At 64.8% G+C, this 56,425-nt stretch carries 54 protein-coding genes and 2 pseudogenes (2 of these 56 only partly in view); 29 read left to right on the forward strand and 27 right to left on the reverse strand.

Features of this window, described 5'->3' with window-relative positions:
• The 4 genes from IF803_RS16805 to IF803_RS16820 form a co-directional block, all read right to left on the reverse strand.
• Positions 1-437: the 5' portion of a bifunctional diguanylate cyclase/phosphodiesterase gene (locus tag IF803_RS16805; protein WP_411780024.1), read on the reverse strand. Its footprint begins 2,098 nt before the window's first position; 437 of the gene's 2,535 nt are visible here — the first part of the coding sequence; the start codon lies at positions 435-437; its stop codon lies beyond the left edge, outside the window.
• 161 nt (positions 438-598) lie between these two features.
• Entirely contained in the window at positions 599-1,021 is a 423-nt protein-coding gene (locus tag IF803_RS16810) for a PaaI family thioesterase (RefSeq protein WP_461192839.1), read from the reverse strand.
• Positions 1,018-1,824 carry a crotonase/enoyl-CoA hydratase family protein gene (locus tag IF803_RS16815; RefSeq protein ID WP_461192840.1) on the reverse strand — a complete coding sequence of 269 codons (807 nt, stop codon included), beginning with the start codon at positions 1,822-1,824 and terminating at the stop codon, positions 1,018-1,020. The genes IF803_RS16810 and IF803_RS16815 overlap by 4 nt, the downstream gene beginning before the upstream one ends.
• 11 nt (positions 1,825-1,835) lie before the next feature.
• Entirely contained in the window at positions 1,836-2,186 is a 351-nt protein-coding gene (locus tag IF803_RS16820) for a hypothetical protein (protein WP_411780027.1), read from the reverse strand.
• 94 nt (positions 2,187-2,280) lie between these two features.
• Here IF803_RS16820 and IF803_RS16825 point away from each other — a divergent pair, with 94 nt between their 5' ends.
• Together IF803_RS16825 and IF803_RS16830 are read left to right on the forward strand one after the other, a co-directional pair.
• A complete protein-coding gene (locus IF803_RS16825) occupies positions 2,281-2,817 on the forward strand; it encodes a TetR/AcrR family transcriptional regulator (RefSeq protein ID WP_028342028.1) in 537 nt (178 codons plus the stop codon).
• 46 nt (positions 2,818-2,863) lie between these two features.
• A complete protein-coding gene (locus tag IF803_RS16830) occupies positions 2,864-3,061 on the forward strand; it encodes a Trm112 family protein (protein WP_029080935.1) in 198 nt (65 codons plus the stop codon).
• A gap of 110 nt (positions 3,062-3,171) precedes the next feature.
• On the opposite strand, the gene IF803_RS16835 is transcribed toward IF803_RS16830, so the two are convergent.
• Complete coding sequence (locus tag IF803_RS16835) at positions 3,172-4,392, reverse strand: ubiquinone biosynthesis hydroxylase (protein ID WP_461192841.1); 1,221 nt, start codon at positions 4,390-4,392, stop codon at positions 3,172-3,174.
• A 117-nt stretch (positions 4,393-4,509) separates the two neighbouring features.
• Here IF803_RS16835 and tesB point away from each other — a divergent pair, with 117 nt between their 5' ends.
• Positions 4,510-5,373, forward strand: coding sequence for an acyl-CoA thioesterase II (gene tesB / locus IF803_RS16840; protein ID WP_016841424.1), 864 nt, complete (start codon positions 4,510-4,512; stop codon positions 5,371-5,373).
• 43 nt (positions 5,374-5,416) lie between these two features.
• On the opposite strand, the gene IF803_RS16845 is transcribed toward tesB, so the two are convergent.
• Positions 5,417-6,307 carry a DUF4339 domain-containing protein gene (locus tag IF803_RS16845; protein ID WP_461192842.1) on the reverse strand — a complete coding sequence of 297 codons (891 nt, stop codon included), beginning with the start codon at positions 6,305-6,307 and terminating at the stop codon, positions 5,417-5,419.
• A gap of 330 nt (positions 6,308-6,637) precedes the next feature.
• Between IF803_RS16845 and IF803_RS16850 the strand changes: the two genes are divergently transcribed.
• The 5 genes from IF803_RS16850 to IF803_RS16870 all read left to right on the forward strand — a co-directional run bounded on the left by IF803_RS16850 (position 6,638) and on the right by IF803_RS16870 (position 9,875).
• Complete coding sequence (locus IF803_RS16850) at positions 6,638-6,976, forward strand: P-II family nitrogen regulator (RefSeq protein ID WP_016841426.1); 339 nt, start codon at positions 6,638-6,640, stop codon at positions 6,974-6,976.
• An 83-nt stretch (positions 6,977-7,059) separates the two neighbouring features.
• A complete protein-coding gene (locus IF803_RS16855; protein WP_461192895.1) occupies positions 7,060-8,379 on the forward strand; it encodes an ammonium transporter in 1,320 nt (439 codons plus the stop codon).
• 149 nt (positions 8,380-8,528) lie between these two features.
• The gene (locus tag IF803_RS16860; RefSeq protein ID WP_411780033.1) at positions 8,529-8,843 is read left to right on the forward strand and encodes an ArsR/SmtB family transcription factor; all 315 of its coding nucleotides are present in this window, start codon (positions 8,529-8,531) and stop codon (positions 8,841-8,843) included.
• Positions 8,840-9,193, forward strand: a complete 354-nt coding sequence (locus IF803_RS16865) for an SRPBCC family protein (RefSeq protein WP_461192843.1) — start codon at positions 8,840-8,842, stop codon at positions 9,191-9,193. The genes IF803_RS16860 and IF803_RS16865 overlap by 4 nt, the downstream gene beginning before the upstream one ends.
• Positions 9,194-9,248: 55 nt before the next feature.
• Entirely contained in the window at positions 9,249-9,875 is a 627-nt protein-coding gene (locus IF803_RS16870) for an ATP-dependent Clp protease proteolytic subunit (protein WP_461192844.1), read from the forward strand.
• Positions 9,876-9,905: 30 nt separating this feature from the next.
• On the opposite strand, the gene IF803_RS16875 is transcribed toward IF803_RS16870, so the two are convergent.
• From IF803_RS16875 to IF803_RS16900, 6 genes are read right to left on the reverse strand one after another with little or no spacing between them, the layout of a single operon-like run.
• Positions 9,906-11,708, reverse strand: a complete 1,803-nt coding sequence (locus IF803_RS16875; protein ID WP_461192845.1) for an alpha/beta fold hydrolase — start codon at positions 11,706-11,708, stop codon at positions 9,906-9,908.
• A complete protein-coding gene (locus tag IF803_RS16880) occupies positions 11,705-14,215 on the reverse strand; it encodes a glycoside hydrolase family 2 protein (RefSeq protein WP_461192846.1) in 2,511 nt (836 codons plus the stop codon). Before IF803_RS16880 ends, IF803_RS16875 begins: the two co-directional genes overlap by 4 nt.
• 46 nt (positions 14,216-14,261) lie before the next feature.
• Positions 14,262-15,260, reverse strand: coding sequence for a DUF1839 family protein (locus IF803_RS16885; protein ID WP_461192847.1), 999 nt, complete (start codon positions 15,258-15,260; stop codon positions 14,262-14,264).
• Positions 15,261-15,275: 15 nt separating this feature from the next.
• Positions 15,276-16,199, reverse strand: coding sequence for an amino acid--[acyl-carrier-protein] ligase (locus IF803_RS16890; RefSeq protein ID WP_461192848.1), 924 nt, complete (start codon positions 16,197-16,199; stop codon positions 15,276-15,278).
• 1 nt (position 16,200) lies between these two features.
• Positions 16,201-17,403: an acyl-CoA dehydrogenase family protein gene (locus IF803_RS16895; RefSeq protein ID WP_461192849.1), complete on the reverse strand. Its 1,203-nt coding sequence runs from the start codon at positions 17,401-17,403 to the stop codon at positions 16,201-16,203.
• A gap of 4 nt (positions 17,404-17,407) precedes the next feature.
• Complete coding sequence (locus tag IF803_RS16900) at positions 17,408-17,653, reverse strand: acyl carrier protein (RefSeq protein WP_304497994.1); 246 nt, start codon at positions 17,651-17,653, stop codon at positions 17,408-17,410.
• 685 nt (positions 17,654-18,338) lie between these two features.
• On the opposite strand from IF803_RS16900, the gene IF803_RS16905 reads away from it, so the two are divergent.
• The 3 genes from IF803_RS16905 (at position 18,339) to IF803_RS16915 (ending at position 20,801) form a co-directional block, all read left to right on the forward strand.
• Positions 18,339-18,677: a P-II family nitrogen regulator gene (locus IF803_RS16905; protein ID WP_026192063.1), complete on the forward strand. Its 339-nt coding sequence runs from the start codon at positions 18,339-18,341 to the stop codon at positions 18,675-18,677.
• A gap of 40 nt (positions 18,678-18,717) precedes the next feature.
• Entirely contained in the window at positions 18,718-20,166 is a 1,449-nt protein-coding gene (locus tag IF803_RS16910; RefSeq protein WP_092081240.1) for an ammonium transporter, read from the forward strand.
• Positions 20,167-20,396: 230 nt separating this feature from the next.
• Positions 20,397-20,801 (forward strand): GFA family protein, encoded by a 405-nt coding sequence (locus IF803_RS16915; protein ID WP_016841439.1) that lies wholly within the window; start codon positions 20,397-20,399, stop codon positions 20,799-20,801.
• 209 nt (positions 20,802-21,010) lie between these two features.
• Here the strand turns inward: IF803_RS16915 and IF803_RS16920 are convergent, their stop codons facing one another.
• Positions 21,011-21,484: an NUDIX hydrolase gene (locus IF803_RS16920; protein WP_461192850.1), complete on the reverse strand. Its 474-nt coding sequence runs from the start codon at positions 21,482-21,484 to the stop codon at positions 21,011-21,013.
• Between the two features lie 180 nt (positions 21,485-21,664).
• Here IF803_RS16920 and IF803_RS16925 point away from each other — a divergent pair, with 180 nt between their 5' ends.
• The 4 genes from IF803_RS16925 (at position 21,665) to IF803_RS16940 (ending at position 27,282) form a co-directional block, all read left to right on the forward strand.
• Positions 21,665-22,891: an aminotransferase class I/II-fold pyridoxal phosphate-dependent enzyme gene (locus IF803_RS16925; RefSeq protein ID WP_461192851.1), complete on the forward strand. Its 1,227-nt coding sequence runs from the start codon at positions 21,665-21,667 to the stop codon at positions 22,889-22,891.
• Positions 22,892-22,907: 16 nt separating this feature from the next.
• Entirely contained in the window at positions 22,908-25,388 is a 2,481-nt protein-coding gene (locus IF803_RS16930; RefSeq protein WP_461192852.1) for a DNA translocase FtsK, read from the forward strand.
• 101 nt (positions 25,389-25,489) lie between these two features.
• Positions 25,490-26,308 carry an outer membrane lipoprotein carrier protein LolA gene (locus tag IF803_RS16935; RefSeq protein WP_461192853.1) on the forward strand — a complete coding sequence of 273 codons (819 nt, stop codon included), beginning with the start codon at positions 25,490-25,492 and terminating at the stop codon, positions 26,306-26,308.
• A gap of 158 nt (positions 26,309-26,466) precedes the next feature.
• Entirely contained in the window at positions 26,467-27,282 is an 816-nt protein-coding gene (locus IF803_RS16940; RefSeq protein WP_461192854.1) for an exodeoxyribonuclease III, read from the forward strand.
• A 143-nt stretch (positions 27,283-27,425) separates the two neighbouring features.
• Here the strand turns inward: IF803_RS16940 and IF803_RS16945 are convergent, their stop codons facing one another.
• Positions 27,426-27,866 (reverse strand): cyclic nucleotide-binding domain-containing protein, encoded by a 441-nt coding sequence (locus IF803_RS16945; RefSeq protein WP_076833662.1) that lies wholly within the window; start codon positions 27,864-27,866, stop codon positions 27,426-27,428.
• Between the two features lie 57 nt (positions 27,867-27,923).
• On the reverse strand, positions 27,924-28,610 hold the full coding sequence (locus IF803_RS16950) for a response regulator transcription factor (protein WP_016841446.1): 687 nt from the start codon (positions 28,608-28,610) through the stop codon (positions 27,924-27,926).
• 242 nt (positions 28,611-28,852) lie between these two features.
• Between IF803_RS16950 and IF803_RS16955 the strand changes: the two genes are divergently transcribed.
• The 3 genes and pseudogenes from IF803_RS16955 to IF803_RS16965 form a co-directional block, all read left to right on the forward strand.
• Positions 28,853-29,392, forward strand: coding sequence for a L,D-transpeptidase family protein (locus IF803_RS16955; RefSeq protein WP_461192855.1), 540 nt, complete (start codon positions 28,853-28,855; stop codon positions 29,390-29,392).
• Positions 29,393-29,494: 102 nt separating this feature from the next.
• Positions 29,495-29,857: pseudogene (locus IF803_RS16960) on the forward strand (2-keto-4-pentenoate hydratase); the annotation flags it as partial.
• Between the two features lie 54 nt (positions 29,858-29,911).
• Positions 29,912-30,196 (forward strand): annotated as a pseudogene (locus IF803_RS16965) (fumarylacetoacetate hydrolase family protein); the annotation flags it as partial.
• A gap of 308 nt (positions 30,197-30,504) precedes the next feature.
• On the opposite strand, the gene IF803_RS16970 reads toward IF803_RS16965, so the two are convergent.
• Positions 30,505-31,221, reverse strand: coding sequence for a YggS family pyridoxal phosphate-dependent enzyme (locus IF803_RS16970; protein ID WP_461192856.1), 717 nt, complete (start codon positions 31,219-31,221; stop codon positions 30,505-30,507).
• A gap of 109 nt (positions 31,222-31,330) precedes the next feature.
• Here IF803_RS16970 and IF803_RS16975 point away from each other — a divergent pair, with 109 nt between their 5' ends.
• The 4 genes from IF803_RS16975 (at position 31,331) to holA (ending at position 37,606) form a co-directional block, all read left to right on the forward strand.
• Positions 31,331-33,022 carry a sensor domain-containing diguanylate cyclase gene (locus IF803_RS16975; RefSeq protein WP_461192857.1) on the forward strand — a complete coding sequence of 564 codons (1,692 nt, stop codon included), beginning with the start codon at positions 31,331-31,333 and terminating at the stop codon, positions 33,020-33,022.
• Positions 33,023-33,379: 357 nt separating this feature from the next.
• On the forward strand, positions 33,380-36,022 hold the full coding sequence (gene leuS / locus IF803_RS16980; protein WP_461192858.1) for a leucine--tRNA ligase: 2,643 nt from the start codon (positions 33,380-33,382) through the stop codon (positions 36,020-36,022).
• Entirely contained in the window at positions 36,009-36,566 is a 558-nt protein-coding gene (gene lptE / locus IF803_RS16985; protein ID WP_028342005.1) for an LPS assembly lipoprotein LptE, read from the forward strand. The genes leuS and lptE overlap by 14 nt, the downstream gene beginning before the upstream one ends.
• Positions 36,567-36,574: 8 nt before the next feature.
• Positions 36,575-37,606, forward strand: a complete 1,032-nt coding sequence (gene holA, locus IF803_RS16990) for a DNA polymerase III subunit delta (RefSeq protein ID WP_461192859.1) — start codon at positions 36,575-36,577, stop codon at positions 37,604-37,606.
• 126 nt (positions 37,607-37,732) lie between these two features.
• On the opposite strand, the gene IF803_RS16995 is transcribed toward holA, so the two are convergent.
• The 7 genes from IF803_RS16995 to hemJ form a co-directional block, all read right to left on the reverse strand.
• Complete coding sequence (locus IF803_RS16995; RefSeq protein ID WP_461192860.1) at positions 37,733-38,623, reverse strand: ParB/RepB/Spo0J family partition protein; 891 nt, start codon at positions 38,621-38,623, stop codon at positions 37,733-37,735.
• Positions 38,624-38,767: 144 nt separating this feature from the next.
• On the reverse strand, positions 38,768-39,619 hold the full coding sequence (locus IF803_RS17000; protein WP_028342002.1) for a ParA family protein: 852 nt from the start codon (positions 39,617-39,619) through the stop codon (positions 38,768-38,770).
• 31 nt (positions 39,620-39,650) lie between these two features.
• Complete coding sequence (gene rsmG, locus IF803_RS17005) at positions 39,651-40,316, reverse strand: 16S rRNA (guanine(527)-N(7))-methyltransferase RsmG (RefSeq protein ID WP_461192861.1); 666 nt, start codon at positions 40,314-40,316, stop codon at positions 39,651-39,653.
• Between the two features lie 135 nt (positions 40,317-40,451).
• Positions 40,452-42,335 (reverse strand): tRNA uridine-5-carboxymethylaminomethyl(34) synthesis enzyme MnmG, encoded by a 1,884-nt coding sequence (mnmG, locus tag IF803_RS17010; protein WP_461192862.1) that lies wholly within the window; start codon positions 42,333-42,335, stop codon positions 40,452-40,454.
• Between the two features lie 233 nt (positions 42,336-42,568).
• On the reverse strand, positions 42,569-43,894 hold the full coding sequence (mnmE, locus tag IF803_RS17015; protein WP_461192863.1) for a tRNA uridine-5-carboxymethylaminomethyl(34) synthesis GTPase MnmE: 1,326 nt from the start codon (positions 43,892-43,894) through the stop codon (positions 42,569-42,571).
• Between the two features lie 299 nt (positions 43,895-44,193).
• Entirely contained in the window at positions 44,194-45,459 is a 1,266-nt protein-coding gene (gene rho / locus IF803_RS17020; protein WP_028341998.1) for a transcription termination factor Rho, read from the reverse strand.
• 252 nt (positions 45,460-45,711) lie between these two features.
• Positions 45,712-46,134: a protoporphyrinogen oxidase HemJ gene (hemJ, locus tag IF803_RS17025; protein ID WP_028341997.1), complete on the reverse strand. Its 423-nt coding sequence runs from the start codon at positions 46,132-46,134 to the stop codon at positions 45,712-45,714.
• Between the two features lie 474 nt (positions 46,135-46,608).
• On the opposite strand from hemJ, the gene IF803_RS17030 reads away from it, so the two are divergent.
• The 4 genes from IF803_RS17030 to dnaQ are packed head-to-tail and all read left to right on the forward strand — an operon-like array spanning position 46,609 to position 49,468.
• A complete protein-coding gene (locus tag IF803_RS17030; protein ID WP_028341996.1) occupies positions 46,609-47,445 on the forward strand; it encodes a pyruvate, water dikinase regulatory protein in 837 nt (278 codons plus the stop codon).
• Positions 47,446-47,455: 10 nt separating this feature from the next.
• On the forward strand, positions 47,456-48,064 hold the full coding sequence (locus tag IF803_RS17035; RefSeq protein WP_461192864.1) for a Maf family protein: 609 nt from the start codon (positions 47,456-47,458) through the stop codon (positions 48,062-48,064).
• 48 nt (positions 48,065-48,112) lie between these two features.
• Complete coding sequence (gene coaE, locus IF803_RS17040; RefSeq protein WP_028341994.1) at positions 48,113-48,712, forward strand: dephospho-CoA kinase; 600 nt, start codon at positions 48,113-48,115, stop codon at positions 48,710-48,712.
• Between the two features lie 30 nt (positions 48,713-48,742).
• Entirely contained in the window at positions 48,743-49,468 is a 726-nt protein-coding gene (dnaQ, locus tag IF803_RS17045) for a DNA polymerase III subunit epsilon (RefSeq protein WP_461192865.1), read from the forward strand.
• A 200-nt stretch (positions 49,469-49,668) separates the two neighbouring features.
• Here dnaQ and secB read toward each other — a convergent pair whose 3' ends face one another.
• Positions 49,669-50,157 carry a protein-export chaperone SecB gene (secB, locus tag IF803_RS17050; protein WP_069279084.1) on the reverse strand — a complete coding sequence of 163 codons (489 nt, stop codon included), beginning with the start codon at positions 50,155-50,157 and terminating at the stop codon, positions 49,669-49,671.
• 412 nt (positions 50,158-50,569) lie between these two features.
• Between secB and IF803_RS17055 the strand changes: the two genes are divergently transcribed.
• From IF803_RS17055 to IF803_RS17065, 3 genes are read left to right on the forward strand one after another with little or no spacing between them, the layout of a single operon-like run.
• Positions 50,570-51,274, forward strand: a complete 705-nt coding sequence (locus IF803_RS17055; RefSeq protein WP_028341991.1) for a Tim44/TimA family putative adaptor protein — start codon at positions 50,570-50,572, stop codon at positions 51,272-51,274.
• Complete coding sequence (gene mltA, locus IF803_RS17060; protein WP_461192866.1) at positions 51,252-52,868, forward strand: murein transglycosylase A; 1,617 nt, start codon at positions 51,252-51,254, stop codon at positions 52,866-52,868. The genes IF803_RS17055 and mltA overlap by 23 nt, the downstream gene beginning before the upstream one ends.
• The gene (locus IF803_RS17065) at positions 52,865-53,455 is read left to right on the forward strand and encodes a Smr/MutS family protein (RefSeq protein WP_461192867.1); all 591 of its coding nucleotides are present in this window, start codon (positions 52,865-52,867) and stop codon (positions 53,453-53,455) included. Before mltA ends, IF803_RS17065 begins: the two co-directional genes overlap by 4 nt.
• A gap of 18 nt (positions 53,456-53,473) precedes the next feature.
• On the opposite strand, the gene IF803_RS17070 is transcribed toward IF803_RS17065, so the two are convergent.
• The 3 genes from IF803_RS17070 to IF803_RS17080 form a co-directional block, all read right to left on the reverse strand.
• On the reverse strand, positions 53,474-54,598 hold the full coding sequence (locus IF803_RS17070) for a hypothetical protein (RefSeq protein ID WP_461192868.1): 1,125 nt from the start codon (positions 54,596-54,598) through the stop codon (positions 53,474-53,476).
• A 157-nt stretch (positions 54,599-54,755) separates the two neighbouring features.
• Positions 54,756-56,060 (reverse strand): ATP-dependent protease ATPase subunit HslU, encoded by a 1,305-nt coding sequence (gene hslU, locus IF803_RS17075; protein ID WP_016841472.1) that lies wholly within the window; start codon positions 56,058-56,060, stop codon positions 54,756-54,758.
• A gap of 61 nt (positions 56,061-56,121) precedes the next feature.
• On the reverse strand, positions 56,122-56,425 hold the 3' portion of the coding sequence (locus IF803_RS17080; protein WP_028341987.1) for a DUF2585 domain-containing protein. Its footprint extends 293 nt past the window's final position; the window shows 304 of its 597 coding nt (coding positions 294-597); its start codon lies off the right edge, out of view; the stop codon is at positions 56,122-56,124.

Consider the following 56,425-nt stretch of genomic DNA (forward strand, 5'->3'; position numbering starts at 1 on the left):
AGATCGAGCGACCAGACCACGTGGCCCGGTACTTCCAGCGCCCACATCCCGAGATAGTGCATGCTGGCGATGCCGGCTCCGATCACGGCGCCGCCGACCGGCGCGCGCCAGCGGCTGGAGTCGCTGGCGGCAAGGCCAAGGCCGCCGGATGTCAGCATCATCGCCGCGGCGAGCGACAGCGCGGTGAGGACGATGCCGTATCCGGTCGGGATTCCCGGCTCATAGGCCAGCATGGCGATGAAATGCGTTGCCCAGATGCCGTAACCGATGGCGGCTCCCGCGATCGCAATCCAGATCAGCCGCGTCCTCGCCTGCGATGCAATTGCACGATGAAAAATATTGACGGCCACAATGCTGGCGACGAAGCAGACCAGTCCGGCGAGCAGAACGAGCCGCCAGTCATGCTCACCTGAAAGGCACGTAAAAACACGAAACATGCGTCGGTCCATGGTTGTCCGTACGCACAGGCTAGGCTGATTGAATTGTATTCTCGATAATATTCTGCAACTTTCAGTGGCATGGTTATCCGCGCGTAAGCCGATTCCGCACCGAAATTGATGGCTCCATAAATTTCACAGTCATGCGCGATCCGCGCGGCTTAGCCTGCCAGCGGAACGAGTACGGTTTCACCTGTTGCAACCAGCGAGGTCTCACCCTGCTCGTTCTCCGCAAAAAGTTCCGCGCGCGCGAAGACCTGCCTGCGTCCGGCACGCAATGTGGTGCCTTTCGCGATGAAGCAGCGGCCCAGCGCGGGCTTCAGGCAATTCATCGAGAAATGCGATGCGGTGACGGAACCCACGATAGACGCCGCGGCAAAGCCGCAGGCGGTGTCGAGCAGCGCCGCGATCATTCCGGCATGCAGGTGTCCCGCATATTGGGTGAGATCGTCGCGCCACGGCATCCGTAGTTCCACCGTGCCGGTTCCGGCGGAGACGACCTCGAAGCCGGCAAGCCGATTGAAGGCGGCCGACGCATTGGTCGCAACGAGACGTTCGAGATCGAAGCCCGGGCCAGTCGTCATGTAAAACTCCATTTCGGAGGCCGCCGCTCGAGATTCGCCCTGACGGCCTCGATGTGATTGGGCGAGCCGAGCAGAAGCGCCTGTTCGGCGGTTTCGGCTGCAAGTCCGGTCGCCGCATCGCGATCGGCTGCACGATTGAGCAACCGCTTGGCGGCGCGGATCGCATCCGGGCTGCGGTCCGCGATCGCGCGCGCCGTCTCCAGCGCGGCCTCGCGCGGCTGTTCGACGATCCGGGTGGCGAAGCCGTACCCGAGCGCGTCGTCCGCGGAAAAGACGCGCGCAGTATAGGTGAGTTCACGGACCGCATCCTCGCGCGCGAGATGGCGCATCAGCTGCGTGCCGGCCATGTCGGGCACCAACCCCCATTTGGCCTCGATGATCGCAAGGCGTGTGCCGGGTGCGAGATATCTGATGTCGGCACCGAGCATCAGCTGAAAGCCGCCGCCGAACGCGATGCCGTGGACGGCGGCGATCACCGGCACCGGCAGCTCGCGCCAGAGCCACACCAGATGCTGCGCAAAGTTCGCAATGCCGTGGGTCCGCCGGCCGAGATCGGCAAAGGGCAGGATGGATTCGTCCTCCGTCGTTGCGACCAGACGCTCCATGTCGAGGCCGGCGCAGAAGGCCTGCCCTTCGCCCGAGAGCACCACAGCGCGGAGCTTGCGGTTGTCCGCGAGCCGCGCACCGATTTCGGCGATCGCGGCGAACATCGCCGGATCGAGCGCATTGAGCTTGTCCGGGCGGTTGAGCCTGACGTCCGCGACGCCATCGGCGATGCTGAGGCTGATGCGATCGGTCGTCATGATCGGCCTCGCTAGTAGCCGGCGGCGGCAAGCGCCACCACGGCGCTCATCGCCATCCAGCCGAAGTGGCGGCCGCGGGTCGCCACCGCGTTGGCGAGCGCCGCGACGCCGAACACGACGCCGAGCGTCGCCACGATCCAGTGCCGCGCGGCGTCGGAGGCCATCGCAGGCGCGGCGATCAGCAGCACGCCGCCGCCGATCCAGGCGACGGTGCCGGCCTGATAGACCAGGCGAAGCAAGAGCCGCAGCCGCGGCGGCTCGACGGTGGCGCGCGCGAATATCCTGGTCTCGCCGAGCACGCCATGGATCAGGCTGACCAGAATGGCGACGATGCCGGCGCCCTGCAGCAGAAGATCACGCATCGCGAAGCCTCCATACACTACTGTATGGATATGATACCAGCCGCTGGCGCCTGTCAATACACTTGTGTATGGTGGACGGCGCGGATGGGGAACCATGACGGAACAGCTCTCGGTCAAGGACTGGCTCGATCAGGGCCTGAAGACGCTGGCGCGACGCGGCTTCACGGCGCTCAAGGCCGAGCCGCTGGCCAAGGCCATGGGCGTCTCGCGCGGCAGCTTCTACTGGCATTTCGCCGACATCGGCGCCTACCGCGCGGCGGTCCTGACCCATTGGCGCGAGGTCGCGGCCGAACAGGTGATCGCCGAGCTCGAGACCATTCCGGAAGGCGGCGACGCGCTGGCGCTGTTGCTGCGCCGCGCCTTCTCGGCGCGGCTGGCGCTGGAACGCGCGGTGCGCAGCTGGGCCACCGCCGATGCCGTGGCGCGCGCCGCCGTGCTCGAGGTCGACCAGCGCCGGATCGGCTATATCGAAACCCTGCTCCGTCAGGCCGGATTCGACGACGACGTGGCGCGCGGCCGCGCGCAGATCTTCTACTGGGCGTTCATCGGCTACGCGCTGTCCGAGCAGGCGCTGCCGAAGCCGCGTCAGCAGGCCGCGATCGACGAGCTGCTGCGGATGGCCAAGCGCTGACAGCTGACATTTGGATGTGCTAGATCACGGCGAGCCGGAGACTCCCATGAATTCCACGACCGATCATCTCGATAGCACCGCCGACCCAAAACTGCTCGAAATCCTGGTGTGCCCGATCACCAAGGGGCCGCTGGAGTTCGACGCCGCGCGGCAGGAGCTGATCTCGCGCTCGGCCAAGCTCGCCTATCCGATCCGCGACGGCATCCCGATCATGCTGCCGGAAGAGGCGAGGAAGATCGATTGATGTCAGCGTAGCCCGGATGAAGCGCAGCGCAATCCGGGGAAGTCTCACCGCTGAAAGGCCGGTCCCGGATTTCGCTTCGCTTCATCCGGGCTACGGAACCTCCACAACCGCTACAGCGCCTCGCCCTTCAGCAGCCGCGGCACCTCGCCTGACAGTCCCGCCGCCTGGCGGATGAACATCTCCTTCAACGGCGGCGCGCGATCGACGAGCCCGAGGCCAATGTCGCGCACGGTGCGCAGCAGCGTCGATTCGTTGGAGAACAGGAAGTTCAGCGAGTTGGTGGCGACGCCCATCGCCATCGTATCGAAGCGCCGCCAGCGCTGGTAGCGCTCGAGTACGTCGGCCTGGCCGAGGTCCATGCCGAGCCGCGCCGCATCGACCACGACCTCGGCGAGCGCAGCGACGTCCTTCAGGCCCATATTGAGGCCCTGCCCCGCGATCGGATGGATCACATGCGCGGCGTCGCCGATCAACGCCAGCCGTTCGGCGATGAACGAGCGCGCGACGAAATAGCCGAGCGGAAACGCGCGCGGCTTGTCGAGCGGCTTGATCTCGCCGAGATGCAGGCCGAAGCGCTGCTCGAGCTCGGCGTGGAATAGCTCTTCGTTCAAGGCGACGATACGCGCGGCATCCTTGCGCGTCTCGGTCCACACCAGCGACGAGCGATTGCCGGTCAGCGGCAGGATCGCGAACGGCCCGGCGGGCAGGAAATGCTCCTCGGCGCGGCCGCGATGTTCGCGCTCGTGCCCGACCGTGACCACGATGCCGGACTGGTTATAGTCCCAGCCATGGGTCGCAATCCCGGCGCGCTCGCGCAGCTTCGAGCGCGCGCCGTCGGCGGCAACCAGCAGGCTCGCATCGATCACGGTGCCGTCGGCCAGCGTGACGCTGATGCCGTCGGGGCGCGACGCGAAGCTCGACACCGCGGTGGCGCGCAGCTCGACGCCCTCGGCTTCGGCACGGCTCGCGAGTGCATCGATCAAATAGCGGTTCTCGACCATATGGGCGAACGGCTCGCCGGGCTCGACATTGCCGGCGAAGGTCAGGAACACCGGACGCGTCGCGTCCTCCAGCCTGGAGTCGGTCACGACCATATCCGTGATCGGCTGCGCGGTCGGCGCCACCTGGCCCCAGACGCCGAGGGTCTCGAACAGCCGCCGGCAGGCCGCCACGATCGCGGTCGCGCGCGGATCGCGGCTCGGACGCTGGCTCAGCGCCGGATCGGCCACGATGACCGGGATGTCCGGCCCAAGCCCCTGGCGCAGCGCCACCGCCAGCGCCAACCCTGCAAATGCGCCCCCGCAGATGACAATACTTCGCTGTGCCGGCATGCGATCCTTACTCGATTACGCCATCAAAGGAGACTTGCTACCTGATATTAGCTGGGCGAAACAGAGTTTAGAAACAAGGGCGGCTAACAGCCCCAATCGTCATTCCGGGGCCTATCCATGTCCAAGAGCCTGATCGACCTGCTGTCCATCCTCGATCTCGAGCAGCTCGAGGTGAATTTGTTCCGCGGCAACAGCCCGAAGACGAGCTGGCAGCGCGTGTTCGGCGGCCAGGTGATCGGCCAGGCGATGGTGGCGGCCTGCCGCACCGTCGAGGGTCGCCTGCCGCACTCGATCCATTGCTACTTCATCCTGCCCGGCGATCCGCAGATCCCGATCATCTACCAGGTCGAGCGGCTGCGCGACGGCAAGAGCTACACCACCCGCCGCGTCACCGCGATCCAGCACGGCAACGCGATCTTCTCCATCATGGTGTCGTTCCATGCCGAGGAAGAGAGCAACTTCAATCATCAGGAGAAGATGCCCGACGTACCGCCGCCGGAGAAGCTGACCGCGGAGGAGGTGTCGAAGCAGCCGATGTTCAAGGAGATGCCGGAGTTCATCCGCCGCTACTACGAGAGCGACCGGCCGATCGAGCTGCGCCCGGTCGAGCTCGGCCGTTATTTCGGCCAGAAGATCGACGACGGCCGCATCCATGTCTGGATCCGCACCGCGGCCAAGCTGCCCGACGATCCGGCGCTGCATCTGTGCGCGCTCGCCTATGCGTCGGATTTCTCGCTGCTCGATGCTGTGATGGCGCGCTACGGCCGCACGCTGTTCGACAAGCGCATGATGCCGGCGAGCCTCGATCACGCGATGTGGTTTCACCGCCCGTTCCGCGCCGACGAATGGCTGCTCTACGCGCAGGATTCGCCGAGCGCGCAGTCAGGCCGCGGCCTGACGCGCGGCCTGATCTTCAAGCCCGACGGCACCTTGGTGGCCTCCGTCGCGCAAGAAGGTTCGGTGCGCGAGCGAAAGGCGTAGAGCTCACGCTCGAACAGAGCCGGTCGGCACGATGAGATCGCGCTTACTGGCCGGCGTAGGCACCGCGCTCGGTCAGCGCGAATTGCGAGACGAACCAGTTGCCGTACCAGCGCAGCACCCACGGAATCGGGATCAGGAAGCCGCAAGCGATCGTGAACACGATGGTTCGCCACAGCACCTCGATGCCGGACGCGTTGAAGCTGACCTCGCGGCGTGTGCCGTCGATGTTGCGGCAGATCCAGCGCATCCAGGCGGTCAGCACCCAGGCCCAGCCGATGATGGTGATGGCCGAGACCACCATCGCCACGTACCAGCCGACATAGGCGACCGGGCTGCCCTTGAACGAGATCGGCAGGTCCTGGCCGCTCGAGCTGAGATGGCCGATGATCCAGCGCACGATCATCCAGCTCAGGAAGCCCTGCAACAGCAGCGAGAGCAGCGTCACGATGTTGCTGTTGGCCGCACCGGCATAGGTCAGTAGGCCGAGCACGATGAAGACCCACCAGATGTCGAGCGGCTGCCCGGTGAAGGCGAAATGCGGGCGGCCCGGCACGCGGATATAGGGAATCGCAAAGCGGTACAGGCCGGTCGCGGTCCACGGCGCCGGGATGACGAGAATCTGGCCGATGAACATCAAGAGGCTGCGTCCGAACAGGCCCCAGATCGGGAAGTCGGCCGACAGCGTGCCTCCGCTGTAGCTTCCGGACGCCGCCACCGGCGGCGGTCCGCCGGCCTGCGGAAATGCCGCCGGCGCGCCGGCGCTCGGGACGAGGCCCGGAATCTCCCCGGCCTTCTGCCAGCCGGCCATGCCCTCGGTCCACACCAGGGTGTCGGCCCCGACCATGCCCCGGGTGATCAGGTCGCGGAGCTGGGTTTCAGGCAGGGGGCCCTTTTGCTGGCCTTCGGATGCATAAAACCAGTTTCGGTTCGACATTTCTTGTTTCCTCGGGGCGCGCGCAGGGACGCGCGGTAGGCGAAACGAACCAGCAAGAGCGCTGGCCGGGGCGGGAAAGCCACATTGTGGCGGAGCGTTTCCAATCCGTACAGTGAGGGAGCTCACGCGCTGCGCATGTTTTCCGCTTCAACCTGCAACTTTTTTATGCCATTTGCCCAGAAAGCTGCCAGATTTGGCGGACGCGAAACGCCGGCTCGGGGATGGCAAATTGCCGCTCCGGGAGGCAGCAGGTGCCGGCTCGCGGGACGGCAAATGCCGCTCCGGGGACGGGCGCGCACGGAAAACCTCAAGGGAATGAAGGCCTGAACCATGAAACTCGTCGTCGCGATCATCAAACCGTTCAAGCTCGATGAGGTGCGCCAGGCGCTGACAGCGATCGGCGTCCACGGCATGACTGTGACCGAGGTGAAGGGCTATGGCCGCCAGAAGGGTCATACCGAGATCTATCGCGGCGCCGAATATGTCGTGAACTTTCTGCCCAAGCTTCGGATCGAGATCGCCGTCGATACCGAGCTCGCCGACAAGGCGGTCAGCGTCATCACCCAGCACGCCCGCACCGGCCAGATCGGCGACGGCAAGATCTTCGTGACGCCGATCGACCACGCGCTGCGCATCCGCACCGGCGAGACCGACAACGACGCGCTCTGAGAGTTATCGACATCGCCGCCGGCAACGACGCCGGCGTACGCAAACAATCCGCACCACGAAACGACCACCGCCGGGGAATGATGATGGGGGCACGAGCTCTTCGTGCAGCGATATCAGCTGCGCCGATCACTGCTGCAATCCTGTTCGCGCAAGCCATGCCGGCCTTCGCGCAGGACTCGGCATCCGGCTCCGGCATCAACGCCGCCGACACCGCCTGGATGATCGTCGCCACCGCACTGGTGCTGATGATGACGATCCCGGGACTGGCGCTGTTCTACTCCGGCATGGTGCGAAAGAAGAACGTGCTGGCGACGATGGCGCAGAGCCTCACCGCCGTTGCGCTCGTCTCGATCCTCTGGGTCACCTTCGGCTATTCGCTGAGCTTCGTCGGCGACGGTCCATGGCTCGGCTCGCTCGATCGCTGGTTCCTGGCCGGCATCACCATGGACAGCATCAATCCGGCGGCGAAGACCATCCCCGAAGCGCTGTTCATGCTGTACCAAATGACGTTCGCGATCATCACGGTGGCGCTGGTCGCAGGTTCGGTCGCCGACCGCATGCGGTTCTCCGCCTATGTGCTGTTCTCGATCGGCTGGTTCATCTTCGCCTATGTGCCGCTGGCGCATTGGGTGTGGGGCGGCGGCTTCCTCGCATCGGCGGGCGTGCTGGATTTCGCCGGCGGTCTCGTCGTGCATCTCTCCGCCGGTATCAGCGGCCTGGTCGCGGCCAAGGTGATGGGCAACCGCCACGGCTATGGCCATGACAATCTTTCGCCGTTCGACCTGTCGCTCGCGGTGGTCGGCACCGGCCTGCTCTGGGTCGGCTGGTTCGGCTTCAACGGCGGTTCGGCGCTCGCGGCCAATTCGCGCGCGGTGATGGCGATCACCGCCACCCATCTTGCGGCCTGCGCCGGCGCGCTGACCTGGGGCGCGATCGAATGGGCGACGCGCCGCAAGCCGTCGGTGCTCGGCATGATCTCGGGCGCGGTCGCGGGGCTCGGCACCATCACCCCGGCATCCGGCTTCGTCGCGCCGTGGCACGGCGTCATCATCGGCATCATTGCCGGCCTGGTCTGCTTCTGGGCCTGCACCTGGCTGAAGCATCGCTTCAAATATGACGACTCGCTCGACGTGTTCGGCGTGCACGGCATCGGCGGCCTGACCGGCACGCTGCTTGCCGGCGTGTTCGCGGCCTCCGCGATCGGCGGCACGTCCGGCCTGCTCGAGGGCAATCCGAAGCAGCTGCTGATCCAGCTCTACGGCGTCGCGGCCACCTTTGTCTGGTGCGGCGGCGTCACCTTCGTGCTGCTCAAGCTGGTCAGCGCCTTCGTCCCGCTGCGCGTCTCGATGCAGCAGGAGCTGGAGGGCCTCGACATCTCGCAGCACGGCGAAGCGCTGCAGTAGCAGCCGAGCTCGTATCGCCGGGACGAGATGGGCGCTGCGCGGGCGAATTCGTAAAACAACCCCATGCAAAGTACCCGCGCGCCGCGACGTCACGCTGCACGGGACAGTTCAGGCTTGCACGACACATAAGTATATGCTTATGTGTCGGCATGGTCGATACCGATATCTTCAAGGCGCTGGCCGATCCGACCCGCCGCAAGGTCTTTGAGAAGCTGGCCGACGGCAGCCTGAACGCCAGCGCCTTGCGAGACGGACTTGAGATCAGCCAGCCGGCGATGTCGCAGCATCTGGCGGTGCTGCGCGCGGCAGGGCTGGTGCGCGAGCAGCGGCAGGGCCGCTTCGTGAATTATGAGGTCGACCCGGACGGCATCGCCAGCATCGGGACCTGGCTCGCCCGCTACCGCGCCTATTGGCCGAAGCGCATCGAAGCGCTCTCCGACCTCTTGAAGGACATGGATCAATGAGCGACACGGTTGAGCCTGACGCCGACGCGGCCCTGGTGATCGAATACGAGCTCGACGCACCGCCTGAAAAAGTGTGGCGTGCGGTGACCATTCCAGCCCTGCGCGAACGCTGGCTCCCGGGTTGCGATCTCGCGGACGCTGAACCCCTGTCATCGATCGCTGGCGAAGAGGTGCGCTTCCGGCTGCGCGAGTCCGAGCCGCCGTTTCGCGAAAGCCATGTCACCTTCCGGATCGAGCCGAACGAGGCCGGCGGCACCCGCTTTCGCATCATCCAGCAAGCCTGCGACATCAGGGCAAAGCAGCCGCAACCGGCCAACAGCAACAACCGCTGCCTGATGCGCGCGGCTTAATCCCAAACTTCAACACCCGTTGAGACTTCATCACCTGCAGCAATGGAGGTCGCCGATGCGCGACATGATGCAACTCGTCCCTATGGTCGTCGAACAGTCGACCCGCGGCGAACGTTCCTTCGACATCTATTCCAGGCTCCTGCGCGAGCGCATCATCTTCCTGAACGGCGAGGTCAATGATGCGATGTCCGGACTGGTCTGCGCCCAGCTGCTGTTCCTCGAGGCCGAGAATCCGCACAAGCCGATCAACCTCTACATCAACTCCTATGGCGGCGTGATCACCAGCGGGCTTGCGATGTACGACACCATGCAGTTCATCAAGGCGCCGGTGCACACGCTGTGCATGGGCACGGCGCGCTCCATGGGGTCGTTCCTTTTGATGGCCGGCGAGCCCGGTCATCGCGCCGCGCTTCCGAATGCGAGCCTCCACGTGCATCAGCCGCTCGGCGGCTTCCAGGGCCAGGCATCCGACATCCTGATCCATGCCACCGAAATGCAGGAGACCAAACGACGCATCATCCGGCTCTATGCGCAGCACTGCGGGCGCAGCGAAGCCGACGTGGAACGGACCCTGGATCGCGATCACTTCATGTCCGCGCAGCAGGCGCTCGAATGGGGATTGATCGACAAGGTCTTCGCCGAACGCGACGCCGCCGAAAAACATGATCCGGTGCCGCGCTGATCTTCGTCGCTGGAGCGGCCAAACCGTGTTTCATGACAGCGCCATCGATTTAGGCTTCACCTCGGCATGCTGCACCGTGACCCGCACGGCATCGGGACGGCTCGATCCTCCGCGCCTGCCGCCGCGGTGGTCGATCAGGCGCGCGACGACAGCGCGCCGCGCATGACGAGGCGTCAGCGAATGGTCGGCGTTCGGCAGCGTCAACCGCGACACGCCAGGGATGCTTGTGAGCCGTTTGCCGTCCTGACCAAAATGCCGTGCGATCTCCTGCAGGCTGAGATCGCCGTCCGAGGTGACCATGAGGACGCGTACGTCGCGACTGCAAAGCTCGCGCATCCAGCGCTCGACGCGGTTACGACCAAGCAGGGCTGACGGATGCGTCGCCGACAACGTCGACTTGACGGCTTCCAATCCGCGCCGCACCAGCCGCCTGGCGCTATCTGACACTGACAGCTTCCAGGCGGACTTGGTCGTCATCGCAGGCCCCTGCGCCGGACCGATCTGCTGCTGGCTTCCGCGATTCGCCTTGGAGGCTTCGTATGCTTTCCAGGCCGTCAGCTCCAGCGCGTAGGAACTGTTCCAGGCAAAGCAGAGCGGGTTGATCATGGTCAGGGCGCGGACGCGGCGGTCCGCGCGCGCAGTGTGAAAGGCCTGGAAGGCGCCCGAGCATGTGCCCACAAGCTCGACTTTGGCAAAGCCCGCCCGCTGCATCCAGTCAATCGCCGCGCCGACGTCAAGGCGGGTGCTGGAATCATAGAGGAACAGACGATCGCTCGCAGCATCGTCGCTCAGGCCGATACCCGGCAGGTCGATGCGCAGCGACGCCACGCCGGCGGCCGCCAGCTCGCGCGCCGCCTCGACCGTGCCGCGCGCCCAGCCGACATGCGGCACGCCGCCGGAGTTGAGGAAGATGACCGGATCGGCCGCAGCATGGCTGACACGCGGCCGGGTCAGCACGCCACAGATCGATGACGCCCGCCCGATCACAACCGGCTCTTCCGTGTAGTGCGACCCCTCCAGTACCTCGCGGCCGGGCAAGGATTCGACGCGCTGAACCGCGCCGGCGACGGCCCGATCGGACAGCCAGTCCGTCCAGCAACCGACAACGTCGGCCGGAATCCGGTTCGCGGTCGGGTCGCACATGAGCAGATGATAGTCCTTGAACTGCACGATCGTCGTGCTTTCGACCGAAGTCCGGCCATCGCGGATTTCAGAGACTGTCAACGGCTTTCCGTTCGCGATCGAAAGCATCGGCAGTGGCGGAAGGGCCGCGACGGCCCGCCGCCAATCCAGCCTCGACAGATCGGCGAGCGTCTCATGCGAAAGCCGGAAGCCGACGGCCTCGCGTCCCTCGGCGAACGTCGCGTCGCTTGCGGCGCTGTTGGCGAGCGTCCCATCGATCACGCGGGACATCGCGGTGATTTCGCGCACATAGGTTTTGCCGGAACCCGGTGGCGCCAGCAAAGCAAGGCCCGCCACGTCATCGCGTCCCACCGCGGCGAGCGGGGCCAGCAGCGCACCGAGCCGGAAGCCGGCGAGGATGACATCCTCGACGCCGCAATCCCGCTTCAACCGGTCGATCGCAGCGCCGATGCTTGCAGTCCAGGCCATCACCTGGCCCGGCGCCGCGTGGTCGCCGGCCGCGTTGCCGCAGCCGGGATAGTCAAACAACAGGGTAGGCAGGCCCGCCGCGGCCGCCTTGTCGGACAACAGCTTCAGGAATCGGCGACTGCACAGATCCTCATGACCGTGCGCGCCGGCAATGACGACACCCCGCCTTCCCTTCGCTTCGTTCAGCCAGCCGATGGTATCGGCAAAGACAACTGGTTTCATGTCATGCTCCCGGCGGACTCATTTGTCCGCCCGACTTCCAATTCTTCTGCTCTGGGCGCCTCGTAGCTCATGTCGCGATCGGCATTGAGCGCCGTCACTGTGCCGCCAGGCGTCGCCACATGCGGACCGTCAAGGCCGACCTCCCGCTCGGTGCCCGGCATCAGGTGAAAATTGTTCTCCCCTGGAACGAACAGATCGTCCTGGATGGAGACGTGATAGGCCGCGCGTTTGCAGGCGAGCCGCAGCCGCCACGCGTCCTTCCGGCGCACCAAACTCACAGTCAGGCCCACGTCGCGCCGCGCGGTCATGACATCCGGCAGCACATGGAAGGCCTCGGCAAGGACCTTCCCGTCGTCGTCTTCCAGCCTTGCCACGGTGACTTCATGTCCGGGCGGCCCGAAGCGATAGGCGTAGGAGATATCGAAAAAGGCGCCGAGCACCGAGAAGGCCGAAAGCGACAGGCCACCGTGCGCCGGCACGCTGATCGGCCGGCGAGCCGACACCACCGCCGTGACGCCGTCCCGCAGACAGGTCAGCGACAATGTCGCCTGGACGGTCTTCGCAGTATCGTTGACGGCATGGACGGTCAGCCCGTTGACGCCCTCATCGCTCAGGATCAGCCGCAACGGGGCAAATGCCCGCCTGAGCCCGTGCCAGACGGGTTTCGGCCGGCCGGTCGAATCGACCACGCCCCAACCCGCACCCGGCCGCAAATCCTTCCAGAAGAACAGCAGCGCTCCGGCCGTCAGCGAACAGGGTCTGCGCCATTCGTCGATGGTGCGCTCCACCACCTCGGTCGTCACCGCACGGGAAAGCTCGAGATAGCGACTGGTATTCTCGATGCGCAGCCGGCGTGCGTCGACGGAAAAAAGCGTTTCCAGATAATGCTCGCGCACATCCTCGAAGTCCCAGGAGGCGCCGACGTCGCGCGGTACACCCGCCTTCCAGCGCGGATCGTGCACCGGCGGCACCGGCAGTTGCGCATCCAGCGTTGCCTTGTCAGGCACATTGGCAAAGGCAAGGCATTCGCTCGCGAAGCGCACCTCGGCCCGGCGCGCGTCATCCAGCGGACGGCAATAGGCACCGACCCCGTAATAATGCGTCGGCCCGCCATCGGCCGTGAACGGCAGGTTGCCGCCGGATGGCGATGACGTCACAAGCACCACGTCGGGACGCCGCACTTCGGCGATGGGGCGCACCACCTTGTCGAACCAGGGCGTCGGGTCCATCGACGTCGGCAAGCCCATCATCGCCGCCTGCTGCGCCACCTCGCTGCCACCGCACAGAACGGCGAGTGACGGCGAATGCCTGAGCCGCCCGAGCAGATTCCCGACCTCGCGCGAGAGCGACGCCTGCCAGGCTTCGTCCTTCGCCGGATAGTCGAAATTGGCGAGCATCAGGTCCTGCCAGACCAGGATGCCCATCTCGTCGCAAAGCTCGTGAAATGCGTCGCTCTCATAGACGAACGTGCCGCCGACCCTGAGCATGTTGACCCCGGCCCGCCGCGCAAGATCGAGGTCGCGCGCGACTTCCGCGCGTGAGGACGGCAGCCGCACCGGATCGGACGGCGTCCACACCGCGCCGCGGCAAAAGACGGATACGCCATTGACAACCAGCCGAAAGCCGCGGCCGTCGGCGCCACGATCGATCTCGATATGCCGAAAGCCGACGCGGCCGAGTGCAATTCGCATCGGGCCGAGCGTCAGGACGACCTCGTGCAACGCCGGTTCACCATGGCTGTTCGGCCACCATGGCGCAACGTTCGCGATATCCAGTCTTGCCGTCAGCCGCGTGACTGTCTCGGCCGTCAACGCGGCGACAGCGCCCGCACAGGCGATCATGGCCGGCGTGCCGTCTAACGGCTCGACCAGCGTGACCGTGACCGAAAGATGCCCTGTCGTGCCGGCGAGGTCGGCCCGCATCTGCACATCGCGCACGGCTTGACGATCGGTATCGCGGATCAGCTTGATCGGCCGCCACGGTCCGACGATGTCGAAGCCCGGGGACCAACCCGGCATATGGCCGATCAGCGTGGTCCGCACGAGCCTCAGCCGCTGATCGTCGATCATGCGCGGCCTCCAGCGCGCACGCGGACCGGTCAAGGTTTCCAGATGGCGCTTGAGGCTGCGGAATGCGATGACCAGTTGCTCGCCGCCGGCAAGCGTCACAGCCACATCATGGCGCTCGAACATCGAGGTCGAGGACAGCACGAGGCGATCGTCGAGCCAGACCTCCGCGACCGTCGCCAAGCCGTCAAATACAAGACGGACGGGTCCTGCGGCATCGAGCCGGCGACGATACCAGACGTCCTGGTCGTGCAGCGGAGCGGGATGGTTGCGGTCCCAGCGGCCAAGCCCTTCCAGCGCAGCTGCGGCCGTGCCGGGGCACGCCGCCTCCAGCCATTCGGCGCTGCCGTCGATCGCCGCCGGAGACGCCCACGCGCCGGCCGGCGAGACGACCATGCGCCAGCCGCTGTCCAGGAGCTCGGCCGTCTCGGTCGTCGACACAAAAGTGTCCGTGCACACACGCATTCCCATGACCGGCAAGCCAGTCCTATGCTGCCTTACTGGCGAGATCAGTCATACGACGGTCCAGCGCGTCCATCACCGTTTGCCAGGCCTTGGCCATCGGCCCGATGCCGTCCGCGAGCCCATCGAACCGATGCCGGGCCATGGCGCGGGCGAGCTTGAATTGCATGACCTTGGCGCCCTCGGCGATCGCCGCGGCGGCTTCGATCGCCTCAGCGAGACTGGTCTCGCCGCGCCGTCCCAGCCATTCCAGATGACTGGAGAGGAGTTCGAAATTGGCGCCCACCTGCCGCAACGTGTTGAAGGCGTAGACGTGAAAATACTCCGGTGACCGGCCGGCCAGCACCTCGGCATGGCGGCCGAACACGGCCGCGTAAGCGTCGAGCGGATTGCGCTTCGGCCTCCGCCGCAGATGCTGCGCGAGGATCTCGGTAGCGGCACCGACCGGATCGCGCGAAGGGCGCGTGGCGTCGAATTTGACGAACTCGGCGTAGGGAAACAGCGGCAGGCCGCCGGCCGGCGCGCCGTCGCGCTGTCCGAAAATGCCGTCGTAGTCCTCGCCGTCCAGCGCAAAGTAGCCGTCGTTGTGGAAGTAGGCCATGTGGCGGCGCCCGGGAACGAGCACATTGATGCCGACCGTCGTCTTGGAATGGCCGGTGCGATAGGTGATGCCCTTGGTGTCGGGCAGATGGAAGGCATCGACCTCGACCAGCGGCAGCCGCCCGCGCTCGATCTGATTGAGAACATGCGTCTCCAGGCGATCGAACACGGACAGTTCCTGGATATCCAGGCCGGCCAATCGCTGCAGGTCGGCCGTCGGGAATTTGAAGAACGTGAACTGGTCGCCTTCGAAATCCTGCGCGACGGTGAAGCCGAGCGCCGCGACCGGGTCATTCCCGGTCGCATGCATCACCTCGATCAGCAGATCGACATAGCAGTTGGTCTGTGGCCATCGCCGCTCCGGATCGTGCAACCCGTGCGGCTTGTGGGCGGCCGGATCGAGCCCGGCGATGGCGCTCTTCATTTCAGTTGCCCCAAATCAGTTGCTCCAAAGCGTCTCACGCACCGAAGCCGGCCAGGCCTCGACGTCAGGGCCGTGATGGCGGAACAGCGCGAGCGCCACGCGCTCCAGCCCGAAGCCGACGCAGGCCGAGTGGCACAGGCTGCCATCCGCGAATTTGAGGCCCCAGGTCTGGCCGAAATGGTCGCGATGATAGTTGAAGGACAAGCAGGCCGTCGGTTTCTCGATACTGGTCACCGGGATCAGCAGCTCGAACTTGAGTCCTTCGTCGCGCTGGTTGTTGGCCATCATCTTGCCGCCGCGGCCGAAGAACGGATCGTTGGCGAGGTCAACTTCGCATGGCAGGTCGAGTGATTCGATCATCGCCTTGCCGCGCTCCAGCCAGCTTTCGCGGAAGGCGCACACCTGCTCGGCCGTCCCGATGCGGACGAATTCGCGCATGCGGAAGAGCTGCATGCGCGCCGGATCCTTGGAAGGCTCGTGGCGGAAGCAATAAGAGGAAAGCTCGAACAGGACACCGTCGTCGGGCACCGGACCGCGCGCGGCAACGGTCGGATAGAGCGGGTAGCAGGCGGCCGGCGTCAGCACCACGTTCGTCGCCTGCTGCAGTTCGGTCCAGTCCTCTCCCGCGGCCATCATGCCGAGAAGCTGCGCATGCTCGCGCTCGCCGCCCATGAAGGAATGCACGCAGCCCGCGAGCTGCGGGAAACTCTTCATGTAACCGCTGCCTTCAAGCGTCGCGCGACTCATGCCCGGCGGGAAGTGGATGCGGGTTGCCTTGTCCGGCGCTCCGATGCGCGTCACGAGCCGCTCAAAGCGCTCGATCACCTCTTCGAAAACGCCGGAGCGGCCATAAAGCCCGTCTACTCCGGTCTTGAACAGGATGCTCTTGTCGAACAGGGTGTCGAGCAGGCTCTTTGCATCGAACGTCTTGGCGTCCATCTCAACCTCTCAGGCTGGTATCAAAGCGACTCATCAGCAGGAGCGTCGCGGTGTTGGAAAGAATACGGTCGTTCGAAATCATCACCGGCGCTGAGCTCACGTCGCGCAGGTGTCTGCCGACGCTGAACGGCGTGCCGTTCTTGTAGCCGACGATGCCGTTGACCAGCATGGCGAGCCGCACGATCGCCCCAGCCTTCTCGCTCGCAGCGACCTTCAGCGCGTTGATCTCAGCGGTGAAGCCGATCGAGGAGAGCGCGTCGTCATTGCCCTTGGCCGCATCGAAGCGGTGAATGGCCGCCGTGAGATGACCCTTCATCTCCTGAAGCAGGGCGGCCGCTTCGGCGAGCCGTAGCGCGCCCGGCGGGAGACTTCCATCCGCCTGCTTGCGCGCCGCAGCCTTGACGAATGCTTGCGCGCGATTGAAGGCATCGGTGGCGATACCGAACCAGGTCGCGCCCCAGAAGATATGCGAGCTCGCCAGCATCGACTGCGCCGCGATCTCCGAGAACGGCTTGGGGAAGATCTGCGCCGCGTCACCGTGCGCGACAAGATGGAAACCGTCCGAACAGGTGCCGCGCATTCCGAGCGTGTCCCATACGGAGGTGCGCTCCAGCGTGCGGTTCAGGTCTGCGGGAATGACAACCATCACCTGATCGGAGCTTGCGGCGTCCGGAGCGCGCCGCGCCGTGGCGAGAATTGCGTCGGCATGGCGGCCGTAGGAAATGACGGTCGCTTCCTTGGTCAGCGAGAAACGGCCGTCTGCCACTTCAACCGCACAGATCGAATTACGCAAATTGCCGCCGATGCCGGCTTCCGTGGTCGCGGAGGCCATCAGCAACTGCTCAGCCGCAATGCGACGCATATAGGCCAGATGCCAGTCGCTGGCGCCGCCGTGGCTGACGAAGCTCGACGTCTTGATCTGATGCATGGCGTAGATCATGGCGCTCGAGCCGCACGCCTGGGCGAGCTGGACGATGAGATCCGCGATCTCCATCGTGCCCAATCCCTCCCCGCCATGCTCGACGGGGATCGCGACGCCGAGCAGGCGCTCGCGCTTCAATGCTTCGATGGTGTCAACCGGAAAACGGCCCTCGCGGTCGACCGCGTCGACCTGCTGCGCGGCGATCTTGGCGACCCGACGCATGCGCTCGGCCGGCGTGTCGGCAGAGGCCGGCACCGGCTCTATCATTCTCACCACGCTCATGGTGTTACGCCGCCTGCTGTGTCAGCCGCGAAACGGCGTCCGCGACGTTGGAGAGCGACGAGAAGGTCCGTCGCGTGAGCATCGCTTCGGGAAATTCGATGTTGAACTCTTCCTCAAGCGCCAGCATCACCTGCACCGTGGCGAAGGATGTCAGCCCTGCGTCATAGAGATTCGTGTCGTCGGTGATCGTGTTGAAATCCAGCGAAATCATCGGCTGCTGCTCGAGCAGCGCGCGGATACGATCAATCATTGGTTGCCCCACCTGTCATTGAAGTTCTTATGCGGCGGCAATAGCGCAACGACGGCAACGGCGGCGTTAACGCCGGAACTACAATGCTACAGACAGCTAACGATCCGTAACGAACACTGCCGAAAGTGCGGGACTTGTACCGTCTTGGTGCGCTTGCCGCATACGGCCCTGGTCCGGCTCGTGCAGAACGGCGCGGCGATCATGCCCGCCACTGGCTTCGCTTGCCTTCGCGGATCTCGGCGCAGGTCACGTCCCGGGGGCGGGAATTCAGGCAAGCCGATGAAGCCCAACGGCAAATTCCCTCGGCGCAATCCGTCCGGCAGGCTCACGAACCGGCGGCCCGATCGAGAGGGTGGTCGCAGGCTGCGGGACAGCCTGGCAGCTGTGTCTGGGTACCGTCTCCTGCACCACGGCTGAGCAGAATTGTGTCCGGAGTTGGCCGTGCCTGCGTTATAGACAGGCCTGACCATATTTTAGGCGCGGCGGAATAGCGCAGGGGCAACTCCCTCCCGCAAAGCGGGAAAAGGTCCGGATTCATAATCCATTAGCGAACTCCGGCCGTTTGGCACGGCATTTGATTCTAAGGGTCCAGGCTGTGCCCGCGTAGTGGATGTCCTCCGCGTGGTGAACCTCAGTCGAAACTCCCGGTGTTCATTCGCACCGGGCCCAAGCGGGGATAGGACTCATGAAAATTGTTATGGCGATCATTAAGCCATTCAAGCTCGAAGAGGTCCGTGACGCCCTGACCGCCATTGGCGTTCATGGTCTCACGGTGACGGAAGTCAAAGGCTACGGCCGCCAGAAAGGCCACACGGAAATCTATCGCGGTGCCGAATATGCCGTGAGCTTCCTGCCCAAGATCAAGATCGAGGTCGCGGTCAATTCCGATCAGGTCGACAAGACCATCGACGCCATCACCTCCGCCGCCAAGACCGGTCAGATCGGCGACGGCAAGATCTTCGTCATCAGCCTCGATCACGCCGTGCGCATCCGCACCGGCGAGGCCGATGCCGCGGCCCTCTGACTTTCGCGCTCAAACCTTAAGACCTCAGGAGTGAAATAACATGACGTTCAAGCGTCCCTACGGCGCGGGACTTGCGGCCCTTGCAGTCGGCCTGTTCGCCGCGACCGCCGCCTACGCCGAGCCGACCGTCAACAAGGGCGACAACGCCTGGATGCTGACCTCGACGGTGCTGGTGCTGCTGATGACCATCCCCGGCCTCGCGCTGTTCTATGGCGGCCTGGTCCGCTCCAAGAACATGCTCTCGGTGCTGGCGCAGGTGTTCTACACGGTCTGCCTCGTCACCGTGCTCTGGGCCCTCTACGGCTACAGCCTCGCCTTCACCGGCGGCTCCGACTTCATCGGCGGCTTCTCCAAGGCCTTCCTGATGGGCGTCACGCCGGACTCGAAGGCGGCGACCTTCTCGGTCGACGCCAACATCTCGGAACTCATCTATATGTGCTTCCAGATGACCTTCGCGGCGATCACGCCGGCCCTCATCGTCGGCGCCTTCGCCGAGCGCATGAAGTTCGCGGCGATCGCGCTATTCATCCCGCTCTGGGTGACCCTGATCTATTTCCCGATCGCGCACATGGTCTGGTACTGGCCGGGCCCGGACGCGATCCAGGATGCCGCCAAGGCGCTCGCCGCTGCGGCTGACGGCGCGGCCAAGACCGCGGCGCAGGCCAAGCTCGACGAGATCAACGCCGATGCCGGCTGGATCTTCAAGAAGGGCGCGATCGACTTCGCGGGCGGCACCGTCGTGCACATCAACGCGGGCATCGCCGGCCTGGTCGGCGCGCTGCTGATCGGCAAGCGGACCGGTTACGGCAAGGAGCTGATGGCTCCGCACTCGCTGACCATGACCATGATCGGCGCCTCGCTGCTCTGGGTCGGCTGGTTCGGCTTCAACGCCGGCTCCAACCTCGAAGCCAATGGCGGCGCTGCGCTCGCCATGACCAACTCCTTCGTGGCGACCGCCGCGGCGGCGTTGTCCTGGATGTTCGCGGAATGGATCATCAAGGGCCATCCCTCGCTGCTCGGCGCGCTGTCGGGTGCGGTCGCGGGCCTCGTCGCGGTGACCCCGGCGGCCGGCTATGCCGGTCCGATGGGCGCCATCGTACTCGGCCTCGTGGTCGGCGTGGTCTGCCTGTTCTTCTGCACGGTCGTGAAGAACGCGCTCGGCTATGACGACTCGCTCGACGTGTTCGGCGTTCACTGCGTCGGCGGCATCGTCGGCGCGCTCGGCACCGGCATCCTGGTCAACCCGGCGCTCGGCGGTGCAGGCATCATCGACTACACCGCGATCCCGCCGAAGGTCGCCGATTATGACTTCGCGGCTCAGATGATCTCGCAGGTTTGGGGCGTCTGCACCACGCTGGTGTGGTCGGGCATCGGTTCGGCGATCCTCTACAAGATCGTCGACGTGATCGTCGGCCTGCGCGCCAACGTCGAGACCGAGCGCGAAGGCCTCGACATCACCGAGCACACGGAGCGCGCCTACAACATGTGAAATTAGCGGCCCTTGAGGGCCGTCAATTTGGGTTCTCCCGGGGCGCGACCTCCCCAAGCGGTCGTTCCCAGAACTACGGTCCGGACACATACCCGGCAATGTTCGGGCCGTTGAGGGGCTCCAGCGCAAGCTGGGGCCCCTTTCTTTTTTCTGCGGCTTGAGAAAATATTGTCGGAATTGCCTGCCATTGTGGAATGGCAGGCTACAAACAACGAAATCGGGAGGATGTCATGAAGGTGCAGGGCAGGTGCTATTGCGGCAACGTGCGCTATGAGGCCGAGGGCGAGCCGATGATGGCGGCGCAGTGCCTGTGCCGCGAATGCCAGTACATCACGGGCGGCGGACCGAACATGTTCATGGCGATGCCGACCACCGGCTTCAAATACACCGCCAGCGAGCCCAAGCAGTTCACCCGCAAGGATCTCGACCGCGCCGTGACGCGCGAGTTCTGCCCGGAATGCGGCACGCATCTCGTGACCAAGGTGCCGGGCCTGCCCGCCACCATCCTGAAGGTCGGCACCTTCGACGACCCCTCGGTGTTCACCCCGCAGATGACGATCTACACCTGCGACAAGCAGACCTTCCACCATCTGCCCGAGGGCAAGCCGTCGTTCGAGAAGCTGCCGGCGCGGTAGTCGTCCCGCATCGGGTGCGGTGTCCGGATGGAGCGGCAGCGAAATCCGGCCCGCTGCCTGTCTTCTCCTTCCCCCTGAAAGGGGGAAGGTTGGGATGGGGGTCAGCCGCGCACGATGCTGTCTGCGGAGAGAATAGATCCCCACCCGCTTTGCTCTCCGAGCAAAGCGACCTACCCTTTTCAAGGAGAGGTTGGAGCCATCGAGCCGCGTCAGTCGATCAAAATTTCCTCGTCCGGCAGCTCGCTCGGTGCGCCGTCGCGCAAATAGCGATCAAGGATGTCGGCGAGCGACAGCGGCGTCAGGCGCTCACTCGCGCTGGACAGATCGGCGATCGGCCACCAGCGGAAACAATCGAGCACCCTTGCCTCGGCCTCGTCGGCCATCACGGGCGCGAAGCGATCCGCGTGAACGATCCGGTACTCTTCCTTTTGAGAGATCCGCCGGCCGCCCCAGTTGAAGGTGTGGTGACGCCGCCAGACGGCCGAGCCGTGGGCGAAATCGACCAACCCCAATTCCTCCGCCAGTTCCCGCTGCAGCGTCGCTTCAGCCGTCTCGTCGGCCTCGATGCCGCCGCCCGGCGCGATCCAGAAGCAGTCGCCGCCGTGTGGCGGGCGAATCCGCATCAGCAGGACTTCGCGCTCGCCGGTGATGATGAGCGCCCGGACGGCGCGGCGGTGGATCATGTCTCGGAGCAATTTCGATACGGCTTTCTGGCGTCAGCGCTGATATCACGCGCCGGCCGATCGTGCCGCGCCACCGATGGTTAATCGCGTCTTAACCTCGCCCTATCTATGGTGACTTGATCGGTTTACGGTCGGCGCCCCCTACCCTCCGACCGCAGTGAAAGTGCTGGCATTTCAATCATGGCAATGACCGCCTCATCCGGCTTGGCGCAGGGCGCCGGCGATGTCGCATCCGCCGGCCAGGCCGAGCGTTCCCCTTTCTTGCGCACGACCGAGCTGCTGGCGCCCTATCAGCCTGCCAAGCCCTTGATTACGCTGTCATTAGGCGAGCCGCAGCACCCGGTGCCCGATTTCGTCGGGCCGGTGCTGGCAAAGCACACCGCCGAATTCGGCCGCTACCCGATCGCCAAGGGCATCGAGCCGTTCCGCCGCGCCGTCGCGACCTGGCTGGGAAGCCGGTTCCAGTTGCCGCGGCCGGTCGATCCGGAGAGCGAGGTGATGGTGCTGAACGGCAGCCGCGAGGGGCTGTTCTTCGCCGCGATATCAGCCTCGCGCTATGTCGCGCCACGCAAGGGCCGGCCGGCGATCCTGATGCCGAACCCGTTCTATCCGGCCTACGGCGCCGGCGCCCGCGCGGCCGGCTGCGAGCAGATCTACCTGCCGACCACGCTCGGCAACGGTTTCCTGCCCGATCTTGATTCGATCGACGAGGCGACGCTGGCGCGTACCGTCGCGTTCTTCATCGCCTCGCCCGCCAATCCGCAGGGCTCGGTCGCCTCGCGCGCTTATTTCACGCGGCTGAAAGAGCTCGCGGATCGCTTCGGCTTCATCATCCTGAGCGACGAGTGCTACTCGGAGATCTACACCCGCGAGGCGCCGGGCAGCATTCTCGAATGCGCCGGTCCCGACTTCAGCAATGTGGTGGCGTTCCAGTCGCTGTCGAAGCGCTCGAACCTGCCGGGCATGCGCGTCGGATTCGCCGCGGGCGACAGGAAGTTTCTGGCCGCGTTCCACGAACTGCGCAATGTCGCGGCGCCGCAGGTGCCGGTGCCGCTGCAGCATGTCGCGGTCGCCGCCTATAGCGACGAGGCGCATGTCGAGGAGAATCGCAGGCTCTATCGCATCAAGTTCGATTTCGCCGACCAGATCCTCGGCAACCGCTACGGCTACAAGCGTCCCGCCGGCGGCTTCTGCGTCTGGCTCGACGTCTCCGGGCGCGGCGGCGACGAGGCGGCGGCGGTCAGGCTCTATCGCGACGCCGGCGTGCGCGTGATTCCCGGCAGTTATCTGGCGCGTCAGCAGAACGACGGTTCCAATCCGGGTGCGGGCTATATCCGCCTTGCGCTCGTCTCCGACAGTGAATCGACGGCCGAGGCGATGCATCGCCTGGTCGAAACCCTGGGTTAATCGCGAAGCGCGAAGATTGAGTATGCCAGCGATCGAACGTGTCATCCCCCTGGTCGGCCATCTGCCGCTCTCGCTCCGCGAGGCGCTGGCGCGACGGCTGCGCGAACTCACCGGGCTCGGCCTGATCGCGCTGTCCGGCGCCATCACGGCGGCGCTGATGACCTGGTCGGTGCAGGATCCGTCGCTGAGCCACGCTACCTCGCGAGCGATCCGCAACGTGCTCGGCTATCCCGGCGCGATCGGCGCCGACCTGTTGATGCAGATCCTCGGCCTCGGCGCCATCATGCTGGTGCTGCCGGTCGCGGTGTGGGGCTGGCGGATGCTGACGCATCGCCCGTTCGACCGCGAGGCGCTGCGGCTCGGCTGCTGGATCCTGTGCACGGTGATCGCGGCGGGCTTCGCCAGCTGCTGGCCGCACAACACCGCATGGCCGCTGCCGACCGGGCTCGGCGGCGTGGTCGGCGACGCGCTGCTGCGTGCGCCGGCCGTCGTGTTCGGCCCGCCCGGCTTCATCTATCGCGTCGTGCTCGGCTCGATCCTGGTCGTCGCGATGGCGGCAAGCTTCCTGTTCGCCTGCGGCTGGGGCGCCAAGGAGCAGGACGACGAACTGACGCCGATCTCTGACGATGACGAGCCGTTCGTCGAGGAAGAAGACAACGACCGCAGCTCGGTCTCGCTGGGCTGGCTGTTCCATGCGCTGATGAGCGCGAAGGCGCGGCTCGGCTGGCTGCTGACCACCGCCTACAGATCGCTGGTCTCGAGCGGCGCGCAGGGCCGCAGCGCTGCGTTCGAGCGCCAGGAGCCCAATATCGGCGGCGGCCGCTCGGCGCCCTCGATCGCGCCCGCGCATGAAGACCATGGTGAGGACGAAGCTGACGCTTTCGACGACGACGAGGAAGAGGACGACGAGGAGGACGAAGCTCCCGCCGCCCGCGCCCCGCGCAAGAAGGCCGAGCCGAAGCCGAAGAAGAAGAATTCCGACAAGTTCGAGCTGCCGTCGGTCTCCGTGCTCAGCGCGCCGAAAGCCAGCGATCGCCAGCCGCTGAGCAAGGCCGAGCTCGAGACCAATTCGCGCTCGCTCGAAGGCGTGCTGCAGGACTTCGGCGTGCGCGGCGAGATCGTCAAGGCCAATCCCGGCCCGGTGGTCACGCTATACGAGCTGGAGCCCGCGCCCGGCATCAAGTCGTCGCGCGTGATCGGGTTGTCCGACGACATCGCACGCTCGATGAGCGCGCTGTCGGCCCGCGTCGCCGTGGTTGCCGGCCGCAACGCGATCGGCATCGAGCTGCCGAACGCGCATCGCGAGAAGGTCTATCTGCGCGAGCTTCTGGTCGCCAAGGAAAGCATCGATTCGGTTGCGAAGCTGCCGCTGTGCCTCGGCAAGACGATCGGCGGCGACCCCGTCATCATCGACCTGGCGCGCACGCCGCACATGCTGATCGCCGGCACCACCGGCTCCGGCAAATCGGTCGCGATCAACACCATGATCCTGAGTCTGGTCTACCGGCTGCGGCCGGATCAGTGCCGCCTGATCATGGTCGATCCGAAGATGCTCGAACTCTCGGTCTATGACGGCATCCCGCATCTGTTGACGCCCGTCGTCACCGATCCGAAGAAGGCGGTGGTGGCGCTGAAATGGGCCGTGCGCGAGATGGAGGAGCGCTACAAGCGGATGGCCAAGCTCGGCGTGCGCAACATCGACGGCTACAATGCGCGCCTCGTTGAAGCCAAGGCCAAGGGCGAAGAGCTGACGCGCACCGTCCACACCGGCTTCGACAAGGAGAGCGGCAAGGCGATCTACGAGGAAGAGAAGCTCGACCTCGAGCCGCTGCCCTACATCGTCATCATCGTCGACGAGATGGCCGACCTGATGATGGTCGCCGGCAAGGACATCGAGGGCGCGGTGCAGCGCCTCGCGCAGATGGCGCGCGCCGCTGGCCTGCATGTCATCCTCGCCACGCAGCGTCCGTCGGTCGACGTCATCACCGGCACGATCAAGGCGAACTTCCCGACCCGCATCGCCTTCCAGGTGACGTCGAAGATCGACAGCCGCACCATCCTTGGCGAGATGGGCGCCGAGCAGCTGCTCGGCCAGGGCGACATGCTCTACATGGCGGGCGGTGGCCGCATCAGCCGCGTGCACGGACCGTTCGCCTCCGACGAGGAAGTCGAGAAGGTGGTGCGTCACCTCAAGACGCAAGGCGCACCGGAATATCTCGAAGCCGTCACCGCGGAAGAGCCGACCGACGAGGACGGCGCCGTGTTCGATGCCACCGGCATGGGCGGCGACGGCGGCGGCGATCTGTTCACGCAGGCGGTTGCGATCGTCAAGCGCGACCGCAAGGCGTCGACCTCCTACATTCAGCGCCGGCTGCAGATCGGCTATAACCGCGCCGCCTCGCTGATGGAGCGGATGGAACTTGAGGGCATCGTCGGTCCGGCGAATCACGCCGGAAAGCGCGAAATCCTGGTCGGGGAGGAAGAAGGCCAGTTCTGATCGGGGGGCGATCATCACGGAAAAACCATATCTCCCTCGGAAGAGGCGGGATAAAATCCGGCGCAGCGGGACGAGCGTCGAACAGAGACCTGACATATCTGATGGCAAAACACCTCATTGACCGCGGCATGCGCACCGCGCTGGCTCTTCTCGTCACCGCCGCGATCGCCGGCGCTGCGACTGCGCAGAATGCGCCGCCGCCGAAGCCCGCACCCAGCGCTGGAGCCAAGGCAGCGCCAAAGAAGGACGCCGGCGCGCAAACCAATGCGGACAAGGGCCCGACGACGACGGGCGCCACCCAGGCACCGCCGAACCCGGTGATTCCCGATCCGCGCCGCAACGTGCCCGCCAACATCTTCCAGACCTTCGACGCCAACCAGAAGGCGCAGGCCGCCAAGGTCTCGGCCTACCTCTCGTCGCTGCAAACACTGGTCGGAAATTTCGTCCAGGTCGGCCCCGACGGCACCAAGACCAAGGGCGATTTCTACATCCAGAAGCCCGGCAAGCTGCGCTTCGAATATGACGATCCGAGCCCGATCGAGGTGATCGCGGACGGTTCCTCGGTCGCGGTGCGCGACCGCAGGCTCGCCACCCAGGACGTCTATCCGCTGTCGCAGACCCCGCTGCGCTATCTGCTGTCGGATCGCATCGACCTGATGAAGGACACCAACGTCATCAGCGTCACCGCCGACGACGTGTTCGTCAGCATCACGATCGAGGAGAAGCAGGCGCTGGTCGGCACCAGCCGCTTCCTGCTGATGATCGGCGCCAAGGACGGCAAGCTCAAGCAGTGGACCGTCACCGACCCGCAGGGCTACGACACGACCGTTGCGGTCTACAATCTCGACGCGACGCAGAAGCCCGATCCGGCGCTGTTCAAGATCGACTTCACGACCTATCCCGGCACCTCGCCGGGCTGATCGCGATGCCGTAGGATGGATAGAGCGCAGCGAAACCCATCGCGGTCACGGCGCGCTGCGTCAATGATGGGTTTCGCTTCGCTCTACCCATCCTACAAGCGCTTGCTTGTGGACAAAGCGCCAACCCGCACTGAGAACCGTGCTAAGACGCAGCTCTCATGCGGTTCTCCGTCACCACCTGGAACATCAATTCGGTGCGCCTGCGCATCGACACCGTCGCCAAGTTCATCAAGAGCGCGCGGCCGGATGTGCTGTGCCTGCAGGAGACCAAATGCATCGACGATGCGTTTCCGCTGAAACGCTTCAAGCGGCTCGGCTATGAGCACGTCGCGCTGAACGGACAGAAGGGCTATCACGGCGTCGCCATCGTCTCGCGCCTACCGTTCGAGACGACCGACATCAGGACGTTCTGCGACAAGATCGATTCACGGCACATCTCGGTGTCGTTCGGCGAGAAGGCGCAGCTGTCAAAGCCGCTGGTGCTGCATAATTTCTACGTACCGGCCGGCGGCGACATTCCCGATCCCGCGCTCAATCCGAAATTCGAGCACAAGCTGCAATTCCTCGACGAGATGAAAGCTTGCGAGCCGCTGCATCCGCGCGGCGACGACCGCCACATCCTGGTCGGCGACCTCAACGTCGCGCCGCATGAGAACGACGTCTGGTCGCACAAGCAGCTGCTCAAGGTGGTCTCGCACACGCCGGTCGAGACCGAGAAGCTGCTGGCCGCGCAGGCGCATGGCGAATGGTTCGACATCGCGCGCGAGCGGATCCCGATGTCGGAAAAGGTCTACACCTGGTGGAGCTACCGCGCAGCGGACTGGACCGTCGGCGATCGCGGCCGCCGGCTCGATCACATCTGGGTCTCGCGCGCGCTGAAGGATCAGGTCAGCGATTTCAAGATCGCCCGTGACGCCCGCGGCTGGGAGCGCCCGTCGGACCACGTGCCAGTGACGGCGGTGATGGAGGTGTAGGGCGCCGCCGACCCCCGACCCGTCATCCTGAGGAGCGCGGAACGCACGTCTCGAAGGGTGCACGGCCCGGCTGGTGGCCGTCGACCCTTCGAGGCTCGCTGCGCTCGCACCTCAGGGTGACGGTTCAATACCTTGCGGTATGATCACGTACTCAACTTCCCGCCCGCCATCAGGATATCGCTTGCGAGCTGGCTGGTACGCAATGCGAGTTCATCGCGCAGCCGAAGGGCCGCGGCGGGATCGCTTTCCAGCACGCGCTGGAACAGGCTGCGCGCGACGCGGATCACCGAGCCGCGCTCCAGTGCGGTGGCGGTCGATGGCCGCTTCATCGCGACGATCAATGCGAGCTCGCCGATCAGCGCGCCGGGACCGGCGATAATCTCGGCGCCGCCTTCCTCGACGCGGAAGGTGCCGCGCTGCACGACATAGCCGGCGTCCGCAGCGTCGCCGGCCTTGAACAGCACGTCGCCTGCGTTGAAATCACGTTGCTCGGAGCCGATCGCCAGCATGCGCAAGGAGCTCTCGCCCAACAGACGCATCGTCGGGACCCGCTCGAGCAGGGCTACGTCATCATCGATCGACATTCAGGTCCGGTAACCGCGGTGCGCCTCGATTTCACGAATCGTTGAGCGCAAAGCGTATCACGGCACCAGCTTGTAGCCACCGGCTTCCGTCACCAGGATTTCCGGGTTGGCGGCGTCCTTCTCGATCTTCTGGCGGAGGCGGTAGATGTGGGTTTCCAGCGTGTGGGTGGTGACACCGGAATTGTAGCCCCAGACTTCCTGGAGCAGGGTCTCGCGCGAAACTGGCATCTGGCCGGCGCGGTAGAGGAAGCGGAGGATTGCGGTTTCCTTCTCGGTCAGCCGCACCTTCCTGGCATTGGCGCCGGTGAGCATCTTCGAGCCGGGCCGGAACGAGTAGGGGCCGACCGAGAACACCGCGTCCTCGCTGGCCTCGTGCTGGCGGAGCTGCGCCCGGATCCGGGCCAGCAGCACCGCGAAACGAAATGGCTTGGCCACATAGTCGTTGGCGCCGGATTCGAGCCCCAGGATCGTATCGGAATCGGTGTCGTGGCCGGTCAGCATGATGATCGGAGCCTTGAAGCCGCCCTTGCGGAGCGAGCGGACCACTTCGCGGCCATCGGTGTCGGGCAGGCCGACGTCCATCAGGACCAGATCGGGGGAATTGGCTTTGGCGGCAGTGGCGCCCTTGGCGCCGGTGTCGACTGCGGAGGCTTCGAATTCCTCGTGCAGCGACAGCTGCTCGACCAGCGTATCGCGCAGATCGGTATCGTCATCCACGATCAAGATCTTGCGGGCATTGGCCATAGGTACAATCCTTCGGGGGCGGGGCGGTCAGAAGCGGAGGGCGCCTATGGCCGTAACATCGGCTAGATATGTTCTCAGGTAGGCGATTGTTACCGATTCACAAGGCAACGCAGTCTACCTCAAATCCGGCGGGGCAGGACGTGAATGTCCTGTAATGCCGGGAGATAGAATGTTCTGAACCTCCAAGGCAAGCTCAGTTTGGAACGATTCTTAAGGGAAGATCAGCTATTTCAATCACTTATATGACAGTTAAACGTGATCGGCCGCTCTCCATCATCGAGGTCCGAGCAGCAGCCGGCGACCCGCGCCGGGGCTGGCTGTCGGCCGACGGCTGGACCGTGCCGGTGGCGCTCGGGCGCGGCGGAATCCTCGCCAACAAGCGCGAGGGCGACGGTGGCACGCCACGCGGCGTCTTCCATCCGCGCCAGCTCTGGTGGCGCGCCGACCGGCACCAGCGTCCCACGACTTTCCTGCCGACCCGGCCGATCCGTCGCGAGGACGCCTGGTGCGAGGACCCCGCCGACCGTCACTACAACCAGCCGATCCGGCTCGATCGCGAGCAGGGCGGCGACCGCCTGACTCGCGAGGACCGTCTCTACGATTTCATTGTCGAGATCGATCACAACGCCGCGCCGCGCGTCGCCGGTCGCGGCAGCGCCGTATTCCTGCATCTGGCGCGGCCGAATTTCTCGCCGACCGCGGGCTGCGTCTCGATGACGAAAGCCTCGATGCTGCGGCTGTTGCGACGGATGAGTCCAAAGACAAAGATCATCATAGAGTAGCTTGCTGGAATAGCTGGGCATCGGTTTTCCCATGCGACAAGCGCGACGCGTTTGTGCTGAGATCGCGCGCAACCAAGAATAATTCCCGCGGGAGCGAACAGCATGCTCGACAACAACCAGATCGCCGCCGCCTCGAAGGTCCTGCACGAGCACTGGCACGCGGGAACAAAACTCGGCGTACTCGATAGCGCAATTCGGCCGCGCGATCGCGCCGAGGGCTACGCGGTGCAGGCTGCGCTGGAGAAAACGTCGCGCGAAAAACTGTTCGGCTGGAAGATCGCGGCGACCAGCACGGCCGGCCAGAAGCACATCAATGTCGCCGGACCGCTGGCGGGGCGCATCCTTGCCGAGACGGTGATACCGGATGGCGGCACCGCGTCGATGCAGGGCAACGAGATGCGCGTCGGCGAGCCGGAATACGCCTTCCGCATGGCGCGCGATCTCGCGCCGCGAACGACGCCTTACAGCTGTCTCTTATACACATCTGACGCTGCCGACGAACTATGTGTATAAGAGACAGGACCCGCAACGACAGCGGACTGGCGCGCGATCGATCTGGTCGAGGAGCGCCCGGTCATCACGCTGCGCGGCGAGCGCTATATCGGCCACGGCAAGAACGTGCTCGGCGATCCCCGCGCGGCGCTCGCCTGGTGCGCCAACGAACTCTCCGCGCTCGGGCTGACCTTGCGGGCAGGCGAGGTCGTCACCACAGGCACGTGCCACCCACCGCTGCCGATCGCCGCCGGCGATGAATTCGCGGCCGATTTCGGCGCGATCGGAAAAGTGTCGGTGAAGTTCGCGTAGGCTGCGCGCTCACCGCACACGCCAACGTCGTCCTGGCGAAGGCCAGGACCCATACGCCGCGGCCTTAGAAAAGGGCGCGCGGCGAGACACGCATCCAAACACCGTCATCCTCACGCAAGGGCTTTGCCTTTGTCGCTGGAGGTGCGAGCGTAGCGAGCCTCGAAGGATGCACGGCCCGACTGGTGGCCGTCGATCCTTCGAGACGCCGCTTCGCGGCTCCTCCAGCGACAAAGGCGAAGCCTTTGCGCGGGGATGACGGTTCTGATGACGGCAAGCCTCAGTGTGATCCTGGCGGACACCAAGCGACACTAGTTATGCGGCACCGTCCGCGTCCCAAAAATCGCCGAGCCCACGCGCACATGGGTGGCGCCCATCTGGATCGCCACGGCGAAATCCGCGCTCATGCCCATCGAGAGATTTTTCAGGCCGTTGCGCGCGGCGATCTTGGCGCAGAGCGCGAAGTGCGGCGCCGGCGCCTGGTCGACCGGCGGGATGCACATCAGTCCCGAGATCGGAAGGCCGTAGGTGTCACGGCAGGCCGCGATGAAGGTATCCGCGTCCTGCGGCGCGACGCCGGCCTTCTGCGGCTCCTCGCCGGTATTGATCTGGACGAACAGTTCCGGGTGCTTCCCTTGATTTTTGATTTCCTTGGCTAACGCTTCGCAAATGCTGGTGCGATCGACCGAATGGATCGCATCGAACAGCGCGACCGCCTCTTTGGCCTTGTTCGACTGCAACGGCCCGATCAGATGCAGCTGCAATCCCGGGTGAGCCTGAGTTAGCGCCGGCCACTTGCCCTTGGCCTCCTGCACGCGGTTTTCGCCAAATACGCGCTGTCCGGCGCCGATAATCGGCAAAATTGCGTCGGCCGCGAATGTCTTCGACACCGCGATCAAGGTCACCGACGCACGGTCGCGCCGCGCTTCCTTGCAGGCATGGGCGATCTCGCGTTCGACGGCGGCGAGGCCAAAGGCAGGGTCATGTGGTGAACCGGGCGGTAACGGCGTGGTCGGGCTTTGCGTCATGCTTGTGCCGTTCTCTGACAGGTGCGGGGGGTTGGCTCGAATTTTACCAAATTCGGGAAAGGCTTTTTGAAGCCCTGCATTCTACCTTGCGCACGGGCAAGGGAATAGAATGTCGGGCGTCACTTTCAACCGCAACCGGGTCAGGCTCAAGAAGGTTCTGGGAATTCGTGCCCGGCTGGCCTTGCTTGCGCTGATGCTGGTCGCGCCCCTGATGCTCGACCGCGTCCGCACGCTGGAGGATTCCCGCAGCAAGCAGATCGCGCAGGCCGCGGCCGGCTATGCCAGCCTCACCGCGCATGCCGCCGAGACCCAGCGCGAAGTGGTCTCCTCGGTCGAGACCATGCTGAAATCCGCGGCCTATATCCGCGCTTCCGGCGGCATCGCGCAGAGCTGCGAGGTGCTGCGCGCCAGCCTGCCGACGGTGCTGCCCTGGATCCGCAGCATCATGTTCGTCTCCAGGGACGGGCTGGTGCAGTGCTCGACCCTCAACGTCCAGGTCGGCCTCAATGTCGGCGACCGCGAATATTTCAAGAAGGCGCAGGACAACCGCGGCTTCGTGTTCAGCGACTATCTGCGCGGCAGGACCAATGGCCGCCCGATGATGATGGCCGCCTATCCGGTGGCCGCGATCAATCCGGAGCAGGATGCCGTCGTCGTCGCCGGCATCAACATCGATTGGCTGTCGCAGATCATGGCCAATCTCGGCGGCCAGCCCGGCATGTCGGCCGTTCTCGTCGACAGCACCGGCGTCGTGATCGCCGCGCCCGCGGATCATGCGAGCCTGATCGGCCGCTCGCTCGACACCATCCCCTTGATGGCCGCGATCGCCGAGAAGGCGCTGAGCTACGACGAACCATCCGGCTCGGTGTCGTTCACGGCGTCCGACGGCGCGCAGCGCACGCTGAGCTTCGCGCGCATCGCCGGAACGCAGTCGCGGCTGATCGTGAGCATGGATGAGGCCAAGGTGACCGCGGCGATCAACCGCGAGATCCGCACCGCCTATCTGCAGCTCGGATTTGTCTGCCTTTTCGTCTTGTTGGGTGCCCTGGTCGGCGCCGAGCGGCTCGTCATCCATCCGATCGAGCTGATGACCGGCATGGCGCGGCGGTTCGGCGAAGGCGACTGGTCGGCACGCGTCGCCAAACACAAGCTGCCGGCGGAATTCGTGCCGCTGGCGCGCGCCTTCAACGCGATGGCGGCGCAGCTCAGCCAGCGCGAGCGCGAGCTCGTCGCCTCCAACGATCGCCTCACCGTGATGGCCTCGATCGACGTGCTGTCGGGCCTCGCCAACCGCCGCGGCTTCCAGAGCCGGCTCGACTTCGAGTGGATGCGGGCGCAGCAATATGAGTGCGAGCTGTCGCTGATGATGATCGATGTCGATCACTTCAAGCTTTACAACGACACCTACGGCCATCCCGAGGGCGATGCCTGCCTGACCCGGATCGGCGAAGTGCTGTCCGGGATCGCGGCCGACACCATGGGCTTCGCCGGCCGCTATGGCGGCGAGGAATTCTGTCTGTTGCTGCCGAACACCGATGCCGCGCATGCGCTCGCGATCGGCGAGACCGTGCGCACCGCCGTGCTCGGCCTTGCCGTGCCGCACGCGTCCTCGAGCCATTGTGTCGTCACCGTCAGCGTCGGCGTTGCCACGACCAGACCGAACGAGACCCAGCGCCCCGGCGACCTGATCGAAGCCGCCGACGCCGCCCTTTACGCCGCCAAACGCCGCGGCCGCAACGCCGTGATCGAGCACGGCTTCCTGCAGACGCTGGACGAAGCCGGGATGGCGCTGGCGAGCTGAGATCGCGCGTGGTCGAGCGTCACGATGAGCGCGGAACCATGACCATCGGCGACGCCGCATATTCAACGTCGTCCTGGCGAAGGCCAGGACCCATTACCCCCACCGTTTATTATTGCGCGAAGCTGGGCCACGATCCCTTCCTCGACAAAGCCCTGTGGTGATTGGTCCTGGCCTTCGCCAGGACCACGAGGAGGCTGCAGACGGCGCCCCTGCGACAGCGGCAGGGCGGCTACGCGACGGGATGGGGCGTTTGGAGGCCCCAAGCCGTTGACCGCGCAGGCGCTTTTGTGGCCTAGTCCGCCGTCCCCGGATGGGACCCGAAAATCACCCAAAGCCACCCAAAATCCTTGCGATTTCATGACCGCCGAACGCTATAACGCCCGTGAATCCGAACCCCGCTGGCAGCGCCTGTGGGACGAAAAGGCGATCTTCGCCTCCAAGAACGACGATCCGCGGCCGAAATACTATGTGCTCGAGATGTTCCCCTATCCGTCGGGGCGCATCCATATCGGCCATGTCCGCAACTACACGCTCGGCGACGTGCTGGCGCGCTTCATGCGCGCCAGGGGCTACAATGTGCTGCACCCGATGGGCTGGGACGCGTTCGGCCTGCCGGCCGAGAATGCCGCGATCGAGCGCAAGGTGGCGCCGAAGGCCTGGACCTACGACAACATCGCCGCGATGAAGAAGCAGCTGCGGTCGATCGGGCTGTCGCTCGACTGGTCGCGCGAATTCGCGACCTGCGACCCCAGCTACTACAAGCATCAGCAGAAGATGTTTTTGGACATGCTGCGCGCCGGCCTCGCCGAGCGCGAGAAGCGCAAGCTGAACTGGGATCCGGTCGACATGACCGTGCTCGCCAACGAGCAGGTGATCGACGGCCGCGGCTGGCGCTCGGGCGCCGTCGTCGAACAGCGCGAGATGAGCCAGTGGGTCTTCAAGATCACGAAGTACTCGCAGGAGCTCCTGGAAGCGCTGGATGGTCTCGACCGCTGGCCCGACAAGGTGCGGCTGATGCAGCGCAACTGGATCGGCCGCTCCGAGGGCTTGCTGATCCGCTTCGCGCTGGATGCGGCGACCACGCCGGCCGGCGAGAGCGAGCTGAAGATCTTCACGACGCGGCCCGACACGCTGTTCGGCGCCAAGTTCATGGCGATCTCGGCGGATCATCCGTTGGCGGTAGCCGCCGCCGCGAAGAACCCGAAGCTCGCGGAGTTCATCGCCGACATCAAGAAGATCGGCACCGCGCAGTCGATCATCGACACCGCCGAGAAGCAGGGTTTCGACACCGGCATCAAGGCGGTGCATCCGTTCGATCCGAACTGGAAGCTGCCGGTCTATGTCGCGAACTTCGTGCTGATGGAATACGGCACCGGCGCGATCTTCGGCTGCCCGGCGCACGACCAGCGCGACCTTGACTTCGTCAACAAGTACGATCTCGGCAACGTGCCGGTGGTCTGCCCCGAGGGCCAGGACCCGAAGACGTTCGTCATATCAGACGTCGCCTATGACGGCGACGGCCGCATGATCAATTCGCGCTTCCTCGACGGCATGACCATCGAAGCGGCCAAGGAAGAGGTAGCCAAGCGGCTGGAAAACGAAGTGCGCGCCTTGCCAGGGGAAGGAAGGTTGGCGCCGGTCGGCGAGCGGCAGGTGAATTTCCGCCTGCGCGACTGGGGCATTTCGCGCCAGCGCTACTGGGGCTGCCCGATCCCAGTGATCCACTGCCCCAAGTGCGACGTGGTGCCGGTGCCCGACGACCAGCTGCCGGTGACGCTGCCGGAAGATGTCAGCTTCGACAAGCCGGGCAACGCGCTCGACCATCATCCGACCTGGAAGCATGTGACTTGCCCCAAGTGCGGGGCAAAGGCGGTGCGCGAGACCGACACGATGGACACCTTCGTGGACTCGTCCTGGTACTTCGCGCGCTTCACCGACCCGTGGAACGAGACCGCGCCGACCACGCCCGCGGTCGCCAACCGGATGATGCCGGTCGACCAGTATATCGGCGGCGTCGAGCACGCGATCCTGCATCTGCTCTACAGCCGCTTCTTCACCCGCGCGATGAAGGCGACCGGCCACATCGACATGAGCGAGCCGTTCGCCGGCATGTTCACCCAGGGCATGGTGGTGCACGAGACCTACCAGAAGGCCGACGGCAGCTGGGTCACGCCGGCCGAGGTGAAGATCGAGGTCGGCGGCAACGGCCGCCGCGCGGTGCTGATGGCGACTGGCGAGGACGTCGCGATCGGCCCGATCGAGAAGATGTCGAAGTCGAAGAAGAACACCGTCGACCCCGACGACATCATCGCGAGCTACGGTGCCGACGTCGCGCGCTGGTTCATGCTGTCGGACTCGCCGCCGGACCGCGATGTGATCTGGAGTGACGAACGCGTGCAGGGCGCCTCGCGCTTCGTGCAGCGGCTGTGGCGGCTGGTGAACGAATCGGCCGAGATCGCCAAGGCCGCCCCGGCGACGCGGCCCGCGACGTTTGGGCCCGACGCGCTGGCGCTGCGCAAGGCGGCCCATGGCGCGCTCGACAAGGTGTCGTCCGGGATCGAGCGGCTGCATTTCAACGTGTGTCTCGCCCATATCCGCGAGTTCGCCAATGCGCTGTCCGAGGTGCTGGCGAAAGGCGACAAGCCGGCGCCGGACATGGCCTGGACGGTCAAGGAGGCCGCGACCATCCTGGTGCAGCTGTTCTCGCCGATGATGCCGCATCTGGCCGAGGAGTGCTGGGTGGTTCTGGGCCAGACCGGGCTGGTTTCCGAGGCCGATTGGCCACAAATCGAGCGCGATTTGCTGGTCGAAGACAGCGTGACCCTGGTCGTCCAGGTCAACGGTAAAAAACGAGGTGATGTTACCGTGCCACGGGCGGCGCAAAATGCGGATATAGAGGCTGCCGTTTTGGCGCTCGATGCGGTAAAAGCCGCCTTGGGTGGCAAAGCCGTCCGCAAGGTGATCGTGGTGCCCATGAGGATCGTCAATGTTGTCGGCTAGGATCAGGATCGCCGCCCGGCTCGTGGCCGTGGCTGCCTTGGCCGCGCTGACGGCCGGATGCTTCCAGCCGATGTATGCCGAGCGCACCCTCGACGGCCAGTCGTCCGCCCTGCGCGAGAAGCTGATGGGCGTCGAGGTTCCGCCGGTCGACAAGCCGAACGCCTCGCGCGAGGCCCGGGTCGGCGTCGAGGTCCGCAACGCCCTCGCCTTCAAGCTCTACGGCACCGCCACGGGCGCACCGCCGACGCATCGGCTGGTGCTGCGCTTCACCACCAGCCGCTCCTCATTGATGATCGACCAGGCCACCGCGCTGCCGACCAGCGAGAATTACGGCATCGATGCCCAGTTCAACCTGGTCGAGATCGCGTCGAACAAGTCGGTGATGACCGGCACCACGTTCTCGCGCGTGTCCTACGACATGCCCGGCTCCTACCAGCGTTTCGCCCGCGCCCGCGCCTTCCGCGACGCCGAGGACCGCGCCGCGCAGGAGATCGCCGACAACATCCAGACCCGGCTCGCCTCCTTCTTCTCCACCGGAACCTGATCGCCGCATTGGTCGCGCTTCGCGGAAAAGAGATCGACAGCTTCCTCGCCCGGCCTGACACCGGCCGTCCGATCATCCTGCTGTACGGCCCGGACCTCGGCCTGGTGCGCGAGCGTGCCGACGCGCTGATGGCCTCCGCGGTCGACGATCCCAACGATCCATTCTCGATGGTGCGGCTCGATGGCGACGAACTCGCCGCCGAACCGTCGCGGCTGGTCGACGAGGCCATGACGATGCCGCTGTTCGGCGGCCGCCGCGCCATCCGCGTCCGCGCCGGCTCGCGCAACTTCTCAAGCGGCGTCGAGACGCTGACCGAGACCACCGCGCTCAGGGATTGCCGCATCGTGATCGAGGCCGGCGAGCTCAGGCCGGAATCGCCGCTGCGCAAGATCTGCGAGCGCGCCAAGAATGCAGTGGCGATCGGCTGCTATCCCGACACCGAGCGCGACCTGACCAAGCTGATCGAGGACGAGCTGCGGGTATCGAATCTGCGGCTCGCGCAGGATGCGCGCGCGGTGCTGATGTCGCTGCTCGGCGGCGACCGCATGGCCTCGCGCAACGAGCTGCGCAAGCTTGCGCTGTTCGCGCACGGCAAGGGCGAGATCACGCTCGAGGACGTCATGACCGTGGTGTCCGACGCCTCCGAGCTGAAGCTCGATCCGATCGTCGACGGCGCCTTCGCCGGCAACGCCGCGCTGGTCGAGAGCGAGTTCACGAAGGCAATGGTCGCCGGCACCTATCCCGGCGTGATCATCTCGGCCGCGCAGCGCCAGGCGGCATGGCTGCACAAATCGGCGCTGGCGATCGCGGACGGCACGCCGGCGTCAGCCGTGCTCGACGGCGGCTTCCCGCGGCTGCACTTCTCGCGCAAGCCTGCGGTCGAGATCGCGCTGCGCAATTTCACGCCGCCGCGGCTGGTGAACGTGATCGATCAGCTCGCCACCGCGGCGCTCGACATGCGCAAGCAGGCCTCGCTCGCCGCCGTGATCGCACAGCGCGCGCTGCTCTCGATCGCGGCGAACGCGAAGCGGCGGGGGTGATATCGAGCTGTATTTGGAAACGTCATTGCGAGCAAAGCGAAGCAATCCACCGCTCCGCACGCGCGGAAAGATGGATTGCTTCGTCGCTATCGCTCCTCGCAATGACGTGGAGGGACGACGGAAAAACTAACCGCCCTCGAGCCGCCGCACCACCTCGTCGAGCTGCTCGAGGTTGCGGTAGCTGATCTGAACGGTGCCGCCGGGATCGCGATGGTTGACGGTGACGGCAAGGCCGAGCGCATCGCTGACGCGCTTCTCCAGCGCCAGCGTGTCGGCATCCTTGTCGACCTTGGCCGCGCTGCCACTGCGCGCCTTCTGTGGCTTGCGCTCCGGCACGCCCTCCTCATGCGCCAGCGCCTCGGCCTGGCGGACGTTGAGGCCTTCGGCGACGATGCGCTTCGCTGCGGTGAGCGGATCCGGCACGCCGATCAGCGCGCGGGCGTGGCCGGCGGAGAGATCGCCTTTCGAGATCAGCGCCTGCACTTCGGCGGGCAGCTTGGTCAGCCGCATCATGTTGGCGACATGGCTGCGGCTCTTGCCGACGATCTTGGCGATGTCTTCCTGGCTGCGTTTGAACTCGTCGGCGAGCGCGTGATAGCCCTGCGCCTCTTCCATTGCGTTGAGGTCTTCGCGCTGGACGTTCTCGATGATCATGATCTCGAGCGCGTCGGAATCGGAGACCTCGACCGGCACGATCGGCACTTCATGCAGGCCAGCGAGCTGCGAGGCGCGCCAGCGGCGCTCGCCGGCGATGATCTCGTAGCGGTCCTGCGCGCCCTTGATCGCGCGCACCACGATCGGCTGGATCACACCGCGCTGCCTGATCGAATCGGCAAGCTCGCCGAGTTCGGTGTCGGCGAAGGTGCGCCGCGGGTTGCGCGGGTTGGCTTTGAGGAATTCGATCGGCACCTTGCGCTGGTTGCGCGGCCGCTCGACATGCGCGGCCGCCTCGCCGCCGACATCTCCGATCAGGCTTGCCAGCCCGCGCCCCAGTCGCGAACGCGCTTCATCGGCCATTGTTGCGAGCTCCCTTGGATTCACACGCAGTACTCCAGACTTGAATTTCAAAAGAAACGTAGGATGGGTAGAGCGAAGCGAAACCCATCGCGGCTCGCAATGAGGGTGATGGGTTTCGCTTCGCTCTACCCATCCTACGCAACATCAATGCGTGCGCAGCTCGCGCTCGCGCTGGATCACTTCGGTGGCGAGCTTGAGATACGCATCGCTGCCGGCGCATTTGAGGTCGTAGACCAGGACCGGCTTGCCGTAGGACGGCGCCTCGGAGATGCGCACATTGCGCGGGATCATGGTGTCATAGACCTTGTCGCCCATGAACTGGCGCACGTCGGCAACCACCTGGTTGGAGAGGTTGTTGCGCGAGTCGAACATGGTCAGCACGATGCCGTGGATCGACAGGCTCGGATTGAGCGTCGAGCGCACCTGCTCCACGGTCTGCAGCAATTGCGACAGACCTTCGAGCGCGAAGAACTCGCATTGCAGCGGCACCAGGATTGCGTCCGACGCCGCCATCGCATTCACCGTGAGCAAATTGAGCGAGGGCGGGCAGTCGATCAGCACATAGGTGTAGTCGGCTTCCGGCGAGACATTGTTGTTCAATCCTGCGATCGCATCGCGCAGCCGGAACGCGCGGCCCGGCGTGGTGCCGAGCTCGAGCTCGAGGCCGGAGAGGTCCATGGTGGAGGCGGCGATATGCAGCCGCGGCACCGCGGTCGCGACCACGGCATCGCGCAGCGGCGCCTCGCCGATCAGCACGTCATAGGTCGAGCAGCTGCGATTGCGGCGATCGATGCCGAGGCCGGTCGAGGCGTTGCCCTGCGGATCGAGATCGACGATCAGGACGCGCTCGCCAATCGCAGCGAGTGCGGTGCCAAGATTGATCGCTGTGGTGGTCTTGCCGACGCCGCCCTTCTGGTTGGCGAGCGACAGGATGCGCGGATGGCCAGGCGGCTGGGACGCCTTATCCTCTTGATAAACCTCGTCCATCACAGTCATACCAAAATACCATTTGCTCTCGCGGAGTCCCCTAGCGCCGCTCGATTGACCCGAGTTCGACGATCCAGCCCTGTCCGCCGGTGCGGCTGGCGTGTAGCTTTGGCTCAATAATCCAATATTTAGTGGCCTCGGTCAATTCGGCCTCTACATCTTGACCCTTCAAAAACAGCGCCTTGGCGCCCTTTTTGACCCACGGCTCCGCAAAGCCGATGAGTTGATGTAACGGAGCCAGCGCCCGCGCGGTGACGCAATCGATGGACCCCGGGATTCTATCCACAGTATCCCCGATATCAGCCAGATGCACCGTCCCCGGGGATGCCGTCACTCGTATCGCCTCGCGCAAGAATGCCGCCTTCTTGGCGATTCGCTCAACCAAATGAATCGACGCGCCTGGGATCTCGGCCAGCGCGCAGGCCAGCACGACACCCGGGAAGCCGCCACCGCTGCCGAGATCGACCCAAGACTTGGCCGTCGGCGCCAGGCTCAGGAGCTGCAGCGAATCGGCGACGTGGCGGGTCCAGAGGGCAGGCAGCGTTGACGGCGCTACGAGATTGGTCTTGGCCTGCCACGCCAGGAGGAGGGCAATGTAGCGGTCGAGCCGCGCCTCTGTTTCACGTGAAACAGGCGTCAGCGCCAGCGCCGCGGCCTTATCCTTGGCGGAGATGTTGAGCTCGGCGGATTGCGAAATTGAAGCCATTCTCTGGAATGCCGGTCGGGCCCGTCATTGCGAGCGAAACAAAGCAATCCATAGCGTCACCTGAGGAAGCGATGGATTGCTTCGTCGCTTCCGCTCCTCGCAATGACGGGGCCGCCTAACGTTTCACGTGAAACGTCAGGCAGATGCCTTCGCACTCTTCCGTCGCGCCTCGCGCCGCAGATAGGCCGCCAAAATACCCAGCGCCGCCGGCGTCATGCCGTCGATCCGGCCCGCTTGGCCGACCGTCCGCGGCTGCGCCTTCTGCAACTTGGCGCGCGCCTCGTTCGAAAGACCGGGGACATCGGCATAGTCGACGTCGGTCAGAACCAGACCCTCGTCGCGCCGGAAAGCGTCAACATCGGCAGTCTGGCGCTTCAGATAGACATCGTATTTGGCATCGATCTCGAGATGCACCGCAATCGCAGGGTCAATGGCCGACAGCTCCGGCCAGATCGCCTGGACCGCGGGCCACTCGATCTCCGGATAGGCCAGCAATTCGAAGGCGGATCGGCGATGGCCGTCGCGATTGAGCGCGAGACCGTGCTTGGCGGCCTCATTCGGGGTGATCGCGATCGACTTCGCCAGTTGCTTGGCCACCTCAAGCGCCGCCATCTTGGTCCGATGGCGCTCGGCCCGCGCCGTTCCGACGCATCCGAGCGCAATGCCCTTGTCAGTCAGGCGCTGGTCGGCATTGTCGGCCCGCAGCGTCAGCCGGTATTCGGCACGCGAGGTGAACATGCGGTACGGCTCGGTGATCCCGCGGGTCACGAGATCGTCGATCATCACGCCGAGATAGCCGTCGGCGCGGTCGAACACGATCGGATCGGCACTGCCGGCAGTGAGAGCGGCGTTGAGCCCGGCAACAACGCCCTGCCCCGCCGCCTCCTCATAGCCCGTGGTGCCATTGATCTGGCCGGCCAGGAAAAGCCCGCGCAGACGCTTGGTCTGCAGGGTGGGATCAAGCTCGCGCGGGTCGACGTGGTCGTATTCGATCGCGTAGCCCGGCCGGACCATCCTCACCCGCTCGAGGCCGGGGATGCTGGCGAGGATCGCGAGCTGGACCTCTTCCGGCAGCGAGGTCGAGATGCCGTTCGGATAGACCGTGGTGTCGTCGAGCCCTTCCGGCTCCAGGAAGATCTGATGGCCGTCGCGGTCGCCGAAGCGGACGATCTTGTCCTCGATCGAGGGACAATAGCGCGGTCCGGAGCTCTTGATCTGGCCGGAATACATCGGCGAGCGGTGCACATTGGCCCGGATCACCTCATGGGTCGCCGGCGTGGTCCGGGTGATGCCGCACTGGATCTGTGGGGTCGTAATCCGGTCAGTCATCACCGAAAACGGCTCCGGAGGCTCGTCTCCGGGCTGCATTTCGACCGCGGACCAGTCGATCGTGGTGCCGTCGAGGCGCGGTGGCGTCCCGGTCTTGAGCCGGCCGAGCACAAACCCGGCCCGTTCGAAGGAAGCCGACAGGCCCATGGCCGGCGCCTCGCCGACCCGGCCCGCCGGCCAGTTCTTCTCCCCGAGATGAATCAGACCGCGCAGAAAGGTCCCGGTCGTGATGACAACCGCCCCCGCCGACAGCCGACGGCCATCGCCCAGGCAAATGCCGGTCACGCGACCATCGACGACGACCAGTTCATCCGCCTCGCCTTCGATGACGCTGAGGTTCGCGGTCTCGGTGATCGCCGCCTGCATCGCCGTGGCGTAGAGCTTGCGGTCGGCCTGGGCCCGGGGGCCACGGACCGCCGGACCCTTCCGGCGATTGAGCATGCGAAACTGGATACCGCCGGCGTCGGCCACCCGGCCCATCAGACCGTCCAACGCGTCGACTTCGCGGACCAGATGGCCCTTGCCGAGCCCGCCGATGGCGGGATTGCACGACATCGCGCCAATGGTCGCGAAACGATGGGTCACCAAGGCGGTCTTTGCGCCCATCCGGGCAGAAGCGCTCGCGGCCTCGCAGCCGGCATGGCCGCCGCCGATGACGATAACGTCAAATGAGTCTGCCCTGGAAATCATGGCGGGACTTCTATCGTGGAGTCATGAAAGCCGGAAGAACGAAGTTGGGATCGGCGCCGTGAGCCCGAAGCCCGAGGCAAATATGGACTGCTTCGCGTCGCTCGCAATGACAGACGGAGCTGTTTCACGTGAAACAGTGCGGCTGTCTGACCGGCAATTGTTTCACGTGAAACAGGACGAGGGTTCCTTAACCGGATCGAAACCATGTTTCACGTGAAACAGATGGGCGCCCGCTACTTCCCGACGCAGAATTCGCGGAAGATGACATCCAGGATGTCTTCAACATCCACCCGGCCGAGCAGACGACCGAGTGAGTAGGCGGCGCGGCGGAGTTCCTCCGCCGCCAGTTCTTCGCCCTGCCCGACCACGTCGATGCTGCGCTGAAGAGATTCGACGGTCTCCTGCAGCAAACCGCGCTGCCGCGTCCGGCTAATCAAGCCGCCTTCGCTGGTCCCAAAATAGTCCTGAGCGAACCCGACCAGCGCGGCGATGAGTTCCGACAACCCATCGCCACGAGCAGCCGAGATCCTGAATTCGGGGAAACTGCCGCCCTCGCCCGCCGTGGTCCTGACCAGGTCGATCTTGTTCCGCACCAGCCAGGTCGGCGTCGCGCCGCCATGTCCCGCCTTTGCATCGCCGCTGTCGGCGAGCCACAGCACCAGGTCCGCCTCCGCGGCACGGGCACGGGCGCGGCGGACACCCTCCTGCTCGACCGGGTCGTCGGTCTCGCGAATCCCGGCGGTGTCGATGATCGTCACCGGATAGCCGTCGAGATCGAGCTGCACCTCGATCACATCGCGGGTCGTGCCGGCATGCGGCGAGACGATCGCAACCTCGCGCTTGGCGAGCTGATTGATCAGGGTCGATTTGCCGACATTCGGCGGACCGGCGATCGCGACCACAAGGCCGTCACGCAGCCGCTCGCCTTGCCCCTGCCCTGCAAGGACTTGCTTGATCTCCCCATGCAGCGCGCGGACCTTCTCGAGCGCCGGTGCGATCAGCTCAGCAGGCACATCGCCTTCATCAGAGAAATCGATGCCGGCCTCGATCAGTGCCGACGCCGCAATGATCCGCTCGCGCCAGTCCCGCGCCCGATCGCCAAGCAACCCCTTCAACTGCCGCAATGCCTGGCGCCTTTGACGGTCAGTGTCGGCGTGGATCAGATCGTCGAGGCCTTCGGCCTCGGTCAGGTCGAGCTTGCCGTTCTCGAAGGCCCGCCGGGTAAACTCGCCCGGCTCGGCCGGCCGCACGTTGTCGAATGCCGCGATCGCATCGAACATCGCCGACAACACCGCGCGTCCGCCATGGACATGAAATTCGGCGACGTCTTCGCCGGTCGCACTTGCCGGGCCTGGAAACCACAGCACCACCGCGTCATCGATCGGTTGATGGTTCGAATCGTGGAGCAGCGCACGGGTCGCCAGCCGCGGCATCGGCGTCTTGCCCGCCAGTCCTACAATGACCGACTCGGCCATTGGACCAGACAGCCTGATGATGGCGATCGCACTCGGCGGCCGCCCCGAGGATAACGCGAAGATGGTCTGGTCGCGTGGATGCATCGCCTATTTGTTCCAGCAAATCGGCAAAGGCAATGCCGCTCCGATTTCGCATCCCATACCGCAAAATGTTGCGACGCAGCATAGGCTGATTTCGCTGCAACAGCCGCGCAGCAATGTTGCTGCAGTGTCGCCAGCTAGATCACAAAGCTACGAGAGAAATACGAATAAAGTCAGACATTTAAATGGAAACCCAGCGCGGAGAGCGGCTCCATTTATGCTGCACTTCGCTGCAGCAAATTCGCAGCATGAAAAAAGGCGCCCCGTTTGTGCGGAGCGCCCTTTTCTTTTCGGCCGTGGCCTCAGGTGTTCATGGAATCGAAGAATTCCGAGTTGCTCTTCGTGTTGCGGAGCTTATCGAGCAGGAAGTCGATGGCGTCCATGGTGCCCATCGGATTGAGGATGCGGCGCAGGACGTACATCTTCTTGAGCACCTGCGGATCGGTGATCAGCTCCTCCTTGCGGGTGCCGGAACGGGCAATATCGATCGCCGGGAAGGTCCGCTTGTCCGAAACCTTGCGGTCGAGGATCAGTTCGGAGTTACCGGTGCCCTTGAACTCTTCGAAAATGACTTCGTCCATGCGGCTGCCGGTATCGACCAGCGCGGTCGCGATGATGGTCAGCGAACCGCCCTCCTCGATGTTGCGCGCGGCACCGAAGAAGCGCTTCGGCCGCTGCAACGCGTTGGCGTCGACACCGCCGGTCAGCACCTTGCCGGATGACGGCACGACGGTGTTGTAGGCGCGGCCGAGGCGCGTGATCGAATCGAGCAGGATCACGACGTCGCGGCCGTGCTCGACGAGGCGTTTGGCCTTCTCGATCACCATCTCGGCGACCTGGACGTGACGCACCGCAGGCTCGTCGAAGGTCGACGACACCACCTCGCCCTTCACCGAGCGCTGCATGTCCGTGACTTCTTCCGGACGCTCGTCGATCAGAAGCACGATCAGATAGCAGTCGGGATGATTGGCCGTGATGGAGTGCGCGATGTTCTGCATCAGCACCGTCTTGCCGGTGCGCGGCGGCGCCACGATCAGCGCGCGCTGGCCCTTGCCGATCGGCGCGACGATATCGATCACGCGGGCGGAAAGGTCCTTCTTGGTGGAATCCTCAAGCTCCATGCGGAAACGCTGATTGGGAAACAGCGGCGTGAGATTGTCGAAATTGACTTTGTGCTTGGCCTTCTCGGGATCCTCGAAATTGAGCGTATTGACCTTCAGCAGCGCGAAGTAGCGTTCGCCTTCCTTCGGGCTGCGGATATGTCCTTCGATGGTGTCGCCGGTGCGCAGGCCGAAGCGGCGGATTTGCGAGGGCGAAACGTAGATGTCGTCGGGGCCGGGCAGGTAGTTCGCGTCAGGCGAACGAAGGAAGCCGAATCCGTCGGACAGCACCTCCACGACGCCCTCGCCGACAATGTCGGTCTCGGCGGCGGCGAGGTTTTTGAGAATTGCGAACATCAGCTCCTGCTTGCGCATGGTGCTGGCATTCTCGACCCCATTCTCTTCCGCAAACGAGACGAGCTCGGCCGGCGTTTTCGATTTGAGGTCCTGGAGTTTGATTTCCCGCATTGGGGTCGTCCTGTGAGGAAGTAAGTAGGGAAGGGGTGCGAGGTGGCTTTGGAAAAAGCGGACGCCAAAGGAAGGTCCGCAGGTCTCAGCCAGGAAAGTGCCGTTTGGGCTTTCAAACCTGATGCGGCGCCGGTCCGAAAAGAACCGGAACGCGACCACATCCGCCTGCGTGGGGTGGGATAAATCCTATATAGAAAATCGATTCGTCCTTCGCAAGAAGGACTGAAGCATGCGTCTTGAGCATCGTGATGTCTAGAACGGCTTCACCACCACCATGATCACGATCAGGATCATCAGAACTGTCGGCACCTCGTTGATAATACGATAGAATTTCTGGCTACGCTGATTCCGGTCGGCGGCGAAATCCTTCACGCAGCGGGACAAAAAGCCGTGGATACCCGACATGGCCAGCACCAGCGCAAATTTGACGTGAAACCAGCCGGATAGGTACCAGTGTCCGGCCCAGACCAGGAAAAGCCCGGCCAGCCAGGTCACGATCATCGCGGGGTTGATGATCCCCTTCAAAAGCCGCCGCTCCATGACCTTGAAGGTCTCGGACTGCTTGGAGCCGACCTCGGCCTCGCAATGATAGACGAACAGCCGCGGCAGATAGAGCATGCCGGCCATCCACGAGATCACGGCGACGATGTGCAGGGCCTTGACCCAGGCATAGATCGGCAGGGCGTTGATCCAGTCGAACATCGCAGTGATGCCTTTCGGGGGAACAGTTCGGGAGGGCTCAGCGTTGCGCGCAAGGCTTCGCCAGCGAGGGACGGATACATATCCGCACACACGGCTCTCCTAAACCTAATTAATTTTAGAATCTAAGGTTTGAGTCTTAATGGCAGTGAATTTGACTCATGCAATCCGGTCCAGCGGTTCTTGCGGCCTTGTTCACATCCCTCAACATTCCGCTCGACGGCGGCGGATATCCGGAATCTCTCGCAGGACTCAATTGGTTGCGCGCGTCTGTGGCCAGCTTATGAAGAGACAAATCCACACGGGTTCACTATCATCCTGCCTGTGACGTCGACTTATCCTATTGCGGGGTGCTGTGAAGAAAGGGACGGGATATACAGAGTCCGGGCGTCGGACCCGGATTCTTCTCCTCGACCTCCACAGGGATTCACAGGTTAGACAGGGGCTCTGGTGCCGACGACTTCCAATTATTTCCACCTGCATCTGGTGTCGGACTCGACCGGCGAGACGCTGATTACCGTGGCGCGCGCGGTCGCCGCGCAATACGCCAACGTGACCGCGGTCGAGCATGTCTATCCCCTGGTGCGCAGCCAGAAGCAGCTCGATCGCGTGCTCGACGAGATCGAGGAATCGCCCGGCATCGTCCTGTTCACGCTGCTGGAAAAGGATCTGGTCGGCCGGCTCGAGGGCAAGTGCAAGGAGATCAACGTTCCGAGCCTGTCGATCATCGGGCCTGTGATGCAGTTGTTCGAGGCGTATCTGGGTGCCGCGACGACCGGGCGCGTCGGCGCGCAGCATGTGCTGAACGCGGAATATTTCCGCCGCATCGATGCGCTGAACTACACGATGATGCATGACGATGGTCAGCATGTCGAAGGCCTCGAGGAGGCCGATGTCGTGCTGGTCGGGGTATCCCGCACCTCGAAGACACCGACCTCGATCTATCTCGCCAACCGCGGCATCCGAACGGCAAATGTGCCGCTGGTGCCGGGCATCCCGCTGCCGCACCAGCTCGAGACCTTGAAGAAGCCGCTGGTGGTCAGCCTGCATGCGACGCCCGAGCGCCTGATCCAGGTCCGGCAGAACCGTCTGCTCACCATGGGCGACCGCGACAACGATACCTACATCGACAAGCAGTCGGTAGCCGACGAGGTCGCCTTTGCCCGGCGCCTCAGCGCGAAATTCAACTGGGCGCTGCTCGACGTGACGCGGCGTTCGATCGAGGAAACGGCTGCGGCGATCATGAAGCTCCATAACGACCGCCAGCGCGCGCGGCCGTCGGAATGATTCTCACGTCATGAGCATCTGGCGCGGCCCACAGAAGCTGATCCTCGCGTCGCAGAGCCGCGCGCGAAAGATGTTGCTTGAAAATGCCGGCCTCGATTTCGAGGCGCTGCCGGCCGACATCGACGAACGCGCGGTGCAGAAGAATTCCGGCCTTGCGGCGCCGGGCGAGATCGCGTTGCTCCTCGCGTGCGAGAAGGCGTTGTTCGTGTCCAGGCAGCGGCCCGGTCAATATGTCGTCGGCGCCGACCAGACGCTGGCGCTGGGGCAACGGATGTTCAGCAAGCCCGCCGGCCGCACGCAGGCTGCCGAGCAACTTAGCCTGCTCGCCGGACAGACCCATGAGCTGCATTCCGCCGTCTCGGTGGCACGCGATGGAAAGGTCCTGTTCGGCGATGTGAGCGTGGCCCGCATGACTATGCGGCGGCTCGCTGCCGGCGAGATCGAGAGCTATCTCGATCATGCCGGGGAGGCGGTGACGACCAGCGTCGGTGCCTACCAGCTCGAGGGCCTCGGCGTGTATCTGTTCGAGCGGATCGAAGGTGACCATTTCACCATCCTCGGCCTGCCGCTATTGTCGTTGCTGGCGTTCCTGCGCGGCGAGAAGCTGCTCGCGGTGTGAGGCGCGGAGGCGTGGCGACGAGAGAGATGCTGAACCGATGTTGATGCGATGCTGATTCTGGGACTGACCGGCTCGATCGGGATGGGGAAATCCACCACGGCCAAACTGTTCATGGAGGCCGGCGTGCCGGTGTACGACGCCGATGCGGCCGTGCATCAGCTCTATGAAGGCGAAGCCGCGCCGGCGATCGAGGCCGCCTTTCCCGGCACCACTGCCGGCGGCAAGGTCGATCGCACGAAACTGTCGGCGCGCGTGGTGCACGATCCTGCTGCGATGAAGCAGCTCGAGCAGATCGTGCATCCGATGCTCGGCGCGTCGCGCCAGAAATTCTTCGCCGATGCGGAAGCCGCAGGTAACCCGATCGTCGTTGTCGACGTGCCGCTATTGTTCGAGACCGGCGGCGAGAAGCGTGTCGATGCCGTCGTTGTCGTCACCACCTCGCCGGAACTGCAGCGCGAGCGGGTGCTGGCCCGCGGCACGATGGATGCGGCCAAGCTCGACGCCATCATCGCCAAGCAGATGCCCGACGCCGAGAAGCGCAAACGCGCGGATTTCATAGTGGATACCTCGCACGGACTCGATCCGGTGCGGGCGCGTATCCGCGACATTCTGGCCGAGGTCGTTAAGATGCCGAAGCGGCGCGCCTGATTCGCCCGCCTTTTCGGATTCATTCACGTCATGCGCGAAATCGTTCTCGATACCGAAACCACTGGCCTCGATCCGCTGCGCGGAGACCGGCTGGTGGAGATCGGCTGCGTCGAGATCTTCAACCGCATGCCGACCGGACAGACCTACCACGTCTACATCAATCCCGAGCGCGACATGCCGGCGGAAGCGTTCGCCGTGCATGGGCTGTCGACCGAGTTCCTGGCCTCCAAGCCGCTGTTCAACGAGGTGGTCGACGAGTTCCTGGCCTTCATCGGCGATACGCCGCTGGTGATCCACAACGCGTCGTTCGATATCAGCTTCATCAACGCCGAGCTCGACCGCATCAAGCGGAAGGCGATCCCGAAGGACCAGCTGGTCGATACGCTGCTGCTGGCACGGCGCAAGCATCCCGGCGTGTCGAACCGGCTCGACGATCTCTGCTCGCGCTATCAGATCGACAATTCCCGCCGCACCAAGCACGGCGCCTTGCTCGACGCCGAGCTGCTGGCCGAGGTCTATATCGACCTGATCGGAGCGCGGCAGTCGCAGCTGATCCTGGCGTCGGAAACGTCGGATGCGCGCGCGGGCGGCCATGGTGGTGATACGCCGCGGCGGCAGCGCGAGACCCCGCTACTCGCGCGGGTCAGTGACGCCGATCGAGAGGCCCACCGGGCCTTCATCGCCACGCTCGGCGACAAGCCGATCTGGAACGATTACCTGCCGCCGCCAGCGCCTGCCGCAGCACCGGCGGCTTGATTCAAGATAGGTCGGGGCGCAGTTCCGTCATCCCCGCGCAAAGGCTTCGCCTTTGTCGCTGCAGGTGCGAGCTCTTGCGAGCCTCGAAGGATGCACGGCCCGGCTGGCGGCCGTCGATCCTTCGAGACGCCCGCAAGCGCGGGCTCCTCAGGATGACGGATCACACTTCCGCGCGTGTTACATTTTCTCGAGTTTAGAACTCAGCTCGGCTTGACGCCGGGAGCAGCCTGGGCGGCCGCCTGCCGCTCCATGTTCTGGCGGTAGAGACCGAGGAAATCGACGGGGTCGAGCAACAAAGGCGGGAAGCCGCCGTCGCGGACCGCGGTCGCGACGATCTCGCGTGCGAACGGGAACAGCAGCCGCGGGCACTCGATCATGACCAGCGGGTGCAGGTTCTCCTTCGGCACATTCACGATCCGGAAGACGCCGGCATAGGCGAGGTCGAAGCTGAACATCACCTTGCCTGCGGTCTCGGCCTTGCCCTCGATCGAGAGGATCACCTCGTACTCGTTCTCTGACAGGTTGTTGGCGGAGACGTTGATCTGGATGTTGATCGCCGGCTGCTGTTGCTGCTGGCCGAGTGAGGCCGGCGCATTCGGGTTCTCGAACGACAGGTCCTTGGTGTACTGCGCCAATACGTTGAGCTGGGGAGCGGGTTGTTCGACGGGGGCGCCGTTGCCATTGGTCATGAAAATGTCTCCTGGAGCAGCGCTCGATGGACAGAATGTCCGACGGCACGCGTTTAAGGTGTTGAGAATGCCGATGCCGGGCGAGTGGCTATCATAGGCCCGGCTCGGTCCACAAGGACGACGAAAGGGCGGGCCGGCGGCAAGTTCTCCCGGCAAAGGGCGGCGCGCGTGAGCCTGTCCAATCTCTTAACAGCTTCCTAAATTATTGAAGATACGCGATTTCCTGAAAGGAACGGTTTCCCCCGGGGGTCAAAACGCGCTACACTTGCCCGTGCCAAAAAGCGCCATTGGCCGGGCATAGTTTCGTGCCTACATCTGCGGACTCTATCGGTGATGTAATCTCTGCTGTTCCCGACCGGGAACGCTTTGACGGCCGGCCCGTTGCCGGCAGAGACCAGAAAGCGAATTCGACGTGGATATCTACACCATCATCTTCCTGGCGCTGGCCGTGTTTATCTTCCTGCGCCTGCGCAGCGTTCTCGGACAGCGCACGGGAAGCGAGCGGCCGCCTTATGATCGCGCCGCGCCCAACGTCGTGCAGCGCGGTCAGGATAACAACGTCGTTCCGATCCCGGGATCGGTGATCGACCAGCCGGCCTCGGCCGCGCCCGCCGAGCCGGTCGAACCGACGGAACACTGGAAGGGCATCGCCGAGCCCGGCACCCCACTGGCGCAGGGTCTCGACGCGGTGGCCGCCCAGGATTCCTCGTTCGATCCGCGGCATTTCCTCTCAGGCGCCCGCTCGGCCTATGAAATGATCGTGCTGGCCTTCGCCAATGGCGATCGCCGCGCGCTGCGCGATCTGCTGTCGACCGAGGTCTATGAAAGCTTCGAGGCCGCGATCAAGGATCGTGAGAAGCACGAGCAGAAGACCGAGACGCGGTTCGTCTCGATCGACAAGGCCGAGATCGTCAGCGCGGAGGCGCGCGACCGCTCGACCCAGCTCACCGTCCGCTTCGTGTCGCAGATGATCTCGGTCACGCGCGACAAGGCCGGCACCATCGTCGACGGCAGCCCGGACAAGGTCGCCGACATCACCGATATCTGGACATTCGCCCGCGACTCGACTTCCCGCGATCCGAATTGGAAGCTGGTTGGCACTGGAAGCGCTCACTAAGCATCTCAGCTACGGGCGGCTCGCGGTCGCGTGCTGCGCGCTCGCGGTGCTGTGCTCCACCGCAGCGATCGCCGCGCGCTACAGATCAAGCCGGCACCCTCCGCCGCGGCACGAGCATAGCCACCCGATCCCCTATCCCAATCTGGAAATGCCGCTGCAGGTCAGCGGCAGCCAGTATGAGCCGCTCGCCTGGTCCAACGTCGCCGGCTGGAGCGCCGACGATCATCTCGCGGCTTACAAGGCGTTTCGCACCAGCTGCAAGCCAATCGCGGCCCAGCAGGGCACGCCGGCCGATTCGAAAGCGCTCGGGAGCTCGCTGCGCGATCCCTGCCGGATCGCCAAGGGACTCGCGCTGAGCGACGGGGTCAAGGCGAAGGACTTCTTCGAGCAGAATTTCGTGCCGCTGCGCATCTCGCGGCTCGGCGAGGACGCCGGCTTCGTCACCGGTTACTACGAGCCGGTGCTCGATGGATCGCGGACCCAGACCGACGTCTACAACGTGCCGGTCTATCGCCGCCCGTCCAACCTGTTCGTGCGCGGCAAGACGCAGAATTCGGTCGGCCTGCCCAATGGCGGCGCGGTGTACCGCAAGATCGGCCGGCGCAAGCTCGTGCCCTATTACGACCGCGGCCAGATCGAGGACGGCGCGATCGCCGGGCGCGGGCTCGAGATCTGCTGGCTGAAGAGCCAGACCGATCTCCTGTTCGCGCAGATCCAGGGCTCGGCGCGGATCAAGCTCGAGGACGGCAGCACGCTGCGCATCAATTACGATGCGCATAATGGTTATCTCTATACGCCGGTCGGACGCGTCCTGATCGACCGCGGCATCATCCCGAAGGATCAGATGTCGATGCAGAAGATCAGGGAGTGGATGGAGCAGAACCCTGACGGCGCCAACGACCTGCGGCGGCAGAACCGTTCCTACGTCTTCTTCCGCGAGGTCCCGCTGTCCGACAAGGACGAGGCCGTCGGCGCGCAGGGCGTGCCGCTGACGCCGGGCCGCTCGATCGCGGTCGACAAGGCGCTGCATGTCTACGGCACGCCGTTCTTCATCGCCGGCGAGCTGCCGATCGAATCCGAACAGTCGAAGACGCCGTTCCACCGGCTGATGATCGCGCAGGACACCGGGTCGGCGATCGTCGGCCCGGCCCGCGCCGATCTTTATTTCGGCGCCGGTGCGGACGCCGGGAAGGTGTCGGGCCGGCTGCGCCACAACATGCAATTCGTCATGCTGGTGCCGAGAGGGCTCGACCCCGTGGCGCGCGGCCACAAGCTGCCCATCCCGGATGAGCGGCCCTCGGCCAAGATCGCAAAGCTGTTTCCGCAGACCGAACCGCCGAAGGACAAGCCGGCGGCGAAGGCTGCGGATGTGTCGACCGCCGGTATCGCCAAAAGCGCGGCGAAGGACTCAGGCAATAGCGCTGCCAAGAACCCGGCCGCGAAGGATGTCGCGCCCGCAGCGCCGGCAGCAACGACCCCTGTCGCGCAGGCCGCACCTGTGGCAGAACCGGTGCCGTTGCCGGTCGCCCGGCCCGATATTCCGCAACCGGAGAAGCGGCGCTTCCGGCGCTATCGCCATTACCGCGATCAATGAAACGACCCGCGCCGATTCCCGATCTGTCCGCTCCGTCGCGGCGCAAGCGCGCGCTGAGCGAAGAGGAGCGTGCGCTCTGGGAGAGCGTGGCAAAGCAGGTCAAGCCACTGCGCAAGCGGCCGGTCGCCGCGAAGGCCCACGCCGCCGCCTCTGATCCGGCCACCCATCACGCGATTGCCAAACCCATCCCGGTCAAGCCGGTGGCAGTGGTCAAGGCTGCGCCGGCGCAACGCCCGCACGTGCCGCCGCTGGCGCCGATCGGCCGCCGCGAACGTGCAAAGCTCTCGCGCGGCCGGCAGGAGATCGATGCGCGGCTCGATCTGCACGGCATGACGCAGAGGCGCGCGCATCGCGTGCTGTTCACCTTCCTGCAGCGCGCGCACAGCGACGGGCTCACTTTCGTGCTCGTCATCACCGGCAAGGGCAAGGCAGGCGGTCTCGATTCCGAACGCGGCGTGCTGCGCCGCCAGGTTCCGGAATGGCTCAGCCTGCCGGAATTCCGCTCGCTGGTCGTCGGCTTCGAGGAAGCGCATATCGGCCATGGCGGCGAGGGCGCACTCTATGTGCGTGTCCGGCGCGCGCGCTGAGCATGATCAACGAAAACGTTAGAACGGCCTGACGATCCCGACGCGCGGGATCAGCGTCACGATCCAGCCGAGGATTGTGGTCTTGCTATCGTCTGACGGGATCACCGGCACATCCTTCGACGCCGGCAGCATCCTGGTCGCATGCAGCATCAGGAACATGCAGACCGCCCAGTTCGAGATCCAGCGCGAATAGTCGAACACGGTCACGAACATCACGAAATAGCCGGCGCTGATCACAACGAGCGCTCCGAGCACGATCCGGCGATGCAGTTCACTAGCGAGCGCGCCAATCAGTCGCGCGAAATAGCGCCACAGCGGCGTGTGCAGCCAGATCAGCAGCGCAAACACCGGGACGCCCAGGATGTTCGATGGCATGCGCGCCCAGGTGTCGGCGAACTCCTTCGACAGCGGCTGGTACCAGATGTAGCCGAACTGAAGCAGGTCGGTGCGTGACGGATCGGCCATCCGGCTCTGCAGATGACGGATGAATTCGTCATAGGGCACGTCGACCGTGCCAGCGAATTGCGCGACCAGGAACAGGATGCCGACCGCGGCGAGCGCCGCGATGCCGAAGACGGCGTTCCGCGGCGTCACGCCTTGCACCAGATAAAAGCGCAGCACCACGATCGCCGCGATGGTCGGCACATACATCAGGACGAAGATATGATGGACCAGGATCAGAAGGATCGAGAACAGCGCGGCAATCAGCACATACACCACTGAGCGCGCCGGGATCAGCAGCAGCACGATCGTCAGCGCACAGCCATAGATGTCGAAATGGCCGAGCGTGTGCATGAAGTTCTTCAGGAAGAACGGCGAGCCCGCGATGAAGACAAACAACGGCCAATGCGCGTCGTTGAAGCCGAATGTGCGGCGGAACAGTTTGATGAACAGTCCGAGCGTCAGCAGCCAGATCGCGCCGGCCAGCGCGAACACCAGCCATACGGGCACCTTGTCGGTGAACAGCGACACGATCGCCCCGACCAGCGCGCGCTTGGTGAAGCCGTAATGATAGTCGACGAGCAAGTGGATGTAGGGAACGAAGGGCGGCAGCGCGATCTTGTGCAGGAACACGCCGACCAGCACGGCCACATTGACGGCCAGCATCAGGCGCCAGGGGTTTTGCCACACCCGCAGATTCATCGATCGCCCACTCTCGTCGTCCCGGGCAAGCGAAGCGCGACCCGGGACCCATAACCACCGAAGGCAGTTCTAGAAGGAATGTCGGCCCGAGTCTTTGTCACCGCGGACTGTCGGGGTTATGGGTCCCGGCTTTCGCCGGGACGACTACGGTGGCCGCCTACAAAATAAACCGGCTCAGATCGGCGTTCTTGGCGAGGTCGCCGACATGCTTGGTGACGTAGTCGGCGTCGACCTGGATGGTCTCGCCGTGGCGATCGGGCGCGGTGAAGGAGATCTCGTCCAGCACCCGCTCCATCACGGTCTGCAGCCGCCTTGCGCCGATGTTCTCGACCGTGGAATTCACCGCCACGGCGACATCGGCCAGCGCGTCGATGGCGTTGTCGGTGATGTCGAGCGTGACGCCCTCGGTCTTCATCAGCGCGACATATTGCTTGATCAGCGACGCCTCCGGCTCGGTCAGGATCCGGCGCATGTCGTCGCGGGTCAACGCCTGCAGCTCGACGCGGATCGGCAGGCGGCCCTGCAGCTCCGGCAAAAGGTCCGACGGCTTGGCGATGTGGAACGCGCCCGAGGCGATGAACAGGATGTGGTCGGTCTTGACGGCGCCGTGCTTGGTCGAAACCGTGGTGCCCTCGATCAGCGGCAGCAGGTCGCGCTGCACGCCCTCGCGGGAGACGTCGCCGCCGGCGCGGTTCTCGCGCACGCAGATCTTGTCGATCTCGTCGAGGAACACGATGCCGTTGTTCTCGACCGCGTTGATCGCCTCCTGCACCAGCTGATCGGTGTCGAGCAGCTTGTCGGATTCCTCGTTGACGAGGATTTCGTGCGAGCCCTCCACCGTCAGGCGGCGGGTCTTGCTGCGTCCGCCCATCTTGCCGAAGATGTCGCCGAGCGAGATCGCGCCCATCTGGGCGCCGGGCATGCCGGGGATTTCGAACATCGGCATGCCGCTGCCGCCCGACTGCGTCTCGATCTCGATCTCCTTGTCGTTGAGCTCGCCGGCGCGCAGCTTCTTGCGGAACGACTCGCGCGTCGCCGGGCTCGATCCCGGGCCGACCAGCGCGTCCAGCACGCGTTCCTCGGCGGCAAGCTGGGCGCGAGCCTGAACGTCCTTGCGCTTGCGCTCGCGGGTCTGCGCGATCGCGACCTCGACGAGGTCGCGGACGATCTGCTCGACGTCGCGGCCGACATAGCCGACCTCGGTGAACTTGGTGGCCTCGACCTTGAGGAACGGCGCGCCGGCGAGCTTGGCCAGCCGCCGCGCGATCTCGGTCTTGCCGACGCCGGTCGGCCCGATCATCAGGATGTTCTTGGGCAGAACCTCCTCGCGCAGGGAACCGGCGAGCTGCAGCCGCCGCCAGCGGTTGCGCAGCGCGATCGAGACGGCGCGCTTGGCGTCGGTCTGGCCGACGATGAAGCGGTCGAGTTCAGAAACGATTTCACGGGGAGAGAAGTGAGTCATTGGCTCTAGCTAGGTTGGAATCGCGGTCTCGGCAAGCGGCAGTCCTCCAAGGCATGATCCCCTAAAGGATCGGCGGCCCAGCCTGCCACTGCCGGATCGCCTCGAACGGGTGGATCAGCATGATGATGTTCAGTGTCAGATTGTCGCGAATGTGAAGCAGCAACACGGTTTCGAACAAAACGCCGAGCGCGACGGTCGCGGCGATCGGCAGCTTGCGCGCCAACAGGAAGCCGATAACCATCGCGAGCGTGTCCGACACCGAATTGACAATCGTGTCGCCGTAATAGTCGAGAGAGATCGTGCCGGCGCGGTAGCGCTCGATGATCCAGTTGGAGTTTTCGACGAGCTCCCAGCTGCCTTCGATC

It is taken from the genome of Bradyrhizobium sp. UFLA06-06, from assembly GCF_054820065.1.

Bases quoted from the DNA above. Each gene is read 5' to 3' on its own strand.
- IF803_RS16860 (WP_411780033.1), top strand. From the start codon at position 8,529: ATGGTCGATACCGATATCTTCAAGGCGCTGGCCGATCCGACCCGCCGC.
- IF803_RS16975 (WP_461192857.1), top strand. From the start codon at position 31,331: ATGTCGGGCGTCACTTTCAACCGCAACCGGGTCAGGCTCAAGAAGGTT.
- secB (WP_069279084.1), bottom strand. From the start codon at position 50,157: ATGACCAATGGCAACGGCGCCCCCGTCGAACAACCCGCTCCCCAGCTC.
- tesB (WP_016841424.1), top strand. From the start codon at position 4,510: ATGTCCAAGAGCCTGATCGACCTGCTGTCCATCCTCGATCTCGAGCAG.
- IF803_RS16845 (WP_461192842.1), bottom strand. From the start codon at position 6,307: ATGTCGAACCGAAACTGGTTTTATGCATCCGAAGGCCAGCAAAAGGGC.
- IF803_RS16950 (WP_016841446.1), bottom strand. From the start codon at position 28,610: ATGGCCAATGCCCGCAAGATCTTGATCGTGGATGACGATACCGATCTG.
- IF803_RS16920 (WP_461192850.1), bottom strand. From the start codon at position 21,484: ATGATCCACCGCCGCGCCGTCCGGGCGCTCATCATCACCGGCGAGCGC.
- IF803_RS16890 (WP_461192848.1), bottom strand. From the start codon at position 16,199: ATGGACGCCAAGACGTTCGATGCAAAGAGCCTGCTCGACACCCTGTTC.
- hslU (WP_016841472.1), bottom strand. From the start codon at position 56,060: ATGACTCACTTCTCTCCCCGTGAAATCGTTTCTGAACTCGACCGCTTC.
- IF803_RS16885 (WP_461192847.1), bottom strand. From the start codon at position 15,260: ATGAAGAGCGCCATCGCCGGGCTCGATCCGGCCGCCCACAAGCCGCAC.
- mnmG (WP_461192862.1), bottom strand. From the start codon at position 42,335: ATGATTTCCAGGGCAGACTCATTTGACGTTATCGTCATCGGCGGCGGC.
- rho (WP_028341998.1), bottom strand. From the start codon at position 45,459: ATGCGGGAAATCAAACTCCAGGACCTCAAATCGAAAACGCCGGCCGAG.
- IF803_RS16870 (WP_461192844.1), top strand. From the start codon at position 9,249: ATGCGCGACATGATGCAACTCGTCCCTATGGTCGTCGAACAGTCGACC.
- IF803_RS16970 (WP_461192856.1), bottom strand. From the start codon at position 31,221: ATGACGCAAAGCCCGACCACGCCGTTACCGCCCGGTTCACCACATGAC.
- IF803_RS16895 (WP_461192849.1), bottom strand. From the start codon at position 17,403: ATGAGCGTGGTGAGAATGATAGAGCCGGTGCCGGCCTCTGCCGACACG.
- rsmG (WP_461192861.1), bottom strand. From the start codon at position 40,316: ATGGCTTCAATTTCGCAATCCGCCGAGCTCAACATCTCCGCCAAGGAT.
- IF803_RS17065 (WP_461192867.1), top strand. From the start codon at position 52,865: ATGAAACGACCCGCGCCGATTCCCGATCTGTCCGCTCCGTCGCGGCGC.
- dnaQ (WP_461192865.1), top strand. From the start codon at position 48,743: ATGCGCGAAATCGTTCTCGATACCGAAACCACTGGCCTCGATCCGCTG.
- IF803_RS16875 (WP_461192845.1), bottom strand. From the start codon at position 11,708: ATGAAACCAGTTGTCTTTGCCGATACCATCGGCTGGCTGAACGAAGCG.
- IF803_RS16995 (WP_461192860.1), bottom strand. From the start codon at position 38,623: ATGGCCGATGAAGCGCGTTCGCGACTGGGGCGCGGGCTGGCAAGCCTG.
- coaE (WP_028341994.1), top strand. From the start codon at position 48,113: ATGCTGATTCTGGGACTGACCGGCTCGATCGGGATGGGGAAATCCACC.
- IF803_RS16925 (WP_461192851.1), top strand. From the start codon at position 21,665: ATGGCAATGACCGCCTCATCCGGCTTGGCGCAGGGCGCCGGCGATGTC.
- IF803_RS16910 (WP_092081240.1), top strand. From the start codon at position 18,718: ATGACGTTCAAGCGTCCCTACGGCGCGGGACTTGCGGCCCTTGCAGTC.
- IF803_RS16915 (WP_016841439.1), top strand. From the start codon at position 20,397: ATGAAGGTGCAGGGCAGGTGCTATTGCGGCAACGTGCGCTATGAGGCC.
- IF803_RS17070 (WP_461192868.1), bottom strand. From the start codon at position 54,598: ATGAATCTGCGGGTGTGGCAAAACCCCTGGCGCCTGATGCTGGCCGTC.
- mnmE (WP_461192863.1), bottom strand. From the start codon at position 43,894: ATGCATCCACGCGACCAGACCATCTTCGCGTTATCCTCGGGGCGGCCG.
- IF803_RS16820 (WP_411780027.1), bottom strand. From the start codon at position 2,186: ATGCGTGATCTTCTGCTGCAGGGCGCCGGCATCGTCGCCATTCTGGTC.
- lptE (WP_028342005.1), top strand. From the start codon at position 36,009: ATGTTGTCGGCTAGGATCAGGATCGCCGCCCGGCTCGTGGCCGTGGCT.
- IF803_RS16955 (WP_461192855.1), top strand. From the start codon at position 28,853: ATGACAGTTAAACGTGATCGGCCGCTCTCCATCATCGAGGTCCGAGCA.
- IF803_RS16940 (WP_461192854.1), top strand. From the start codon at position 26,467: ATGCGGTTCTCCGTCACCACCTGGAACATCAATTCGGTGCGCCTGCGC.
- IF803_RS16810 (WP_461192839.1), bottom strand. From the start codon at position 1,021: ATGACGACTGGCCCGGGCTTCGATCTCGAACGTCTCGTTGCGACCAAT.
- IF803_RS16900 (WP_304497994.1), bottom strand. From the start codon at position 17,653: ATGATTGATCGTATCCGCGCGCTGCTCGAGCAGCAGCCGATGATTTCG.
- IF803_RS16825 (WP_028342028.1), top strand. From the start codon at position 2,281: ATGACGGAACAGCTCTCGGTCAAGGACTGGCTCGATCAGGGCCTGAAG.
- IF803_RS16850 (WP_016841426.1), top strand. From the start codon at position 6,638: ATGAAACTCGTCGTCGCGATCATCAAACCGTTCAAGCTCGATGAGGTG.
- IF803_RS16935 (WP_461192853.1), top strand. From the start codon at position 25,490: ATGGCAAAACACCTCATTGACCGCGGCATGCGCACCGCGCTGGCTCTT.
- IF803_RS16835 (WP_461192841.1), bottom strand. From the start codon at position 4,392: ATGCCGGCACAGCGAAGTATTGTCATCTGCGGGGGCGCATTTGCAGGG.
- IF803_RS17035 (WP_461192864.1), top strand. From the start codon at position 47,456: ATGAGCATCTGGCGCGGCCCACAGAAGCTGATCCTCGCGTCGCAGAGC.
- IF803_RS17000 (WP_028342002.1), bottom strand. From the start codon at position 39,619: ATGACTGTGATGGACGAGGTTTATCAAGAGGATAAGGCGTCCCAGCCG.
- IF803_RS16945 (WP_076833662.1), bottom strand. From the start codon at position 27,866: ATGTCGATCGATGATGACGTAGCCCTGCTCGAGCGGGTCCCGACGATG.
- leuS (WP_461192858.1), top strand. From the start codon at position 33,380: ATGACCGCCGAACGCTATAACGCCCGTGAATCCGAACCCCGCTGGCAG.
- IF803_RS16905 (WP_026192063.1), top strand. From the start codon at position 18,339: ATGAAAATTGTTATGGCGATCATTAAGCCATTCAAGCTCGAAGAGGTC.
- IF803_RS16815 (WP_461192840.1), bottom strand. From the start codon at position 1,824: ATGACGACCGATCGCATCAGCCTCAGCATCGCCGATGGCGTCGCGGAC.
- IF803_RS16855 (WP_461192895.1), top strand. From the start codon at position 7,060: ATGGGGGCACGAGCTCTTCGTGCAGCGATATCAGCTGCGCCGATCACT.
- IF803_RS16865 (WP_461192843.1), top strand. From the start codon at position 8,840: ATGAGCGACACGGTTGAGCCTGACGCCGACGCGGCCCTGGTGATCGAA.
- IF803_RS16830 (WP_029080935.1), top strand. From the start codon at position 2,864: ATGAATTCCACGACCGATCATCTCGATAGCACCGCCGACCCAAAACTG.